Annotated in this window: 29 protein-coding genes and 3 pseudogenes (1 of these 32 only partly in view); 10 read left to right on the plus strand and 22 right to left on the minus strand. The window is 72.7% G+C overall.

Annotation, left to right across the window (positions count from 1 at the left end; translation table 11 throughout):
• Nucleotides 1–371 precede the first annotated feature (371 nt).
• Nucleotides 372–485 (minus strand): annotated as a pseudogene (locus LPA54_RS02000) (IS5/IS1182 family transposase); the annotation flags it as partial.
• Between the two features lie 341 nt (nt 486–826).
• On the opposite strand from LPA54_RS02000, the gene LPA54_RS02005 reads away from it, so the two are divergent.
• Complete coding sequence (locus LPA54_RS02005) at nt 827–3,022, plus strand: hypothetical protein (protein ID WP_228973309.1); 2,196 nt, start codon at nt 827–829, stop codon at nt 3,020–3,022.
• A gap of 98 nt (nt 3,023–3,120) precedes the next feature.
• Nucleotides 3,121–9,183 (plus strand): hypothetical protein, encoded by a 6,063-nt coding sequence (locus LPA54_RS02010; protein ID WP_228973310.1) that lies wholly within the window; start codon nt 3,121–3,123, stop codon nt 9,181–9,183.
• A 758-nt stretch (nt 9,184–9,941) separates the two neighbouring features.
• On the opposite strand, the pseudogene LPA54_RS02015 reads toward LPA54_RS02010, so the two are convergent.
• The 3 genes and pseudogenes from LPA54_RS02015 to LPA54_RS02025 form a co-directional block, all read right to left on the minus strand.
• Nucleotides 9,942–10,631 (minus strand): annotated as a pseudogene (locus LPA54_RS02015) (MBL fold metallo-hydrolase); the annotation flags it as partial.
• Nucleotides 10,513–11,625: a serine/threonine-protein kinase gene (locus LPA54_RS02020; RefSeq protein WP_228973311.1), complete on the minus strand. Its 1,113-nt coding sequence runs from the start codon at nt 11,623–11,625 to the stop codon at nt 10,513–10,515. The pseudogene LPA54_RS02015 and the gene LPA54_RS02020, both read right to left, overlap by 119 nt.
• 214 nt (nt 11,626–11,839) lie before the next feature.
• Nucleotides 11,840–12,601, minus strand: a complete 762-nt coding sequence (locus tag LPA54_RS02025) for a DUF6338 family protein (RefSeq protein ID WP_228973312.1) — start codon at nt 12,599–12,601, stop codon at nt 11,840–11,842.
• Nucleotides 12,602–12,882: 281 nt separating this feature from the next.
• On the opposite strand from LPA54_RS02025, the gene LPA54_RS02030 reads away from it, so the two are divergent.
• The 3 genes from LPA54_RS02030 (at nt 12,883) to LPA54_RS02040 (ending at nt 17,799) form a co-directional block, all read left to right on the plus strand.
• Nucleotides 12,883–15,603: a CHAT domain-containing protein gene (locus LPA54_RS02030; protein WP_228973313.1), complete on the plus strand. Its 2,721-nt coding sequence runs from the start codon at nt 12,883–12,885 to the stop codon at nt 15,601–15,603.
• Nucleotides 15,604–15,714: 111 nt separating this feature from the next.
• Nucleotides 15,715–16,485 carry a non-ribosomal peptide synthetase gene (locus LPA54_RS02035; protein ID WP_228973525.1) on the plus strand — a complete coding sequence of 257 codons (771 nt, stop codon included), beginning with the start codon at nt 15,715–15,717 and terminating at the stop codon, nt 16,483–16,485.
• Nucleotides 16,486–16,542: 57 nt separating this feature from the next.
• Complete coding sequence (locus LPA54_RS02040; RefSeq protein ID WP_228973314.1) at nt 16,543–17,799, plus strand: valine--pyruvate transaminase; 1,257 nt, start codon at nt 16,543–16,545, stop codon at nt 17,797–17,799.
• Nucleotides 17,800–19,067: 1,268 nt separating this feature from the next.
• Here LPA54_RS02040 and LPA54_RS02045 read toward each other — a convergent pair.
• The 8 genes and pseudogenes from LPA54_RS02045 to LPA54_RS02080 form a co-directional block, all read right to left on the minus strand.
• On the minus strand, nt 19,068–19,838 hold the full coding sequence (locus LPA54_RS02045) for a hypothetical protein (protein ID WP_228973315.1): 771 nt from the start codon (nt 19,836–19,838) through the stop codon (nt 19,068–19,070).
• 13 nt (nt 19,839–19,851) lie between these two features.
• A pseudogene (locus LPA54_RS02050) lies at nt 19,852–24,605 on the minus strand (putative T7SS-secreted protein).
• A 2-nt stretch (nt 24,606–24,607) separates the two neighbouring features.
• Nucleotides 24,608–25,261, minus strand: coding sequence for a hypothetical protein (locus LPA54_RS02055; protein WP_228973316.1), 654 nt, complete (start codon nt 25,259–25,261; stop codon nt 24,608–24,610).
• On the minus strand, nt 25,251–25,673 hold the full coding sequence (locus tag LPA54_RS02060; protein ID WP_228973317.1) for a hypothetical protein: 423 nt from the start codon (nt 25,671–25,673) through the stop codon (nt 25,251–25,253). Before LPA54_RS02060 ends, LPA54_RS02055 begins: the two co-directional genes overlap by 11 nt.
• Before the next feature lie 1,024 nt (nt 25,674–26,697).
• Entirely contained in the window at nt 26,698–29,040 is a 2,343-nt protein-coding gene (gene secD / locus LPA54_RS02065; RefSeq protein ID WP_228973318.1) for a protein translocase subunit SecD, read from the minus strand.
• A gap of 62 nt (nt 29,041–29,102) precedes the next feature.
• Nucleotides 29,103–29,507 (minus strand): hypothetical protein, encoded by a 405-nt coding sequence (locus LPA54_RS02070; protein ID WP_228973319.1) that lies wholly within the window; start codon nt 29,505–29,507, stop codon nt 29,103–29,105.
• A gap of 661 nt (nt 29,508–30,168) precedes the next feature.
• The gene (locus tag LPA54_RS02075; RefSeq protein WP_228973320.1) at nt 30,169–31,833 is read right to left on the minus strand and encodes a cation:proton antiporter; all 1,665 of its coding nucleotides are present in this window, start codon (nt 31,831–31,833) and stop codon (nt 30,169–30,171) included.
• A 752-nt stretch (nt 31,834–32,585) separates the two neighbouring features.
• The gene (locus tag LPA54_RS02080; RefSeq protein ID WP_228973321.1) at nt 32,586–33,146 is read right to left on the minus strand and encodes a quercetin 2,3-dioxygenase; all 561 of its coding nucleotides are present in this window, start codon (nt 33,144–33,146) and stop codon (nt 32,586–32,588) included.
• Between the two features lie 105 nt (nt 33,147–33,251).
• Here LPA54_RS02080 and LPA54_RS02085 point away from each other — a divergent pair, with 105 nt between their 5' ends.
• From LPA54_RS02085 to LPA54_RS02105, 5 genes are all read left to right on the plus strand, one after another.
• Nucleotides 33,252–33,695 (plus strand): MarR family winged helix-turn-helix transcriptional regulator, encoded by a 444-nt coding sequence (locus LPA54_RS02085; RefSeq protein ID WP_228973322.1) that lies wholly within the window; start codon nt 33,252–33,254, stop codon nt 33,693–33,695.
• 241 nt (nt 33,696–33,936) lie between these two features.
• On the plus strand, nt 33,937–34,863 hold the full coding sequence (locus LPA54_RS02090) for an FAD-dependent oxidoreductase (protein ID WP_228973323.1): 927 nt from the start codon (nt 33,937–33,939) through the stop codon (nt 34,861–34,863).
• Between the two features lie 381 nt (nt 34,864–35,244).
• Nucleotides 35,245–36,543: an MFS transporter gene (locus tag LPA54_RS02095; protein WP_228973324.1), complete on the plus strand. Its 1,299-nt coding sequence runs from the start codon at nt 35,245–35,247 to the stop codon at nt 36,541–36,543.
• A 406-nt stretch (nt 36,544–36,949) separates the two neighbouring features.
• Complete coding sequence (locus LPA54_RS02100; RefSeq protein WP_228973325.1) at nt 36,950–37,147, plus strand: hypothetical protein; 198 nt, start codon at nt 36,950–36,952, stop codon at nt 37,145–37,147.
• Between the two features lie 159 nt (nt 37,148–37,306).
• A complete protein-coding gene (locus tag LPA54_RS02105; protein ID WP_228973326.1) occupies nt 37,307–37,957 on the plus strand; it encodes a 4'-phosphopantetheinyl transferase superfamily protein in 651 nt (216 codons plus the stop codon).
• A 42-nt stretch (nt 37,958–37,999) separates the two neighbouring features.
• Here LPA54_RS02105 and LPA54_RS02110 read toward each other — a convergent pair whose 3' ends face one another.
• The 10 genes from LPA54_RS02110 to LPA54_RS02160 form a co-directional block, all read right to left on the minus strand.
• Nucleotides 38,000–38,926: a phosphorothioated DNA-binding restriction endonuclease gene (locus LPA54_RS02110; protein WP_228973327.1), complete on the minus strand. Its 927-nt coding sequence runs from the start codon at nt 38,924–38,926 to the stop codon at nt 38,000–38,002.
• Nucleotides 38,927–39,068: 142 nt separating this feature from the next.
• On the minus strand, nt 39,069–40,694 hold the full coding sequence (locus LPA54_RS02115) for an AMP-binding protein (RefSeq protein WP_228973328.1): 1,626 nt from the start codon (nt 40,692–40,694) through the stop codon (nt 39,069–39,071).
• A 110-nt stretch (nt 40,695–40,804) separates the two neighbouring features.
• Entirely contained in the window at nt 40,805–41,749 is a 945-nt protein-coding gene (locus tag LPA54_RS02120) for an SDR family oxidoreductase (RefSeq protein WP_228973329.1), read from the minus strand.
• Nucleotides 41,750–41,757: 8 nt separating this feature from the next.
• Nucleotides 41,758–43,119 (minus strand): NAD(P)/FAD-dependent oxidoreductase, encoded by a 1,362-nt coding sequence (locus tag LPA54_RS02125; RefSeq protein ID WP_228973330.1) that lies wholly within the window; start codon nt 43,117–43,119, stop codon nt 41,758–41,760.
• Nucleotides 43,120–43,122: 3 nt separating this feature from the next.
• The gene (locus LPA54_RS02130; RefSeq protein WP_228973331.1) at nt 43,123–44,253 is read right to left on the minus strand and encodes an AfsA-related hotdog domain-containing protein; all 1,131 of its coding nucleotides are present in this window, start codon (nt 44,251–44,253) and stop codon (nt 43,123–43,125) included.
• Nucleotides 44,250–45,656 carry an NAD(P)/FAD-dependent oxidoreductase gene (locus LPA54_RS02135; RefSeq protein ID WP_228973332.1) on the minus strand — a complete coding sequence of 469 codons (1,407 nt, stop codon included), beginning with the start codon at nt 45,654–45,656 and terminating at the stop codon, nt 44,250–44,252. The genes LPA54_RS02130 and LPA54_RS02135 overlap by 4 nt, the downstream gene beginning before the upstream one ends.
• Entirely contained in the window at nt 45,653–46,669 is a 1,017-nt protein-coding gene (locus LPA54_RS02140; protein ID WP_228973333.1) for a 3-oxoacyl-ACP synthase III family protein, read from the minus strand. Before LPA54_RS02140 ends, LPA54_RS02135 begins: the two co-directional genes overlap by 4 nt.
• Nucleotides 46,651–50,874, minus strand: a complete 4,224-nt coding sequence (locus tag LPA54_RS02150) for an alpha/beta fold hydrolase (protein WP_267486659.1) — start codon at nt 50,872–50,874, stop codon at nt 46,651–46,653. Before LPA54_RS02150 ends, LPA54_RS02140 begins: the two co-directional genes overlap by 19 nt.
• Before the next feature lie 3 nt (nt 50,875–50,877).
• Complete coding sequence (locus LPA54_RS02155; protein ID WP_228973334.1) at nt 50,878–57,018, minus strand: type I polyketide synthase; 6,141 nt, start codon at nt 57,016–57,018, stop codon at nt 50,878–50,880.
• Nucleotides 57,019–57,145: 127 nt separating this feature from the next.
• Nucleotides 57,146–57,671, minus strand: the 3' portion of a protein-coding gene (locus LPA54_RS02160) for an alpha/beta fold hydrolase (protein WP_228973335.1). Its footprint extends 326 nt past the window's final position; the window shows 526 of its 852 coding nt (coding positions 327–852); its start codon lies beyond the right edge, outside the window; its stop codon occupies nt 57,146–57,148.

Here is a 57,671-nt window from a genome sequence, read left to right on the forward strand (position 1 = left end):
CGCCTCATGTGGAGTGCGTGGCGATTCTGGAGCTTACTGCAAAGGGGATCTGACCTGCGATTTTCGTGGGCTGCTCGGGCGTAGCCGGGCGTGCTCGACACCTGCGGTTCCAATCCCGGACGGGAAGGTGGGCGAGTGTTGCCACCGGTCTTCACAGGGTCCGAGCAAGGCGGCCCTGACGCTCATGGGACGTTCGCTTTGATAGGGCGTCAGCTTATACATGAGGTCGGTATGCGGTCCGTGCGTCGAGTTGCACGGATCGCGGCAGTGGGCGGGCACATCAGAAAGGTGACCGGCGGTCCGGTGTCGACGGGGTGGTGGAGTGCGGCGGTATGAGCAGCCCATGCACCGGGCTGTGCCTGTTGCGTATCGTGGACCTGGCCATGGGGGACTACGACCGCCAGCGGGCGGCCGTTGCCGTCCACGGGGTGGTGGATCTTTCTCGTCAGGCCGCTACGGGAGCCTATTGCGTGGCTGGCTGGCTCGCACCTGGTAGTACGAGCTTCACTGCTGCGTCAGGTGGCGGCGCTGGTGTACCTCTCCGGCCGGGCCGTGTTCGTGGCGTTAACGCTCCGGTTCTACGAAATTCGTGAACGCGGTAGGCGGATTCGATCGTCGTGGGCCATCGCAAAGTGATGAAAGCGCCACAGTAAACCCAAGGATGGGCATACTCTGCGGGAATCACCGCAGGTGGGCCAGGGGCGACCTGTAATGCGGCGGAGGTGTCATGGGTGGGGACCCGTATGTGTCAGCAAAAGGGGTCGGGGAACGCGAGCGGACGGGGGTGCCGGATCCGTACGGTGACCAGGCTCTCCTGACGTCTGCCATGACGGAGGGCTACGACGCCGTCCCTGGCCAGGAACACAGTCGACTGCGGAGCTATCTCGAAGCCGTTGTCGCGGCCCGTCCGGCGCCGGTGCACACCACGGTCGCCTTCAACGCCGTGTACTTCGGGTACGAGCTCGGCGGCGATGGCTACGGCGGAAGCCCGCTGTGCCTCGATGATTTTCCCGTCATCACCTTCGGTGAGTGCGCTCCCGTGCTCCCGGTCGGGGCCATGGTGTGTGTCGCCACCGGGTCGGACCCGCTTTACGCCGAAATCGTCTACAGGGAGGGCGCGCACCCGGAGGTGGACGCGCTCGGTGACGTACCGGCTTGGGTGTCGGGGGCGCCCGCGGGTGCCGAGGGCTCGGGTAGGCCGGGTACAGACGCCGAACCACGGCGCAGGGAGCTGCTGGTGCCGGACCTCCACGCTTTCGGTCCGGCACTGAGTCTGTCACCGGCCCAGCTTCATCGCTTACGCACGCGCGGGCGATGGATCAATGAGGACGGGCATGTCGTCGTCGACGTGTGCTATCCGTCCTTGCAAGCAGCCCGGCGCGACGATCTGACGGCCTACGCGGACCATCTCCTGACGACGGCTCGGGAACAGCTTTTCAGCCCCTTCGTTCCTGTTTCCCTTGCCTCCCTGGTGGGCGGCACGCATGACGACGATTTGCGGGCGGGACTGCTCGGTCTCCTTGACACGGTGCGGGGTGTCCTCAACTCCAGTGCAGTGTTGCGCACCTGGGGCCACTACGCCATGACCCGTACCTCCCTCGCGGACTGCTGGCGGGACACCGGACCGCTGGGCGGCGACGACCTCAGGTCTTTCGTGGCCGCGGTCGAGCACGCGGCCACCCCGGCGAGGCGGCGACACGGCCTCGTCGCTCCGGTCACTGTGTACACAGCGGTCGGACCACGGCTCCGCGGTTTTCCCGGGGCGGAGGAACGGCTAAAGGAAGTGGGGTACGCCGCTGCGGTGTGCCAGGCGAACGTGGCGCTGGCCGACGTGCTCCAAGGGGACAGTGACCAGGGCCTGTTCGGCAACGGCTCCCGGGTCACCCTCGACGACGCCTTCGAGGGGGGAGGGGTGTGGCGGTCCCACCATCCCGGTGACGCAGAGGCACCCGGAGACCCTCTGGTCCCGGCCGGGCGCGGCTGGAACTCCACACTGCCCGCACCGCCGGAGCCGGAAACGGAAGTGGAGCTGGAACCGGTAGATGCGCCCCTCGCCGACGGCGACGCCCTCGGCACCGGCGAACTCCTGCGAAGCGACGCGCAGGAGATCGTCTGGAGGGCGCCCCTGCGGCTGGCCCATCTCATCGGCGGCTGGTTCCCCCTGCTCCCGTTCGTCGCGCAGGACCTTTGCCGGCCCCGCGGCGCGCACCCCACGCTTCGCCTCGAACTCGACCATGCTGGTGAGACGTTGGACGAGAAGGGAGCGGTGCAGTACGTCGCGGCCGAACTCGGTGACGACTCGGGTCGGTTGACGGGAATCGTCTGGCCCGGTGACTTTTTCCCCGGCCTGATGCTGGAGCTGCGCCGGCTCCGTGGCGACACGGTAATTCGGCTGGCCACGACGCGGTTGAAGGACCGGGCGCAGGCCGGTGACCGTGAGACGGGGCACTCTTACGACCCTCGCGTGCTCACCAGGGAGGACGTGCCGGGCAGCAGCCGCTACGGTGACAGCGCGGTCGGGCTGGGTCCCCGGCAACTGGTGATGCGCACCGTGCGCCGTTGCGGTCTGCTCACCCTAGACGGTCACGCCCTGATGGACCGGTCGGTCCTGCCGAGCGCGGTCTATGGGCGCCGACCGGCCCGGTCGCAGGCCGCCGCCTTGGACTCGGCCGTCGCGGAACTGCTCGCGGAACGTCTTCTGGAGCCGGCCCTGGGCAGCCGGGACGCCTGGGGGCAGCCGCACTTCCCGCCGCGTGACGGACAGCGGACCATTCTCCTCATTGGCTACCGCCCCGCCAGGCCGCGGGTGATACGTCCGTGGGGCGGTGGCGAACCGGTCGATGAGGGACTGCGCGGCGCTCAGTTCGTCGCAGGTCATCTGCGCCGCCTGCGGCCGGGGTGCCTGCCCAGCGACGTTCAGCGCGCGGCCTTCCGGGAGCACTGCCGCAGGCTCGGCAAGGCGGACGGCTGGGAACTGCCGTACGGCTACACGTTCGTGACCGAGCACACACGCGGCCGCTGACCTTTCACGGTTTCGCGCGTCCACGGCTCCGGCCCCCTCTCTTCCTCCTGTTACCCACAGACATCTTCCTGTCACAAACAGAAACGGAGTGTGTGTACATGCAGGACCGCTACCACGTCGTCACAGGGCCGCCGTGGTCCCCGCCGAGCGTCTCGGCCGAGGACCTGGAAGGCCTGGCCGCCGCGCTCAACGCCTTGCAATTCCCGGCCGTCGCCGCCCTGAACGACCTCACGCCGGACATGGTGGAACTCGCTTTCAACTCCCTGCGGCCCAAGCACCGCCAGGAGTTGCTCACCAGTCTGGGCATCCGCATGTCGGCCCCTCGACGGGTGAGCAGTGCCCTGTGCCGGGACGTCCTCACCAGGCTGCGGCGCGAGTCGCGGCAGCACACCCGTACATGGGGGATCAAGGGACTCACGGTCACCGTGATGAACCAGGTGGGCGACTTCGTCCTGGCGCACGACGGGGAGCCGGTCCCCGACCCTGTTGCCCGGTGGGGCGCCACCCTGGTCCGGGCCACCGTGTTCGCGTGGTGCAACGCCTCCGTCACCGACGCCCACATCCTTGCCTGGGCGGCGGACCAGGACTGGTTCGGGGCGACGGCCGACGACGAGGAGGCGGCCCGGCTCGCCGCCGTCGCTGCCGCGGCGCGGCCCCTCGTGGAGGCGTACCCCGATTTCGTTCTTGGAGCGGCGGAAGACGACGGGCTGGCGCTCGCGGAGGACAGTGAACCAGGGGCCGTTGCCCTCGCCGACCGGCCGGGCACCAGCGCCCCCGCACCGCAAACCGCGGCAGCGGACAGCGGTACTTCGCACGAGGAGACCGCCCCCGCGTTCGACAACACCGGGACCAAGGCTGGGACAGCTCCCGAGGAGGCATGTCAGCAACTGGAGTCCGCCCTAGTGGGGGCCCGTCAGGCCGCGGAGAAGGTCACCGACGCAGTCATGGACGGCCGCCCTCCGCAGGACGAGGACCTGGCTCGGCTCGCTGCGCTGAGCACTGTTTTCAACGACGTGGACGCGGTGTTCCGGGCCGCCGGGATCGAGGGGGTGCCTCGTCGCCTAGAGGACATCACGCGCGCTGCACACGTACACCGGACAGCGCGGGAGCGTGACCTCCAGGCCCGCGAGCCGCTGCGGGAACTGCTGGCTGTCGCCTGCCGCCCGGACAGCTCCGCCGCTGCCGCCGCTGCCGCCGAGGCCGTGCGCGGCGCGGCTCGCCGCCTGCTGGACGTGCCGGTGTGGGAGGAGCTGCAACACGAGGAGAGCGCCGCGCTCGCCGCCCTGGCCCGGCTCATCAGGCTGGGACGACAGGCGGATGCCGCCACGGAGATCCTGGCACTGCAGGGACAGGTCGTACGGGTCCTGCCCACGTGCGCCATGGCCGTGCTCATCGCTCCCGAGCTGACGCTGGACCAGCCGGTGGACGGTGCCCCGTACCCGGCCGGGACCGACGAGGCACACGGCACCGCCGAGCCCGCCGACGCCGAGACGACCGCAGAACACGAAACCGCGCAGTCGGCCGCATCGACCGAGGCGATCGCGCCCCAGCGCGCCGCCGAGCCGGAAGCCACGACGACCGCCGTGCCGGTCCACGCCCCCAAGGCAGACGCCGGGCCGGCCGCCGACAGCGACTCGGCACCCCCCACGTCCGCTGACGCGCCCGTCCAGGCACCCGCCGCACCCACGCTTTCTCCCTTCGAGGACACGCCCGTCCGGGAAGCGGCCCCGGTGGCGGACGACGCCACCGATGAGGTCGCAGTCGAGGGGGTCTTGGCGCAGCTGGTCGTGGAGCGGCGCTTCGGACTCGCCCACCATGTGGCAAGGGCCGCCGGCCACCCCGAGCCCCCGGTGGCGGCGCTCCGCCTGGCCGGTGCCGCCGCGCTGCTCACCTCTGGGGACAGCCAGAGTGCCCGGCTGACGGCGGGCCTGCTCCAGGAGTACGGCGGATATGCGGGCCAGGACACCGAGGGCAGCGAACTCCTCCTGCTGCCCGCCCTGCTGCGTACCGCGCTGATCACCGGTGACCACGCTGTGGGCGCTCAGCTCAAGGCGTTGGTGCCGAGGCTCCCGGACCGGCTGGGGGAGGCGGCGGCCGCCGTCGCCGACCGTGCCCTCAGCGGCGCCCTGCTGATCGCCTCGCCGCTGGTCGCCGACGTCTCCGAGACCGAGGCCCGGCTGCGGGAACTGCGCGATCAAAGCCGTACCCTGCTCTCGCCGCAGCGGCTGCGGTTCGCACGGGCGACGGAGATCGCCAAACGCTGGCTCGCCCCCGACGACGGGATGCTCGGATCGCTGCTCAGGACCGTCGTCCGCGACGACCGCGACGCGCTGCAGCAGGTGCGGGAGCAGGCCGATCGGCTGTCGAAACTGGCCGAGGTCAACAGCGAGATCGACCGCATGGACCGCAAGTACCGCTCGTCCAGCGGCAAGCCGATCCAGGGCTCCGGGCGGCAGGACCTGGTGCATCTCGTGGAACGGGCTGTCAGCCTGGTCAAGGAGTGGTGCCTGGCGGTCGACGGCACCCGTCGCGGCGACCGTTCCGACGGCAGCCGGGCGGTCAAGGAGATCTCCTCCCTGCGCCAGTCCCTGCTGGACGGCAGGGAAGCGGCGCTGGGTGAACTGGAGCGGTTGGCGCGGCGCCCGGATGCCCTCTCGGGCGCGATGGCCTGGGCGGCCCACGCCTCGATGGAGGAGCTGTTCGCTCTGCTGGCCGGCGACACCGTGACCACGCGTTCCGGCGGTCCCGTCGACCCAGCGCTCGTTCTGGACGCGGAGCTGCTGAAGGTGTGTGACACCCGTGACGAGCGGCCATCGCCCGACGAACTGCTCACCGCGGTCCACCGGAGCTGGCAGGAGGCTCTGGACGAGCGGCTCTCCCACGACGCGTTCACCGCGGCCCGTGACATCGTCGAGCTGGCCGGACGCGGACTGCTGCCTGCCGCTGGGGCGGGGGAGTTCGTCCCGCCTGCGGAAGCCGAGATCGACGACAGGGAGACCGCCCGGCGTGCGCAGCTGCGGAAGGCACACGACGCACTCGTTGCCGAGCTGCACCGTGCGCAGGCCGACGGTGCCGTGACCGAGGACCAGGACCTGGGCCTTCAGGAGTTGCTCGCCGACGCCCACAACAGCCTCGAAAGCGGTGACCGACACGACCTGCTGCACGTGCGGCGGGCGCTCGACACGGTACGGAGTGACCTGCCGGCCTTCCGGGAGCAGGCGGCGGATCGAATCCGGGCTCGGCTCGACGCCCTGGACCCCTCCGTGGAGGAGCGGGCCCAGGTCCTGCGGCGCCTGGAAACGAACGACCTGGCCACCGCTGCCGACCTCGTCTACTTCCTGGAGATCGGCGAGCCGGTCCCGGAGATCGAGGGTGGCGAGTCCCATCTGACCGAGTTCTTCCCGGCCGTGCCCGACGGCCTGCCCGGAGGGATCGACCATGAGCTCGTCGAGCTGGTCCGGTCCGGCGGCAAGCATCCGATGGTTCCCGTCCTGGACTACGGCGGCCTCTCCACCGACGAGGCGGCGCTGGCGGCCGACGCCCTCGACGAGTGGCGCGCGCTTGCCGCCACCGAACGCAAGGACCGGCTCCAGGTGGCTCCGACGCGACAGGTGCCGCCTCTCCTCAAGCTCCTCGGCTACGACGCCAAGAGCGCCAGGCCGCTCGACGACCGATCCCAGCACCGGCGGGAATACCGTCTCTTCGAAGCGACCGGGGTGGAGATCAATGGTAGAGCGAAGGCGCCCGCGTTCGGCTCGCAGATCAAGGAGCAGGGCGGCAACCTGCGGGTGATGATGGTCTGGGGCAGGCCGCCCGCCAAGGTCGTCATGAGCTGGGCGGAGCGCGATACCAGCGGAGCGAGCCTTCTCGTCGTCTACTTCGGCACGCTGAGCCGTGAGGCCCGAGTCGAACTCGCCGCCGGCTCCGACCGGTTGCAGCCGCTGCTCGTGGTGGACGATGCCGCCTTCGCCTATCTCGCGGCCTGCGGCAACCGCCAGGTAAGCGCCGCCACACAGACCCTGCTGCCCTTCTCTGGCGTCAACCCGTACATCAGGGGGAAGCGCGGCCGGATCGGCGGCGAGATGTTCTACGGCCGCGACGCCGAACGTAAGAGCATCCTCGACCCGCGCGGCACCCAGGTCATCTACGGCGGCCGGGGCCTGGGCAAGTCGGCGCTGCTCGCCGACGCCGGGGAACTGTTCACGGAGCAGCGCCCCGGCTATCACCAGACGGTGTACGTCAACCTCGACCAGGAGAACATCGGCAAGGGCAGCTCGCGCGGGCCGGAGGCGCTGTGGAGCGTCCTCCTGAGAGAGCTGACCGTGGCACAGGTACTCGATGACCGGCCGCAGGGGCGCGGAAAGCGACAGGAGACCTCCGAGCGGGTGCGCGCCGGCATCCGGGCCTGGCTGGACGGGGACTCCCGTCGCCGACTGCTGATCCTGCTCGACGAGTGCGACCAGTTCTTCGAGGCCGACGCCCCGCGGTTCGACCAGACCAAGAAGCTCAAGGGCCTCGGGTCCGACACTAAGGACGCGGCAAAGGTTGTCTTCGCAGGACTTCACTCCGTGCAGCGCTTCTCTAAGCTCGCGAGCAACGGGCCGTTCGGCCACCTCGCTCAGACCCCGAAGGTGATCGGCCCGCTGGCTCCCCAGTCGGCTGCGGAACTGCTGGTTGAGCCGATGCGGGCGCTTGGGTTCGAGTTCAAGGACCTGGATCTCGTCAACCGTGTGCTCGGCTACTGCTCGTACCAGCCGTTCCTGCTGCAGATGTTCGGGCACCGGCTGGTCGAGCTGATGCACCGCAAGCGGACGCGGCGCGGCGCCGGGGAACCTCCTTACGAGGTGGAGGTGACCGACATCGAGATCGTGGAGTCGGACGCCGCGCTCCGGGAGGGCATCTCGGCGGCCTTCAAGGACACGCTGAGCCTCGACCACCGCTACGACGTGATCGCCAATGTGCTGGCGTACCACGCCCGCCATCACGGCCTGGAGGTCCGGCTGAGCGACACCGAATTGCGCGAGGAGTGTGAGACGTACTGGCGCATGGGGTTCGAACAGCTCGACACCGAGGGTTTCCGCGCCTACCTCTCCGAGATGGTGGGTCTCGGTATCCTCGCGCCCAACCACGACGGACTGGGCTGGCATCTGCGCGGTCCCAACGCCCTGCGCATGATCGGGACCTCCCACGAGGTGGAGGCACGTCTACTCAGGGCCGAACAGGACTGTGAATTGCAGGAGAGCATCGTGCAGGAGGGCCGCCCCGAGCTCCCCGACGGGCGGCCGGCTCCGCTGACCAACACCCAGCTCGACGACCTCCTGGGCGAGCGGTCCAACCGGACCCGAATCGTCCTCGGCAGCACCGCCACCGGAGTCACCGACGTTGCCCGGACGTTGCGTACGGTCGCCGGACCGATCGACGGCTGGACGCTGCCACCCGTGGGCAAGCCCAGCGTCTACAAACAGGAACTCACCGGCGGACGCCCCCGAGAACGACGGGTCGTCATCAGCGACTTCGTCAACTACCGGGAGCCGGTCCGGCCCGAGACCTGCCGCGAAGCCGTTGACCTGGCCGAGACGCTGCTGCCCGCCACTCCGGGGGTCACCCGCGCGGTCGTCATCGTCACCGACCCCGCTCAGCTCACCCTGTGGCGCTCCCTGCTGACGGGAACCGAACCTACCTCGGCCGCACCGGTGGTGCTGCGTAGGCACGACCACCGCAGCCTGCGCGGCTGGGCCCAGCGCATCAACATGTTCCACACGGAGGACCGCCTGGACCGTCTCCACGAACTGACCGGCGGCTGGCCGCTCCTGGTAGACCGGGCCCACCGCCTGCACGAGGAATTGGGCAACCCCGACGAGGTGTTGCGTCGTCTGGCCGACCTCCGCGCGGACCGGGCCCAGGCCCGCGCATTCGCCGAGGCGACCGGCGTGTACGCGGGTTCGCTGCTGGCCGCCGGATACCGGGCCCTCACCGACGAATTCAAGGACGGCCTCTTCGACCTGGAAGGCGCGGTGACCGCCGTCGCGCTCGAGATCGATGACGAGGACGAGGCACGGTGGATCGTCGACTTCCTCGACGCCCTCCAGGTCTTCGATCGCGAGGACACCCAGCTGCGCCTGGAACCGGTGCTCCGGGAGTGCGTGGCGCTCAACGGGTGACAGAGCCGCACGTGAATCGTGACCGGACATGGCCGTGGCGATCGCGGGCGTGCCGGTCGCGGTTCCGCAGTGGGCGGAGGACCTGTTGCGCCGACGAGAGTGGGGCGTGTCCAGGCGAGACCAGAAATCCTGGTAGACCGCGTGACCTCCTCCGTGCTGCTCAGGGCTGAACAGACTGCGGCAACCGGATCATCCCGAGGGATCCGCCTCGCTCGCCCGCGAGACCGAGTGGCCCGACACCGACCCGGCACTGTCCGCCGTGACGCTCGTTTGACGCTCTGGGCCCCTTCAAGCTGCGCATCAAGGTGGGTCGCTCGACCTGGTTTCCTCCGTACAGCGGGTAGGGCGCACTCACTGCTTGTTCGAACTCGCCTGACCTGCGGTCACAGGGTGTGGCGGGGTTCGTACGAATGATGTCGGCGACGTGCATTCATCATCGTTGGCGCTCGAATGACGTTCGATTCGTGAGACTGAAGCAGGGCCGCGTTGCTCGGCCGGCGATGGGCGAGTGGGGCCGGCAGGTTGCCCTCGTTCGCGACGCGTCGGCGTGACTGTCGCCCACGAGGGACAGCCGACAGCCGGCTTACGCAAAGGGCGCAAGCCGGTGATCGGTCATGACGTCGTCCGGCCCCATCGGCGACGACGGAGCGCATGCCGGAGGAGTCGCATAACCGCTCCTGGGCCGTCCGGTCGCGGACGCCCAGGACGTCACCCGCACGGGCTCGGTGCGCGGCACGTCCCGGGTGCTCCGATCCGCTTCAGCCGCCGATGGGCGTTACCCCCGAGGGAGCCGGGACCAGTCGGAACCCGCCGTCCTCGCGTAGCACGTGTCCGGCGGTCGGCGGCGGGAAATGGCTCCCGAGCAGGAGAGTTGACGTACCGGCCAGTGAGCCGAGCACCTGGTTCCGGGTCCTGGCCGCGAGTTCGGGAGCGACGTCCACACAGCTGCAGAGCTCCGGATGTGCCATCTGGACCGGGTGGTGGATGCTGTCACCGGTGACCAATGCGGTCTCGCCACGGCTGCTCAGTTCCACCGCTACCTGTCCCGGCGTGTGGCCGGGGGCAGGCAGCAGACGGACGCCCGGCGCGACGTCCGTGCCCTCGTCCGCGACATCGATGAGGTCGAACAGACCTGCTTCCCGGACGGGATGGACCGAGTCCCGGAACATCTGCCGACGTGCCTCCTCCATGTCGACACCCGCCCAGTAGTCCCACTCGGTGCGTGAGGTGAGATAGCGCGCGTTCGGGAAGGTGGGCACCCAGGCGTCGCCCTCGGCACGCGTGTTCCACCCCACGTGATCGGCGTGGAGGTGGGTCAGGACCACGAGGTCAACGCTCTCCGGCGCGAAGCCCGCCGCCCGTAGCCGTGCTTCGTAGTCGCTGTTCAGGTTGTGCCAGGCGGGGTTGGCGCGCCGCTTCCCGTTTCCGATGCCGGTGTCCACCAGCACCCCGCTCCCGTTCGGGGGGAGGAGACACGAGGGGAGGCCCGGCCGTTCCGGACCCGGTGCGCACCTCCGCCCCGGACGCACGGCCGACGGCGAGGAGGTCGTCCAGGACATGGGCGGGAGCGGCGGTGTACGTGGTGAGCCTGCGACGTGCCTGGGCGACTTTCAGCCCCTGTGCCTCGATCAGCGCGCGGCACCGCCGCACGACCTCGGCGAGGCCCGGCCGGTCCTGCGGACGGTGGGCCAGCATGGCGGCGAGCAGCGGTACGAGCTCGTCCGGGGTCCCGGACAGGTCCGGCGCGCACCCCGGGTCGACGACCTGGTGGAACAGCAGATGGATGTTGTCCGCACGGTAGGGGACGTGGCCCGAGGCGGCGAACAGCAGGACGGCGCCCAGCGCGTACACGTCGACCGCCGGTGTCAGGGGCTTCTCGCCGTTCGCCTGCTCGGGCGGCATGCAGGAGGGAGTGCCGACGACGGTGTGCGGCGCGGTCAGCGACACACTCGACTCCGCGAACACCGCGAGCCCGAAATCGATGACCTTCGGTCCGTTCGGGCCGAGCAGCACGTTGGCCGGCTTCAGGACACGGTGCAGCAGACCCTGCCGGTGCACGCCTGCCAGGGCCTCGGCCAGCGTCGCGCCCAGCGCCGCCGTCAGCAGCGCGGGGAGCGGGCCGTGGGCGGCCACGTGCCGACTCAGGTCGAGTCCCTCGACGTACTCGGTGGCCAGCCAGGGGCGCTCGGCGTCCGGGTCGGCGTCCAGGAGAGCGGCGATCCGGGCACCCCAGATCGTCTTGAGGATCTCCACTTCCTGCGCGAACCGCGTCCGCGTCTCGGAGTCGACCACGGACGGCTTGATCACCTTCACGGCGGCCGGTTCCCCGCCGGGCGACTCGCCCAGGTACACCTGGCCCATCCCGCCCTGCCCGATCCGGCCGAGCAGTTCGTATCCGCCCAGCTCGGAGGGGTCATCGGGGCTGAGGGGGGCGATGTGCACCTGAGGCCTCACTTTCAGCACGGCGGTCGAATCGGGACGGGCGGCCCCCTGCCAAGCTAGACCACGCCCTGAGGTAAGGGCATGCCACTCAGCCCGGGTGACGCGGGCGAACCCCGATCCGGGCCGTGGGGAAGGCGTGGCGGTTCCGCGGGCGGACGGCTCGCGTCACTCTTCGTCGGTCGTGCCGGCGCCGGCGCCGGCGCCGGCGTCCGGCTCAGCGACCGGAGGCGGCGTCGGCGGAGCCTGCGTCGGCTCGGGCCGGCTGCCGACGGGCCGGTACCCCCTCTTCCCGTTGGGATCCAACTGCGGTCGTGTCTCGGTCACCTGCCGTGTCTCCCTCTTCGCCCCCGGGAGGTACCTCGACGAAGTCGAGGAACTCCACATCGTCCATCCGAATATAGATCCCGCCGGAATGTGGCAGCGGATGTTCGAACGAGCCGGCGCCGGACATGGCCCATGTCGTCTGCAGGTACAGGTCTGCGGCTTCCGGGTAGCCAGAGGTGTAGGACCTCTCCCCGTAGTACCCGCCCACCCAGAGGCCGCTCTTCATGCGGGCGCGTACCAGACAGTGACTCCGGCGTTGGAAGACCTTGTCCCACGCCGTGGGGATCGGGTCGTAGGCGGACCGGCTTCCTCGCGAGCTCAGCCATGAGGTGAGCCAGGCGGCGGCCGCCGGCACCACGATCAACAGGGTCGTCGCCGTCAGCGCGGTGACGCGGGGGCTGTCGGCCGCGCCGGTCAGCCAGCCCCGGCGAGGGTCGTAGACGAGGCGCACCAGCCACGGACCGGCGAGCAGGACGTAGAGGGTGTCGAGAGTGATACCCGCGGTGATGGCTCGGAGTATGCGCTCTCCGAGGTCCTTGTGACCCGGGACCGGACCGCGGGCGCGTTCGCGGACGAACTGGTAGGTCACACCGGGGAGCACCAGAAGGAGAACGATCACGACCTGGGTGACCGTGGTGGGCGCGTGCGGCATCGTCGTAAGCCCTTCCGAACAGCGGGTGCAGGATCCTCGTGACCTTGTGACCTGAAGTCCCCTGATCTCACCATGATTTGCGGGTATCGCAAACATACTGGCGTGGCGAATGCTCACTGTCGGGGAGGTCAGGACAACTGATGAGGGACCCTCTGCTTCGTATGCGCACTACATGGGCTGACGGTCTCGCAGCGCGGGTCTGCCACGAACTCAGACCCGAGACATGCCGTTCCGACATGCTCCCCTCGTGGGTCGCGAATGATCAGTTGACGCTTGCTGCCGTGCTGACCCGCATCGCCATGGAGGACACGATGTGTCGCTCTCCGCAGACGATCGGTGATCAGCTCCGATCGACCGGTCTTGCCCTCCCTGAGGTGCCCGGATCGGTGGTGGCCCGGGACCTCGTCATGCCTGTCCTGCGCACGGTTCGCAGGGGTGGGGCGCCGTGGGAGCGGTGGTGGGACGTGGACCGGCTCCACGCCCTGCTGATCGAGTTGTGGGCGGGACGCCGACTGTCGACACACTCACGGGAGAAGGTCCGCGACGAGCTCACGGCGGTCTGGTGCTTCGAGGACGACCGGCTTGTCGACACACTCCTGGACAACTTGGAGGATCCCTTCGCCTTCCTGCCCCCGGATCTCCTGCAGCAGTCCGCCACCGGAACGGCAAGGGCGTGCGCGGAGCTCCTCGTCACCAGAGGCTTGATGAAGATCACCCTTCCTGGTGACTTTCTGAGTACTAGGCCGGGGTTGGCCGACAGACCGGACCTCATGGAGGTCGCGAAGCGCTGTCACCACCGCTTCCATCTGGAAGAGACCATGCAGCGCGTCAGGGGCCTTTCGCCAGACCTCTTGACGCGTTTAGGCAGGGACCTGGACGCGTGGGATGCCCGGATGAGTCAGGTGACCTCCCACCTGACGGCACATGAACTCGGGCTGATCACGCCCATGACGGAGGATGAACGGTACGGCGAGGAATGCCTTCGGGCGGGCCTGGGCCTGCCTCGAGTCGAACTGGATTCGGACGACGCTTTGTTGTGGCATTCGGACTCCGTCACCGGCGACTCCTCGGTGCCCGGCTGGATGGCCGAGGAAATCATCACGTGCGGTACCCGCTTCTTCCACAGACAGGCAGGCCCTCACCCCGTCTGGCTGGCCACAGTGGAGACGGACGCGCATATGGCGGCCGTGCGCATGTTGATGGAGCCGCCAACACGATACGGCTTCGAGGTCGAGGACTTCGGTGACGGTATGAGGCTGTGGTTCCACTTCCCCGCACTTCCGGCCGATCCCGACCCTCCGATCCGGGCCCCATACACCTACTCCCTCTCCTGGGTGGAACATGCTCTTGAACTCCTGCATCTTTCGACCGTCGGTTATGCCCGCCTCAGCGTCGTTCGGATTGTCGGCGACGGTGAGCTCAGGGCCGTGGGCAGCATCCGGCTCGGTCTGCCGAAAGAGGTGTGCGCCCAGGCCAAGGAAGCCGCGATCGCAGCGCTCCGTCGGCTAGTCGGGGACGAGACGCAGACGATAAGGCAGAGGAGCGCCCTTGAGGGGCACGATCAGGCCGCAGAGGTCGCGTTCCAGACCTGTGAAACAGCGAAGGGCGAGGACATCCACGACGAGCTCGCCCTGGAGTCCGACGCCGCTGAGTACGAATCCTTCATGGCAGCCGCACGTCACCTGGCCTGGGTACGTTCTCGGCAGGCCGCCGGCCAACTTGACGGGAAAAGCCCCCCGGAGGGAGACGCGGAGCTGAACGCCGCTGCCGAGACCAGGCAGCGCACTCTTGAACTCCTTCGGGCGGCCACAGGGCGAGGGAACGGCAAGGCGCGATGGAGTGACCGCTCCTACAGGCCCTCTGTGGACGAACAGACAGCGTTCGTCCACCTCATTAACCGGTACGGAACTCTCCAGCTTGCGGTGTGCTGGACCCGTGCGGGCCACTCGCACTTCGATCTGGTTACGTGCGAGGAGTTTCCCCTCGTACCTCTCGCCGGTGCGGTCGATGAATGGACGCGGCAAGCACCGGATCATCCCCAACGTGTGTGGCACGACTACCTGGAGCAGTTGGTTGCCGAGTTCGGTGGGCCGGCACAAGCCATCATCGAGACGGTCACGCCCCATGAAGTCCGTCGGTTGGTGCTCAGCCCCACGGCTCCGTTGGAGCTGCTGCCCCTTCACGCAGCTCCGCTCGACAGTGCGCGCGCCTCCACCTTGATCGATGCCTTCGATCAGGTGGTATATGCCCCCACAGCTCGACTAGTGTCCGCCATCGAGGGATCCCAGCGGCAAGCAGCCGTGGTTGAGGTGTTGGTGGTGGCACACGGAGGTGGGCACCTCCCCGGCCTCGAGCCGATCGGCGGCCCACTGTGCGAAGCCCACGTGATCGCAGGTCTTCACCACAGCGTGGAAGTTGTCACGCAGGAGGAGGCGACTCCCGCCCGCGCTCTGTTCATGATGCCCATGGCCCGGATCGTGCACGTCGCGGCACACGGCCTCACACACCCCAATCGCTGGGCTGCCGGGCTCGCTCTGCACGGCGGTTCGCTCGGAGAGGCCATGCTCACTTCCAGCGGGATCCTCGCCGACGGGGTCTTCTCCAGTGTCGACCTGGTCATCCTGAACGCTTGCAGAACGGGCACGCACGAAGGCACCGGCCGTACCGTGCAGACCTTGCGTAGCATCGAGTCCGCGTTTCTCGCCCGCGGCGCGAAAGCGGTCATTTCCACCCTGTGGGACATCACTGACCTGCAAGGTGTCATGTTCTCCGCCGTGCTCCACGCACACCTCGGTGCCGGCGCGGACTCCCACAGCGCTTACGCGAACACCATCCGCTACCTACGTGAGCACTGGTGGCGCGTGCCCTCTGAGGCAGGTCCGGTGTGCGCTGCCGAATCAGCCATCGACGCGATGCTTCCGAACTGGAGACACCACCTCGATCAACAGGCGCAGGAAAACCCGCTGTTTTGGGCTGCCTTCAAGATCACCGGCGTTGTCTGAGGCCCACAGTCCGTACGCGGCAGTGCCCACCTGAACGTCCACAGGACTACTGCCTGAGCCGCTGACGCGGCGGAGCCTCCCTGTCCGGACGTCGGCGAGTGCTTGCCGGACGTGTCGCTCGGCTACCACGATCGTCCCGAGCTCACCGCCGAACGCTTCGTCCCCGACCCGGTCGACCCGTCCGCGGGCACCCTGTACCGCTCCGGGGACCTGGTGCGGGAGGTGGCGCCGGGACGGCTGGAGTACCTGGGCCGGGTCGACCGCCAGGTCAAGATCCGCGGCTTCCGCATCGAGCCGGGCGAGATCGAGGGCGCCGCGCTGGGCGTGCCCGGGGTGCGGCAGGCGGCCGTGGTCGCCGACGGCACGGGCCACGAGACGCGTCTGGTCTGCTTCCTGGTCCTGGACGGAGCTCCGGACGGCCCGGCGCCGGACGGTGACGCGCGGCGTGGGGCGGAGCGCGTGCGGTCCGCCCTCGCCGACCGGCTCCCCGCGCACATGGTGCCTGCCGTCGTCGTCGTCCTGGAGCGGTTCCCACTGACCCCCAACGGCAAGCTCGACCACGCCGAGCTGACCGCCCGCGCCGCCGAGGCCCTGCCCACCGCGGCCCGCCCCGCCCCGGCGACAGCCGCCCCCGTCACGGGCACCCCGGCCGAGAAAGCGAACCTGACGGCCGTCGTCGCGGAGGTCTGGGCGGCGGTCCTCGGCGTCCCGGCGGTCGGCCCGGACGACGACTTCTTCGCCCTCGGCGGCGACTCGTTCCGCGCCGTCCGCGCCGTCCGCGAACTGGAGGAGCGCACCGGCCTCCAGGTGCCGATGCACCTGGTGTTCGAGGCGTCGGAGGTCACCGAGTACGCCGACGCGGTGGCGGCCCTCACCCGCTGAGGCCGCCCCGCCCGCCCCCGCCACCCATTCCCCCCCCCCCCCGAACGAGGAGACATCATGCAGTTGTCCACCATCGGTACGAAGATGGCCGGGCTGTCCGGTCTGCGCAGCCTCATGGAGGACGTCGCCGCGTGCACCGCCGGGGCGTCGGCGGGGGAGTGGCTCAATCTCAGCGTCGGCAACCCCGCCCTCATCCCCGAGGCGCGCGACATGTGGCGGGCCGCCCTCGCGGAGGTCCTGGAGGAGGACTTCGGCGGGACGAGCGGCAGCTACGGCGCCAGCCGGGGCAGCCACATCCTGATCGAGGCCATGGCGTCGTACTTCCACCGGACGTACGGCTGGCGGCTCGGCCCGGAGAACATCGCGGTCGGCCCGGGCAGCCAGATGGTCTGCTTCGCCGCCGCCGCGCTGTTCGCCGGGCCGTCAGCCGGGGGCACCCGCCGGGTCGTGCTGCCCATGGTCCCCGACTACACCGGCTACCAGGGGCTGTGCCTCCACGAGGGCGGCATCGTCGGTGTGCCGCCCCGCGTCGAGCGGGAGGGCGACCGCTTCCGGTACGCCCTCGACACGGAGGCGCTGAGCCGCCGGACGGACATCGGCATGATGCTCGTCTCCAGCCCGGGCAACCCCACCGGCCGCGCGCTGGACCCGGCGGAGCTGCGCGCCCTCACCGACCTGGCCACGGAACGCAACGTGCCGCTCTTCCTCGACCAGGCGTACGGCGCCCCGTTCCCCCGCATCGGCGAGACCCACGGGGAGCCGGTACTCGACGACCACGTGGTGCACTGCTTCTCCGCGTCCAAGGCCGGACTGCCCGGAGAGCGGATCGGCTTCGCGATGGGAGCGCCCCGCCACATCGCCCCGCTCGCCTCGTTCATGTCCAACTCGGTCCTGCACGCCCCGAAGCTCGCGCAGGCGGCCCTCGCCCGCGTCCTGGCCGACGGCCGCCTCGACGGCGTGGTCCGCGACGCGATCACCCCGCACTACCAGGAGAAGCGGCGGTTCGCCGAGAAGCTCCTCGCGGAGCGGATGCCGTCGGACGTGGACTGGCGGCTCCACTCCGGCGAGGGCGGCATGTTCTGCTGGCTGTGGGTGGACCACGACTGGTTCGACGACGTCACCCTCTACACGAGGCTGAAGGAGCATCGCGTCTTCGTCGTGCCGGGCCGCCACTTCTTCGTGGACCCGCTGGAGAACCCCGGTCTCGCCCCCCACGCGACGCGCTGCTTCCGCCTCAGCCTGAGCGCCGACGAGGCCACCCTCACCGAGGGCATAGCGCGCCTCGCCCACACCCTCACCACCCTCCGCTCCTGACGCACACCCCCACCCCAGCCCCGGACGGCGCTTCCGCCCGGGGTTCGACACTCGGGGGCCTGGCTGCCCCCTTCCCGCCCGAAGCGCCGAGTGATGTGTTCCGACCTCGCCTCTTGTGGGTCCCGTGGCATGGCGATGTGTTTTCCGATGCCCCACCACATGGAGTGCGTGGCGATATTTGAGCCAGCAGTAAAGGGCCTCTGACCTGCTTCTTCTCTCATCTCCCGGACTCCGGGCGGGTGCGGGCCGACAGGTTCCGTGGCTGCGCGACGTAGAAGTGCCCGCATGATCCGGTGAGCGCGCGTTGCCCTGCAACTTCATGTGCAGACGCGTAGTCACGAGACGGGGGAGCACGTGCGGCAGTGCTGTGGCGCCCCTTCGTCGCTGTCCTGACGGCGCCTCAGTAGGTTGGGCGGGCGGTCGACAGGACGACGGTCGAGCGCCCGACTGAGGCGTTGCGTCTTGCTGGATGAGAGCTGTGGCATCGACGAGTGCCTGGCGGCCCTCGGGCATCGGGCCTGCGGGACGGACGTGGATCATCACCGGTAGTGCCGGGGTCGCGGGAGATGAGGCGGAGTGCGTCGGAGCCCAGGACAACGCGTTGCCGCTGCAGACGGTCATCGGTGGCAAGCCGGTGTGGTCGACGGACAGAGGGCTGACCTTAGGGTCACCGATCGGGACGTCCCGGGCCAAAGGCGCTGGCGCGGGGCAAGAAGTCGATCACGAGGGCCGGGTGCGTCTTTCCTGATCCGGCTGGTGATCACTGGTGTCGCCGTCGAGGCGGCCCGCGCGGATGGCTCCCTCACTACGATCCGCCGTCTGCCCTTTTGGCGGGGGCACTCGGCGTGTTTGTCGACTGCATCGAGCAAGGGCCTCCCCGCAGCCCCGCGTCACTCAGTGCCTTGGTCTGGATCGCGGTGGGGCGAGCCGCCCGTGGTCGGGGCCGCCTGACGGAGCTTGCTGACCAGGTGATTCAGCGCGGTGTGGTTCTCGGAATTAGCAGGGAACCAAGGCCCCTTGCTGTCTTCGCTGGTGATCCACAGGTCACCTGGTTGCCGTGGGGCCAGAAAAGTGAAGTCCAGCCGTTCCCTTCAGAGCCGCCGGGTTGTGGCTCCGTGCAGGGCCAATTCGGCAGGCCGGCGATGACGGTGTAGTGCCATACCGGCCGTACCAGCCACATACTCCGCGGCCGGCTTGGCCTGCAACACGCGCGGTACGGCCCCGGTCCCGCGCCGGCAAAAATTCGGTGTTCCACGGTCCCTCGGGAACTACTCGCCATTATTGTTTGACTGGTTTGCGTAATCTTCGACCAGCGTGGCGATGAGCGTGCGCAGGGCGTCGGCCCGGTGCCGGTCCTCGTGTTGGGCGCGCAGGGCTTCGTCGGTGGCGCGGAGCCGGGCGAGGGCGACAGGTTCACCGTCCGTCAGGTCGTCGATCACCGGCGTCGTGATCAGGTCGAGGCACTCGGTGAGCAGGCGGCGGGTGGCGGGGGAGGGCGGCGCGGGGTCGGGGGCGGTGAACCAGGGCGTCAGGTGGCGTGCGGGGTCGGTGAGGCTCCAGCCCACCGCGGTGCCGTGCTGGACCAGGAGCGCCAGGTCGGGGGCGATGCCGATGAGGGCCTCCAGCGGCTCGTCGAGGACGTCGAGGTCGCGCAGTGCGGTCAGGACGGCGTCCCCGGGGGCGCGGCAGAGCACCGAGCACATCTCCAGCCGGAATCCCCGCGCCTGGTCCGCGCGCAGCCCGCCCGGGCGCACCGTGAGGGCGTCGGGGACGCGGGCGGAGTCCTCGGCGGAGGCGGATTCGTGAGGCAGCTGGAACTCGACGCCTACGAGGTCGCGTCGGACCGGGTCGAAACGGACTTCGTCGGGGGTGTCCCACAGCCATGCCCCGCTCCCGAACGTGTCCCGGAGGAACCGCTCCCGCTCAGCCTTGCCCAGGTAGGGGCCGACCCGCACGGAGGTCCCTTCGAAACGGGGGGCGAAGGCCAGCGGATCGTCCGTCACCGTCGCTGTCCAGCCGTCGTCGAGTGTCACCTTCATGATCGAGACCGCCTCACTTGATCTGCACTGCCGGGGGCATGAATCCGTCCTTGCCCGGAATCCTGCCTCCTACGATGTCCTCGTGGGTGATCGGCCTGCCGGCATCCGTGGCCTTGCCGCCGACCGCGGTCGCTCCGGACTCACCCAGCACTCCGGAGGGTCCGTACGCCGTGATGGCCTGCCCGGCTTCGGATCCGACGCCCTTGGTCACGACCACATCCTCACCCTGCCGGAAGATCAGGTTCCCGGCGCCGCCCGTCGACTGGTAGACAGCGTCCGGGTTCTTGAGGATCTCCAAAACCCTGTCGTCACTGAAGCCGTGCATCGTTTCCCCGTGGTAGCCGGGGTGCTTGCGGAACCGGTCCTCCTGCGCCTTCTGGATGACTCCGTCCGCGGCCTTCACGGCTCGCTGCTGGGCTTTCTCCTCCTTCGTGTACTTGGGCATGAGGCCCAGCGGGTCGCATCCGGTGTACGGGTTGTCCACGTAGGTCACCGGATGCGGCGCGGGACCGAGGCCCAGGGGGTCCGGCGAGGTGTAACGCCCGGTCTCGGGGTCGTAGTGGCGGAAGCAGTTGTAATGGAGGCCGGTCTCGGGGTCGTAGTACTGACCGGGGAAGCGGAGCGGGGTGTACGTGCTGCTGTCACGGGCCCAGGTGGTGGTGCCCCAGAGCGTGCTTCGACTGCGCCAGGCGAGGTCGCCTGACTCGTCGATCAGTTCGGTGGGGGTGCCGATCAAGTCGGTGGCGATGGCGAAGAAGCGGCGGTCGATCTCCTCCTGGCGGTCGCCGGCCGTCAGGAGGCGCTCAGTCTGGCTCAGCGGGACGACGCCCCGGTGGTCCCAGGTGAGGGCGACCGAGTGGGGGGCGTCCGGCTCGTGGCTGGTCTGCTCGCACAGGGTGAGCCCGTCCCAGGTGAAGCGGACCTCCTCCACCACGCTCTCGCCGTCGAGCGACAGGCGCTGTTTCGCGGTGCGGCGGCCGAGCGGGTCGTATCGGTACCGCCATCGGGTTCCGTCCGGGGTGGTGACGGAGGCGAGGCGGTTCTCCGTGTCCCACACGTAGCGCCAGGTGTCCGGCTTGCGGGACAGTCGCGTCTTCTGGCGCAGGGTGACGCGGCCGAGGGCGTCGTACTCGAAGCGGACGCCTCCGGCATGGGTGACTCGGGTGCCGTCGTAGGTGCGCGACCCGACGGCCTCCTGGCCCGGGTGCCGATCCGGCCAGGACGCCGAGGTCTGGTTGCCCGTTCGGTCATAGGCGTACCGCTCCGTCCAGCCGGGGGCGTGGACGGCCGTGACCCTGCCCAGCGGGTCCAGCTCGAAGGTACGGGTGCCCGACAGCCGGTCCGCAACGGACAGCAGGTGCCCGTCGGCCCGGTAGGCGTAGGCACGGCCGTTGACGGCCCGGTCGCCGGCGGTGACGTGCTGTTCGGCAAGCCGTCCGGCCTCGTTCCATACCGATGTCATGGTGATCGCGTCCCCGAAGACGCGGACCAGCTCGCGGCCGGCAGCGTCGTGGGTGAAGTCGATCCACCGGTCACCGGTGGTAAGCCGGGAGGGAGTGCCGTCAGAGCCGTACGCGTAGGTCGTGACGTGGCCGGTGGGAGTCGTACGGCGGACGCGGCGCCCCAGTTCGTCGTAGGAGTGGACGAGCGGGCGGCCGTCGACGAGTTCCGTTTTGACTTGGCCGCGGCGGTCGTACTGGTAGCGGAGCTGGCTCTCCGGTCCGACCGCTTCCAGGAGACGGCCCGCCGGGTCGTACGCGTAGGTCGTCACTCGGCCGTCGACGTTCTTCCGGAGCACCTGGCCGAGCTCATCGCGTTCGAACGAGATGGTGCCGCCGAGCGCGTCGATTCGCTCGACGAGCCGGCCCATGGCGTCCACACGGTAGGTGAGGGTGCGCCCGTCGAAGTCGGTTTCGGACACGATGTTGCCCACCGCGTCGTACGCGTAGGTCCAGGTCGAGCCGTGTGGATCGGTGACCCGGGTTAGGCGCAGGTCGTTGTCGTGCTGGAACTCGTAGCGGCCGCCGTCGGGTCGGACGGTGGCCAGTGGGAGGTCGAAGTGGGTGTACTCGTAGCGTGAGGTGCCACCGGAGGCATCGACGTAGGTCAGACAGTTGCCCTCGCCGTCATAGCTCCATGACTTGGTGCTGCCGTCCGGGCCGGTGCGGTAAGCGAGTTGCCCGTCCGCATTCCATCCCAACCGGGTGACACCGCCCGTCGGGTCTGTGATACGAACCGGACGGCCGAGCCCGTCCCGCTCGGTGCGGGTGATGGCGCCGGACGGGTCACTCACCTCCACGACCAGCCCCGCCGCGTCGCACACAATCGAGGCCATGTTCCCGAGGGCATCGGTGACCCGGGTGAGGCGGCCGGCGTCGTCGTAAACGGAATGGGTCGTCTTACCGATCGGGTCGGTTACCGCGATGCGGTTGCCGCGCTCGTCGTACGCGTAGGTCGTGCGGGCGCCGTCCGGCCCCACGACTTCCGTCGGCAACCGAGTGGGCTGCGCCCAATGCGCAGTTCGGCGCCGTCCGGGCGGACCACGGAGACCAACCGGCCGTCCCCATCGTAGGAGTGGGCGGTGGTGTGACCGAGAGGGTCGGTGCAGGTGAGGAGATTGCCCTGGGTGTCGTAGGTGTAGCGGCTGGTGTGGCCGAGTGGGTCGGTGGTGGCGATCACCCGGCAGCCGCTGTCGATGAGGTGGCAGGTGGTGTGGCCGTCGGCGGTGGTGAGGGTGGTGGTGCGGTGGCCGGTTTCGGGGTTGGGTTCGGTATAGGTCAGGGTGAGCTGGACGTAGCCGGCCTCGCCGCCTTCCGCAATGACGCGGTCGCGGTCGTCGTAGGCGTAGTCGTACCGGCTGTTGTTGGAGTCGATCCAGGCGGTGACGCGGCGGCGGTCGTCGTATACGAAGGTGGTGGTGGCGCCGGAGGGTTTGGTGACGGTGGTGAGGTTGTCCTCCTGGTAGCCGTACCGCATCAAGGGCAGGTCCGTGCCGCCCTCGCCGGCACCGGCCAAACAGAGCGCGGTGATCCGGCCGTCCGCGGTGGCCAGGTTCACCTGGTGGCCGGCCGAGTGGACGAGGGCCAGCGGCAGACCGTCGTCGGTGCGGTCGATGGTGATGGTGTGGCCGTTGCGTTCGGTGACGGCTGTCAGCCAGGCGGTTCCGTCGCTTCCGGGTGGGGCGGTGAAGTGGCGGGTGAGGCCGGTGTCGGGGTCGGTGACCCGGTAGTCGCCGTCAGCGTCCCGGGCCAGCATGGTGAGGGCCCGGCCCGTCTCCGGCCGGGTGGGTGCGCCCGGAACGGGGTGCGGGTAGGCGATCAGGAGACCGTCGGCGGTGACATGGAGGACGCCGACCGGATCGACCACGAGGCGCTCGTCGACGGTAGAGATCCAGGACGGGCCGAGGAAGCGGCCGGCTGCGCAGCCGGATTCGGTGCGGCGTGTGAAGACGAGGGGCAGGATGCCGTGGATCGCCAGGTCGGTCTGCGGCAGGAACATACGGCCGGAGGCGAGGTCGACCGGGTCGGTGCCATCAGTGACGCGTTCGCCGTCGGGGCGGGTGTGGGTGCCCTGGGGGGCGTCGTCGACCAACTCGCGTAGGCGGGCGGCGTCGGCGGCGTCCGCGGCGACGCGCACACCCTTGATCGCGGCACCGCCGCCACCGGTGGCCGCGGTCAGCGCCAGGTCGGGGATCAGACGACCGAAGCCTTCGTAGGGGTCCTTCATGAAGTCGCTGACCAACTGTTTCCCCGTGCCGACCGGGTCATTGGCGGCGACGACCAGTCCGGCGGCGAGGCTGTTGAGGTTGGTGGCGTACTCGGCGGGGTGGGTGACGTTGTACGGGTCCAGTGGGTTGAGGCCGCGGACGAAGTTCACCAGCCCGGCGGTGCCCTTGACGATGCCGCCGCCGACGTGGTCGCTCATGATCTGCCATTCCCGCAGACCGTCGCTCATCTGCTTGGTGTACGACGGCCTCTCGGGTGCCAGATCCCGCGCAGCGCGGACCGCGCTGCGGGCGGTCTCCGCGGCCGTGTTGCGCTGGGAGCGGGCTGTTGCCAGGAGGTCCTGCGCCTCCTGCATCAGCTTCTTGCCCGGGTCATCGAACGTTGCGGCGGGACACGGCGGAAGCGTGGAGGGGTCCCGCTGGTCAGCGAGCTGGGCGTTGTACCGGTCGAGGGCCGTGTTGTAGTCGTCGACCTTCTTGCGATGCGCGTCCGCGGCGTCCTCGGACGCCTGCACGCCCTCCTTCCACTTGTCGATCGCCGTCTGCGCCTGCCGTTGCGCCCAAGTCACGGTGCCGGCGAACGCCTCCAGCGCGGCGGCTGCCTTCTCCACCGCATCCGCACCGGTAAACCACTTCGGTGGCTGTGTACCGACCGCCTTGCGTAGCGCCTCGGCCGCCTCACCCTGCAAGCGCGAGGAGTCCAAGCCTTTCAGGCCGCTGCCAGCGTCATCGAACGCCTTCTGGAAGCCACGCAGCTTGTCGGCGGTGGAGCGCAGTTTGGCCGGGCTGCCGTGGACCAGTTTGGTCTTGTCCTCGGTCTCCCCGAGGTCCATCTCATCGACTTCGGCGCCCGTCCGGTTGGCGACCGCACGCGATTGCTCGCGCACCCAGTCCGCACCGGACTCCCAGCCAACGTCGTCGAGCCGGTCCGCGGTCCACTTCCCGGCGTCCTCAACTCGGTTGCCGACCCACTCGACACCGCCCTCGACCGCGTTCTCCATCGAGTCCGGCGTGATGTCACTGATGAAGTCGCCGATTCCCACGTTCAGTCGCCCTCGTCTTCACCCTGCTGCACCTGCCGCGCGCGTGCCTGCGGCGACGGGCCGAATGTGTTGTCCAGTACCTGGTCCCACTGCTCGTCGGATATGCCGGCCGTGTCGTTGATCATCTGCACCCGCTGCCCGCCCTGCCCTTCGGTCAGAAGTGTGCGACCGGTGTCCTTCCAGGTCTGCTCCATCTCCTGACCGGCCCGGTCGAACGACTCCGCGCTCCAGTCCGGGTCGAGGTAGTCGCGGGTGAACACGTCACCCCAACCCTGCTGGGTGACCTCCTCTTCCGTGGCATGCGGATTGCCGCCGGCCACGGAGTTGAGGCCCACCTTCAGGGTGCCCTCGACATACCGGTCGTGCTCCCACTGCGTGCCCGCCGCCAGCCCGAGGCGGTCCGCGATCGCGCTGGCGTCGTTGACCAGGGCGCGCACGCCCCACTCCCAGCGCTCGCAGAAGTCCTCGAAGTCGACGGACAGACCGTGGTGCCCGGCCTCCATGCCCGTCATCGACAGCTCCGAGAAGCCCTTGCCCATCACCGAACCGGTCGCGCCGCCAAGATCACCGAGGCCGTCAATGACGGCGCCCACGCCCTGCGTGAACTTCGCCACCGACGCCTGGTCGAAACGCAGGTCCCCACCGTCACTGCCCACGGCCGTCCCGTTCCTCATGCGTGCCGCCGTCGATGGCCACACCGGCCGCGACGATCCCGGTGACCGGCGGGAAGAACATCGATGCGCTCTCATCGGAGATGTCCACCGCCAGACCGGCCGGTTCACCCAGCGACGGCACCACCTCGTCAACGATCCGCGCGCCCAGGAGCGCGGCATAGTCCATCGGCCGGTCACCCGGGCCCTGCTGCAGGGCGAATCGGGCAAGCGCCTTCTCGTCGGTGAACCCGCAGATCCACCGCACCCCACCGGCACGCACCGACCACAGACGCCAGTCGACGAAGGGGACCAGCAGGACCGAACGCCGCATCTCACCCACCAACGCCCGAGGATCACCGACCCCGGCCCGCCGCTCGGCAATCCGCCCGGCCAACACCGTTCTGGGCAGCTCCACGGTCGGTCCCTCCCCTTGTCCTCGGTCACCGCTGACACCCTGGAACAGACGCTTGTCAAAGTATCAGTGGCTCTCTCAGGAGTTCCGCCAAGGCTGCGCACACCGCCCTTGGGGCAAGTCCGCGTGGAACAGGGCCGTCCTCGCGGTGCAGTTTCGAGCGGTCGATGCCGTGGGAGAAGGCGTTCGCGAACTCGTCATCAGGCCTGGTAGCGGATCTCACTCCGGAGTGCTGCCCAGCGAGTTCATCTCAAGGATGATCGCCGTACCGATGTGCGGAGGAGCGCTTGGCGCGTGTCCCGACTGTCCGCGACGCGGCCGATCCGAGTGCGCTCCAGTACGTGTGCGAGTTCGCATCCGAAGTGAGTCGCAGCGGGACCCAGGAGAGGGGGAGCTGGCGGGCCAGCCTGTCCCCGTCCTGAACGGGCGATGGGCTCTCTGTCGTGACGCTCATGTGGCGCTTTTCCCGATGCAGTGGCAGGTGGCCTGGGGCGCGGCTAAGGCCGCTTGCGGCGGCCGAGATCGCACGGACTTCTCTTCGGGAACAACAGGCTGCGAGTTGCCTTGGGGCCAGGGCGGGGATACTTCCTCCTGAAGTTGTCTATCTGATGGCCCTGACCAGCGTCGCTGCGGCCGCATGCCCTTGAGCTGCAATGATGAGCCCTCCAGTGTTTCTCAGAGTTGTGCCGCATCGCGCGGTCGATTCTCGCCACGCGCTCCCCAGCGCCGTTGAAACTTCCCAGATCCTCCGCAGGTAGAGCTGTTGCCGAGGGCTGTGGTGGCACAGAGGTCAACCCCTTTGAGGTGCTGTCCCGAGCGCGCTGAGTAACTGCCCTGCCTGGGCACAGCAGAAGCCTGGCGCCGAGCTGATGAGTACGGCGAGGGGCCGCGGGCGGCGCCACGGCGCCTCCGCCACGAGGCCGGCCCCGCGGGTCGTGCATCACGGGCATGGCGGAGGCGTTGACCTTGATCCGGATCCGGCTCGGGTGCGGCGTCGGCGCGGGGCGCGCCGCGTCGGCGGAGGGGCTCACACCACGGCGCCTGAATCCCGCGCCCGTGCGCGTCGCTCCAGGGGGCCGGGGGCGTCGCTGTTTTTGCTGGGCCGGGGGCGCGCCGGTGGGGCCGGGCGGCTGCCCTCCAGTTGCACGGCGATCGGCACGGCGGTGAACACCGTCGACGCCATACCGATCACCACGCCGGCGATCAGGGCGATGGAGAAGTCCGCGAGTGAGTCGCCGCCGAGCACGGCCAGGGCCCCCAGGATGAAGAGCGCGCCCATACCGGTGTTCACCGTGCGCGGCAGCGTCTTGATGACGGCCCTGTTGGCGGTGGTCTCCAGGTCCGCCGCCGGATCGCGGCGGCGCGCCTCGCGCACCCGGTCGAAGACGACGACGGTGTCATTGACGGAGTACCCGATGACCGTGAGCAGGGCCGCCAGGAAGACGCTGTCGACGGGCTTGCCGAGCCAGGCGAACAGGCCCACCACGAGCAGCACGTCGTGCACCATGGCCGAGACCGCGGCGGCGGCGAACGTCCACCGGAACCGTGCGCTGAGGTAGACCAGCTGGGCCGCGACGGCGATGCCGAGCGCGATGAGCGCGTGTCGGCGCAGCTCGTCGCCGAGGCTCGGGCCGATCAGCTCGTCCCGCACGACGGTGACCTCGCCGCCCTCCTTCGCCAGTGCCGTCCTGATCGTGTGCTGCTGGTCATTGCTCAGCTCGCCGGTGCGTACCGAGATGCCCCCGTCCCCCGACTCCTGCACCGACGCGCGAGGGAACCCGGCGTCCGCGACCGCCTCCCGCGCCGCGTCCACGTCCACGGGCCTGCTGGTGCCGTACTCCACCAGGCGCCCGCCGGTGAACTCCACCCCCAGGTCCAGGCCGCGCAGGCCGATCCCGGCGACGGCCACCACGATCAGCATCGCGCTGACGCCGAGCCAGCGGCGCCGGTGGTGCACCAAGCGGGGTTCGCGGTGCGCGAGCCAGGCACGCACCCGACCGGTGGAGGTGATCCCGGTCAGGCCGGGCCGGTCGCGCACGAAGCGGCGCCGGATCGCGAAGTCGGCGAGGACCCGGGTGATCACCAGGGCCGAGATCATGGAGACGAGGACACCGATGGAGAGCGTGACGCCGAAGCCCTTGACGGGTCCGGTGGCGAAGAAGAAGAGCAGCCCTGCCGCGAGCAGCGTGGTCACATTCGAGTCGACGACCGCGCTCCAGGTCTTGTCGAAGCCGGTGCGCAGCGGCTTGTCCAGGCGCACCGCACCCGACTTCAGGGCGCGGGCTCCCACGTACTCCTCGCGGGCACGCTCGAAGACCAGCACGTTCGCGTCGACCGCCATGCCGATCGCCAGGACGAACCCGGCCAGTCCGGGCAGCGTCAGGGTCGCGCCCAGGGCGACCAGGGCGGCGTAGGAGATCAGCCCGTACAGCGCGAGCGCGATGGTGGCCAGGGCGCCGAGCAACCGGTAGACGACGAGGATGAACAGACCCGTCAGGGCGAGCCCGATGATCGCGGCCTGGGCGCTGGCGGCGATGGCGTCGGCACCGAGCGTGGGGCCGACGGTGCGCTGCTCCACGACCTCCACGGGTACCGGCAGCGCGCCGCCCTTGACGAGCGCGGCCAGTTCCCGGGCCTCTTCCCGGCCGAAGCCGCCGGTGATCTGTGTGGAGCCGCCCACGATGCCGACCTTGCACCCCACCTCCGCGTCGACGCCGGGCGCCGAGAGGACCTTGCCGTCCAGGACGATGGCGACGCGCCGCTCGGGGGCGCCCTGCGGGGCGCAGGCCGCCGCCCCGGTGATCCGCGCCCACTCCTCGCCCGCCTGCCCGCGGAAGGTGAGCTGGACCATCCAGCCCGACATCCTCTGCTGGTCGAGCACCGCCTCGGCGTCCTTGACGCCCTCGCCGGTGAGGGCGGTGGGTCCGAGTTCGAGGAAGGCCCCCGGCTGGTCGGGGTCGGCCAGGACGCGCGAGCCGTCCCCGGCCGGCCGGCCCTTGTCCGGGTCCTGCTGGTGCGTCGCGCCCCGCACCGGGTGGACGGTCAACTGCGCGGTGCGGCCGATGACGTCGGCTGCCTCGCGCGGGTCCTGCACGCCGGGCAGCTCGACGAAGACCCGCTGTTCTCCCGATCGGAACAGGCTCGGCTCGGACACGCCGAGCGCGTCGATCCGCTGACGGAGCACCTCCAGGGCCCGCTCGGTCGACTCGGCATCGGCCTTGGTGACGGGTGAGTCCTTGGTCTCCAGGACGATCTGGGTGCCGCCGCGCAGGTCGAGGCCGAGGCGGGCGGACTGGGTGAGAGCGAAGAAGAGCGAGGCGGCGATCACGCATAGGGCGACGATCGCCCGCCACACGGGCGCGCGAGACATGGGTTCTCCACGATGGGCAGGCAGACGGAGTCGACGTCTGCGCCGGGCGCGGAGGCGAACGGTCAGGCGTCGATGCGGACTTCGGTGCTCCATCGGGACGGTGGGCCGCGCGGGAAGCGCGGGTGGCCGCACCGGCTCGCCGCCGGGCCCGCGGCCGCCAAGGCCACGGCGGGGCCGCCGACAGCGCGGTGCGGGGCCGTGTCCCCGGCGCGGGGGCCCAGGCAGCCGTGGAACGGGTACGACAGGGCCTCGGCGTGGCTGAGCACGGGGCGCGCCGCGGTGGCGGGGCGCCGCGCGTCGGCGGTCGCGGACGCCTGCGCCATCGCCGTCGCGGCCGTGCCCGGCGCGGACGGGCGGGGCGTCGGCACCGACTTGGCCGACACCGGCAGGAGGAAGGTCAGGACCGCGAGCAGCGCGGAGAGCGCGACGGCGGCCGGGCGCCCGGGGTGTGCGCGGATGTGCTGCACGCCGCTCGCCCTTCGGTCAGGTCGCCATACGGGGACGGCAGTCGGGCACTGCGAGCCGACGGCTCGGCTCGTCCGGCCGTCAGTGACACGAACGCCGTCGGGCGTCCGGAGGTTCCCACCCCACCGCGGCGATGTCCTTGAGGGGTGCGCCTGCGCGTCGCCGGACCGGTGTGGACCGGTTACGGTCGGCTGTCGCTGTCGCTGTCGCTGTCGCTGTCGCTGTCGCTGTCGCTGTCGCTGTCGCTGTCGCAGTCGTCGTCACGTCGGCCTGGCGGCGAACGGCTCGTCGGTGCCGGTGCCGGCCCCGTGGGCGCGCACGCCACCGCGAAGGACAGGGCCGTCCCCGCGCCCGTGGGGGAACCAGTCGCGGTGACACGGCGGTCGGCCGGTAGGGCAGTAGTGGTCGGGAGTCAGGGCGTGCCGGTTGGCGACACGCCGTCCGCTTCCGGTTCAGGCGCTCCGGTCCGAGGACGAAGACCGCCCCTTGCGGCGGTACCAGGCGGCGTCGCGAACCGGCCGGTGCTCCGGGGCGGGCTCCGGGCGGCGGTGTGCCCCGCCGACGACGACCGCCGACTGGGACCACCCGCAGAAGGCGGGCCGGCCTCGCCGTACGCCACCGCAGCCGAGCAGGGGAACCGGAGGGAGGGGGCCGAGGCCGGGTTCAGGGGCGTGGGCCGTCACTGTCGAAGCGTTCGCCGCCGTCCCCGAGGAGCTGGTCGAGAACCTCGGCCGCGGCCATGGCGGCAAGGGGGTACGGCCGCAGGACGAGGTCGGCGCCGGCGGCGGCCAGCTGCTCGGCGTCGCGCTCCGAATGGGCGGTGAGGGCGACCCTGCCCGGGTAGCCGTGGTGGCGCAGTCCGTGGAGCAGGGCCTTGCCCGTCTCCGGCCGGGGGATGGTGCTGATCACGCAGCGGGCGTGGGTGAGGGGAAGGTTCTCCAGCAGGTGCATGTCCTCGGCGCTGCCGAACATGGCGGCCACGCCGTCCCGTTCGCTGCGGGCCACGCGGTGCGGATCGAAGTCGACGGCCAGGACGCGGTGGCCTGCCCTGCCGAGCTGGTCGGCGATGGCCCCGCCGAAGCGGCCCAGGCCGTAGAGGATCACGTCGGCTTCCTCCTCGTCTCCGCGGAGGTCACGTTTTCTGCCGTCGGTGCGTTCGAGGACCGACAGCCGCCGTTCGAGGCGGGCGTAGATCTGGTGGGAGTACAGGATGAGGTAGGTGGAGCCGCCGATGGTGATCAGCCCGACGACGGTGATCAGGCTGACGGTGGCGCCGGTGATGTGGCCGAGGCTGAGGCCGAGGGCGGCCAGGATGAGGGAGAACTCGGAGATCTGCGCCACCGTGAGCCCGGCCAGGAACCCCACCCGTACGGGGTAGCGCATGACCGCCATGATCAGCACGACGATCAGCGGGTTGCCGACGAGCACGAAGACGGAGAAGATCGCCGCCTCGGTGAGCTGTCGGGAGGCGTCGCCGAACTCGAGCCGGGCGCCCAGTTCGAGGAAGAAGAACAGCAGCAGGAAGTCCCGCAGGCTGACGAGGCGGGCGCCGAGCGCGTCCCGGTACGGCGTGGTGGCGAGCGAGACGCCGGCCAGGAAGGCCCCGACCTCGGAGCTGAAGCCCATCCAGTCGCTCAGGGCCGCCACCGACACCGCGAACGCGACGCCGAAGAGGAGCAGCAGCTCCTGTGAGCGCGCCACCTGGTGCAGCACCTTCGGCAGGACGTAGCGCATGAGCAGAGCCACCCCGGCCAGCAGCCCGAGGCCCTTGGCGAAGACCAGGGCGACGTCCACGGCCAGGTTGTCACCGGCCTGCCGCCCGAACGCGGTCAGGGCGATCATCACCAGGACCACCACGATGTCCTGGACGATGAGGAAGCCGACCGCGATCCGCCCGTGGAGCTGCTCCAGCTCCCGCTTGTCCGACAGCAGCTTCACGATGATGATCGTGGACGAGAAGGTCAGCGCCACCGCCACGTACAGCGCCGTGACCGTGTCCATGCCCAAGCCGATGGCGATCAGGTAGCCGACGACCGAGGTGAAGAGAACCTGGCCGAGTCCGGTCGCCAGGGCGATCGGGCCGGTGGTACGGATCAGGTGCAGGTCGAGCCGGAGGCCGACGAGGAACAGCAGGATCGCGATGCCCATCCGCGCCAGCAGCTCGATCGTGCCGTCCGCCTCCACCCAGCCGAAGCCGGTCGGGCCGACCAGGATGCCCACGCCGATGAACGCGACGATCAGCGGCTGCCGCAGGCGTACGGCCAACAGCCCGACGAACGCGGAGATCGCCAGGATGACGGCGGTGAGGGCGAACCCGTGCAACGCCATCACCCCCGTCCCGCCGCAGTCGGCGGCCCGCCGCGGTCCCCGGCGGCGAAGCGGGACGGCGGTCCGGTCATCTCCTCGCCTCCCGAACGGTCAGGCATCGCACCGGGCACGCCGCCTCACGTGCTGGGCAACGCTGCCCGGCAAGGCGTGGACCGCCTCCGACCGCGCCCCGTGCCGACCACGATCGGATCGGTCCCATGGAGCCCGGCCCTTCCGGGACGGCGCGGGCGCCTCGGCCGCGCGCCGCGACTCCCCGAGGTGACCAGCGGACGAGGCGGGACCGGGGATGGCAGCGAACCCACCAAGCGCTCGACCCGGGGCCTGCCTCCTCCGGACACGCGTGCCGCAGGTGCGACGGCTCCTTCTCGCCTCACGCCGTGCGTCCGCGTCAGGGGTTCCACCGGCTCGGCGCAGACATGCACCACGCCTCCTTGTACTCCACGGTTCCGCAGCCCCGCCCACTCCGCCAGCCGAGGGCGGCCCCCGGCACCGCCATGCATCTCCGCGACAGCGCTTCGGGGGTGCAAGGGCCCTCGGGAAGACACCTCAGTCCGGCGCTTCTCCCCGTCTCCGAGTACGTGTCGCTCTCGCGAGCGACGTTGTGCCAGGCTCCGGGGGACGCGTCGACCCTTCTCCCAGGGGCCTTGCCGGGGGCCTGCCGCCGGGTTCCGGCGAGCCCACCGCTCGCAGCGCCGCGTGGGGGGCGGCGACCAGCACCCGGGGGCAGGGTGCCCGGCGTACGGCAGGGGGGGTCAGCCTCCGGTGCGCCACCGGTGGTCGGGCAGGAAGCGCACGTCGTACCGCTGCGGCACGGTGGCGAACTTGTGTGGTCCGGGTACGTACGGCTCCGGTGGCAGGCCGAGGGAATCGGTCGGCACACCGAGGTTCTCGAAGAAGCGCTCGAAGGTGCCGCCGGGTCCCGCGGCCACACCGACGACCCGGCTGTGGTGGCGCTCGATGCGGTAGGCGTGCGGGCAGTTCTTCGGCACGAAGCCGAAGTCGCCGGAGGTGAGCAGCCTTTCCTGCTGCTCGCCCTCCAGGTCCTCGACGAACAGCCGCACCGCGCCGTCGGTGATGTAGAAGACCTCGTACGTGTCGGGGTGGAGGTGCGCCGGGATCACGTCACCCCTGGGCCCCTCGACGGTGAAGAAGTTGAAGGCGTTCTCGGTCTGCTCGCCGCCCGCGTAGACGGTGACCAGGTCGGTGAACAGATGGGCGCGGTCGCCCATGCCCTTCTCCAGGAAATACGGCTTCCCGGGCTCGGTCGGGATGTGCGACCGCGCGCGGCTGGGGCGGGCGAACTCCATGGTCATGGGGCCTCCGGCAGGACGAGACGACGTATGTCAGGTTACCTGACATACGTCACGGGGAGCGCCCCGTACCGTCGTTATGCTCGGAGCCCCGTCCCGTGAGGAGCCATGGCCACCCCCGCACGCAACCTGCCCCAGCTGCTCACCGAGGCCCGACGCTGGTTCGACGACGCTCTGGTGGCCAGCATGCGGGCCGCCGGCGAACAGCCCGTCACCGTCGGGCAGGCGGCTGTCTTCGCCGCCCTCGACGAGGAGGGCACGACGGTCTCGGAGCTGGCCCGCCGGATGGGCGTCACCCGGCAGTCCGCCCACCAGGCCGTGCACGCCCTCATCGGCATGGGACTCCTGGAGCAGGCGCCCGATCCCGCCTCCGCCCGCAGCCGGCTGATCCGCCCCACCGCCGGAGGTGCCCGTGCGCACCGGCGCGCCCAGGACACCCTCGCCGTCATCGAAGCCGTCCTGGCGCAACGCATCGGCGCCGATGCCGTCGGCGCCCTGCGCGAGGCGCTGACCGCCCCCATGGGGGAGCCCCCGCTGGTGGAAGCGCCCTGACGGAAACGAGCGGCCCCGCGTCCCGGGACGGTGACGCCACGCTCAGGAACGCCGTCGAGATCCGCGACGGAGTCGTCCGCAACCCAGGATCCTCTCCTTCCGGAACCGGACCGCCGAGTACCCGCACCTTTCGGCCGCGGCGTCCGGCCCGGGGGCACCGACGGTCGTCGCCTGACCGCGTGAGGGGACGTCGCCCCGCGTACGCGGGGGCCGGCGGTGCTGGAATGGGGGGATGGTTGCCATGACGTCGCGTGTCGGTCCGCCCGCTCCCCACGAGACCGACCTCGTCGTCGTCGGCGGGGGGCCCGCCGGTTGTGCCGCCGCGCGCATGGCCGCCAGTGTCGGCATGCGGTCGGTTCTCGTCGAGGCCGGTGGCCTGTGCCGCGGCCTCCGCCGCATTCCCGTACTGGACAACGCCCTAGGTGGGCACGGCAGCGGGCCGGAGTTGGCGGACGCGGTCGCCGCGGAGCTCGCGCGCACCGAGCTGTGCCGCCTTCTCCTCGGCCGTCGCGCGGTCGAGCTGCGGGCCGGTGACGATCGGGTCACCGTCACCCTGGACACCGGTGCGCGCGTCGGCGCCCCGTACGCCGTCGTCGCCACGGGTGTCGCCCCGCTCCAGCCGCGGGACGTCGACTGGGTCACCGCTCCCGCCGGGCTCACCCTGCCCCCGCTGTGGGAGGCGGACGCGTCGGACGCCGTCGGCCGTACGCTCCTCGTCCTGGGCGGGGACCGGCCGATCGGCACGTTCCTGCGGGCCCATCCGGCCGCCGACACCCGTCTGCTGGTCGCCTTTCCGCGGAGCGACGACCACAAGGTCGAGGAGGTCCACGACGACCCCCGCGTCACCCTCCTGCCCGTCGGGCGGCTGACGCTGCGTTCCGTGGAGGGGCGGGTGGCGGCCGAGATCTCGGGCCGGTCCGGTGGGCGGCGGCCGGTCGAGGCGGACGCCGTCTTCCTCAGCATCGGCGGAGCCCCCACCGCCCCGGACGGCGACCTCGTCCGGGACGGCGCCGGCTACTGCCGCCCCTCCGACCAGCACCCCCGCGTGATCGTCGCCGGCGACCTGCGCTCCGCCCGCTTCCAGCGGGTCATGACGGCCATGGGGTCGGGCAGTGAGGCGGCCCTGCGCGCCTACTACGCGGGGCGGGGGCTGGCTGTCGGGGAGTGAGGCGCGGCCGCCCCGCCCCCGGGCGGTCGCGGGTGGGCGGGTGACGAGAAAAGTGGGTTGTGGCGGGCTGAGGCGCCGTGATTATCGTGGGGCACGATCACCTCGTCCGAGGGACGTCGCAGGAAAGGGTCACGTTGCCGTCGGTGTCACGAGCCGCGGGTGGCGGGCGGGCGGGCCGTAGGCCGCGCAGCGCCCAGGCCGCCTGGTGGCCGCTGGTGCGAAGACTCACCACGCACCGCTGAGCCGTACCGCGAGCGCAGCCGCTCCCCGGCACGGCGCGGTCCCCCGTGTCCTCCTCCCTCATCCGGCCGGCGCAGCGGCGTGCCCGCGGCCCGTCGTGCCCTCGCGCGCCCGCGGCCCGGCCCCTTCCCTCACGAGGCCATGAACAGAGAGAGATTCCTGCCCGCGCTGCTCGTCGTGGCGCTGATCGGCACCATCATCGAGCTGGACATGTCCGTGCCCAGCTTTCCCGGCATCACCCGGGAGCTGGGCGCGTCCGAGTCGGCGGTCCAACTCACCGTCACCGTCAACTTCCTCGGCTACTGCCTGGGCGCCCTCGCCCACGGTCCGCTGTCCGACCGGTTCGGCCGGCGCGGCGTGATGCTCGCCGGGAACACCGTCATGCTGGTGGGCGCGCTGGGGTGCGCGGTGGCGCCCGGCATCGGGTTCCTGCTCGGCTCACGGTTCGTGCAGGGCGTCGGCGCCAGCACCTCCGTCGTCCTCGTCTTCGTGATCATCGCGGACGTCTACGAGGGCGCCCGGCTGCTGAGGATGTACGGGCTGACCAACGCCGCCATGTCCGCCTTCATGACGGCCGCCCCGGCCCTCGGCGGCATGGTCGACCGCACCCTCGGCTGGCGCGGCAACTACGCGGTGGTCTTCGCCGTCACCCTGGTGTCCCTGCTGCTCATGGTGGTGTACCTGCCCGAGACCAGGGCCGAGCGGGTCGAGGTGAGCGCCCGGCAGGTGGCGGGCGACTACCGCCGGCTGCTGCGGAGCGGGCGGTTCGTCGCCGCGTCGCTCGCCCCCAGCCTGCTGTTCGCCGGGTACATGGTCTTCATCGCCACCGGCTCGTTCCTGTACACGGACACCTTCGGCCTGTCCGCGACGGCGTTCGCCGGCCACCTGCTGGTCGTCGTCGCGTGCTTCGCGGTGACCAGCCTCCTCGCCGCGAGGATCACGGCCCTGCTCGGAGGCCCCGGCCGCACCGTGGTGTGCGGCACCGCCGCCACGGTGGCCGGCGCCGCCCTGTTCCTCGCCCTCGGCGACGGGCCGCTGTCCACCACCGCACCGCTCGCCCTCTTCTGCGTCGGGTTCGCCACCGTCCACCCCGTCGTCTTCGCGCGGTCCCTCCAGGTCCTCCCCGAGCTGCGCGGCGCGGCGTCCTCGCTGAACATGAGCGCCCGGGCGCTGCTGGTCGCCGTGTCCACGGGTGCGGCGAGCGGTCTGTTCACCGGCGACCCCGTCGTCACCGCCGGGGCGATGGCGGTGGCCACCGCCGTCGCCGCGCCGCCGGCCCTCCTGGCCCTGCGGGGACACCCGGCGGCCGGTGAACGGGCCGCGCCCCGGCCCGACGCGGTCACCGGGGCCGACCGAGCCGGCCCGTCGACGGGCGGGTCGCTCAAGGCGCGGCGGTCAGGCGCCGCAGGCCGGTGTTCTCGAGTGCCGCGTAAGCGGTGACCACGCCCGCCCCGGTCAGCATGAAGGCGGTGCCGAAGCCGGTCAGCGGCACCAGGCCGCCGTAGGCCACCGTCACAGGCGACGGCCGAGGCGGCGTTGACCGCGACGACCGCCCGTACCAGCCCGGGCGGGAAGGACGGGAGGGCCGCGACCAGGCCGAACGCCGCCGCGCCGCCGAGCTGGTACACACCGAACGCGACCGAGAACGCCACCGGCATCCCGGTCACGGAGCCGAGGGGGACGCACGCCGCGATCAGCGCGAACCCCATCACGGCGGTGCTCACACCGTCGACGCGCAGCACCAGGCGCAGGAACCGCGCCGCGTCGGCCGGCGACGCGGAGGTCCCGCGCGGGGCGGGGCGGTGCCGGCGGGGGCCGGGTACGCGTCATCACTGGTCTCCTCCTGGTGGCTCGGCGCCCTCACCGTGACACGGCACACGTCGAGCTGCGCATCCGCACGCACTACGGCGACCTGGCCTTCTTCAGCATGATCGCCACCTTCGGCGCTCCCGAGGACGTGACACTGTCCGAAGTGGGGGTGGAGGAGGCGTTCTTCCCGGTGGACGGGCCCACGGAGGCTCTGCTGCGCCGCTTGTCCGGCTGAGCGGCGGGGAGTCGGGGGCGCCGGCCGAGGGGTGGGGGGTCGCGGACGCGGCTGTGTCCGGTGCGGGATCCGAGCGGATAATGATCGGGACGTGCGTCCGTGCGCGGTACTGAGCCGTCGCCGTCGGGGCGCCGTCGTGTCGAGGGGGAGCGAACGAGCGTGATCGAGCAGTTGTTGCCGTCCGAGGTGTGTGTCGCCGAGGCGTTCCACGACCCGCCGGGGCTGGCGCTGCTTGGTGCGGAGGCGGAGCAGGTGGGGCGTGCGGTCGACAAGCGGCGGCGCGAGTACACCACCGTCCGCTGGTGTGCGCGGCGGGCCCTCGGCGGGCTGGGCATCGGGCCCGTGCCGATACCGCGCGGTGAGCGCGGGGCGCCCGTGTGGCCGGAGCGGGTCGTCGGCAGCATGACGCACTGCCAGGGGTACCGGGGGGCGGCCGTGGCGCGCGACGCGGACCTGCGCGCCATCGGGATCGACGCCGAGGAGCACCTGCCGCTCCCCGAGGGCGTGTTGGGGCTGGTCGCGTCGGCCGGCGAGCGGGCGCACCTGGCCGAGTTGGGGCGGGTACGCGCGGACGTGCACTGGGACCGGCTGCTGTTCAGCGCGAAGGAGTCCGTGTACAAGGCGTGGTTCCCGCTGACCCGCCGTTGGCTCGGGCACGAGGAGGCCGAGTTGGCGTTCGCGGGCGACGGGACGTTCACGGCGCGGATCCTCCGGCGCCACCCGGCCGTCCCGGCGGAGGGCTTCGCCGGGCGGTGGGTGGTGGACGGGGCTCTGGTGGCGACCGTCGTGACCGTACCGCCGGGCGTGTAGGGAGCGTCGGGGCGCCGCCTTGGCGGGTGGGTCGGCCGGAGGTCACGCCGCCTGGGTGCCGGGGCGTTTGAAGACCTGGCTGCCGTGCCAGAGGACGAACCGCGGGTCCACGCTGGGGCGTCCGGGGCGGGGGGTCGCGACCGGGCGGCCGTGCAGTTCGTCGACGGCGCGGCCGGCCGGTCCCCGGGCCACGTACAGCTCGGAGACCTGGATGCGCAGGTCGGGGAGGAGGCCGAGGGCGCCGAGGTCGAAGAGGGTGTGGTGCAGGGAGCACAGGGACAGGCCGTTGTCCACCTCGTCCGGCCCGTCCTGGCTGTGCCAGCGCACGTGCGCCGCCTCGAGTCCGACGGGGTTGCGGCCGAGGGCGCCGTCGAACCCGCAGAAGGCGCAGGCGTACGCGTACGCGTGGAGCACCTCCTCGGCGAAGCCGGCCCGGCGGGTGCGCCGCTTGCGCCCGGCGACGGTGTGCGGGGCGCCGTCCGGGTCGGCTGCGAGGTCGAGGCCGACGGCGTCGCAGAGGGGCGCCTCCAGGGCGGGGGTGAAGTGCTGCTCCAGCAGGAGGCGTACGGCCGCGGCGAGCGTGCCCGGTTCGGCCAGCAGCGCCTCCACGTGCGGGCGGAGGCGGCCGTGCGCCCCTCGGTTCCGCAGGGCGGTGCCCCGCTCCGGGGCGTCCGGGCCGATCAGGCCGCCGTCCCGGTCCCGCAGGTCCCACAGTTCCCGTTCGAGGTGCACGAACGGCATCGCCGCCCGCTCCCGCGCGCGGGAGCGGCTGGTCACGGCGGGGCCGAAGTCGTTGATCAGCCGGCTGACCGGTTCCTCCGCCTCGTCGTACGAGACGGCGGTGGTGCCCGACTCGGCGAACCTCCCCAGCAGCCACAGCACCAGCAGCGGCTTGTGCGGTGCCCGCCGCTCGCCTACCTGGGCCCGCCGCAGCGCCGACAGCGCGTCCAGCAGTCGCTCCCGCGTCATGTGCTTCGCCAGCCCCCTGTCCGCGCCCCACCCGAGTCCGTACGGGCCGTGTCCCCCTCCGATTGTGGCCCAGCCGCCGCTGCCGGGTGAGGGGGCCCCGGCCCCACGGCCCCACGGCCCCCGGTGGGCCCCGGCGCCGGGGTCAGGCGAACGTCACGCGTGCCACGGGGGCGAGGCGCCCGTCGGTCAGGAGCGCGCGGCAGCGGAAGCGCTGGATCTTCCCGCTGGGCGTCTTCGGCAGCACCCCGCGCGCCAGGAACAGGCACTCGGCCAGTGCGACCCCGGCCTTCTCCATGGCCAGGGATGCCGCCTCCTCGGCGATCGGCCGGAAGTCCTTGGGGTTGCCCTGGGGTTCGACCATCAGCACGAGCCGGGACGTGCCCGAGCCGCCCGTCTCGACGAGGGCGGCGCAACCCTTGCGGACGTTCCGCAGGGAGTCGACCGCCGACTCGATCTCGGAGGCGTAGACCTTCCGGCCGCCCACCGAGAGCATGTCGTCGGCCCGGCCGAGGACGTACAGCTCGTCGTCGCGTACGAAGCCGAGGTCGCCCGTGTGCAGCCAGCCGTCCCGGAACCGTGCGGCGGTGCGCTCGGGGTCGGCGTGGTAGCCGAGGGCCAGGCTCGGCGAGGACACCCGGATCTCCGCGACGCCGCCGCCGTCCCCCGCCCGGACCGACACCCCGGGCAGCGCCACGCCGTTGGAGACCAGCCGGGCCGCCTTCGGGTGGTCGGGCGCCACCTCGACCACCGAGCCCTCGACCAGCGCGGGACCGTCGAAGGCGAGCGCCTTCGGCGCCCGGGCCCACGGCTTGCCGGTCACCGCGAGCGTCGCCTCGGCCATGCCGTACGCGGGCTGGAACGCGGTGTCGGACAGGCCGAACGGCCGGAACTTCTCCGTCGCCGCCACCAGCGTGTCCCAGTCGACGCGCTCCGCCCCGATCACCGCCGCCCGCAGCTTCAGCTCCTTGGGCAGCGCCCCGCGGCCCTGGGCCCGCGCCGCGAGGTACACGGCGGTGCTCGTGCCGGCCGTCATCGTCGCCCCGTACTCCGACATGTCGCGGAACCACGTGCGCGGCGCCATCCCGAACCGGTCGGGCGACGACAGCACGAAGTCGAAGTCGTACGCCCACGAGTACAGCAGGCAGCCGAACATGCCCATGTCGTGGGAGAGGGGCAGCCAGGAGGCGACGGTGTCGGCGCCCGGGCGGCCCCCCGTCAGATGCAGGATGATCTCCAGTTGCCGCTCGATGGCCCGTGTGGTCAGCGCGCAACCCTTGGGGGTGCTGGTGGACCCGGACGAGTACTGGACGAAGGCCACGTCGTCCCGGCCCGGCGGGCTCGGCTCGACGCGCCCCCCGCCGCGCAGCGCCGACCAGCCGCGGACCGGAACCTCCCTGCCGAGCCGCGGGGGGACCATGGCGGTCAGCCAGTCGTCGACCAGCAGCAGCGTCGGGTCCAGCCGCGCGGAGAGCGCCACCAGCTGCTCGCCGTACGCCTCCTGGCCCTGGCCGCGGGTCGGCAGCGGCAGGGAGGCCACCGCGCCGCCGGCCAGCCAGACCGCCAGCAGGCCGCGGACCGTGTCGGGCGTGTTGGTGAGGATGGCGCCCACCCGCGTGCCGGGGCCGACGCCCAGGGCGCGGAGCCGGCCGGCCATGCCGTGGGCGTCCCTGACGACGTCCCGCCAAGGGGTGTGGGCGAACCCGTCCCCCGTCCACTCGTGCAGCACACCGTGTCTGGCCCCGTCGGTCAGGGCGCGGAAGAACTCCATGTACGTGACCCCCGTCTGTTCGTGCTCGTGCTCTTACCTGTGCTCGTGTGCGTGTGCGTGTGCGTGTGCGTGTGCCTGTGCGCGTGCCTGTGCGTGTCGTCGTCCGGTGGTCACGGTCGTTCGGTCGTGTGGTGCCGCGGTGTGCCGGTGCCCCCGCGCCGATCCCAGGTGCGGGCGTCCGACGGCGGGCGGGTGCGCGAGCCGTCGCGGGCGTTGCGGAAGACGGGCAGCACCGCCGCGCGCAGCACCGGGAACAGCAGGGCCCGCGGGGTGTGCCGGCCCGCCAGGTACTGGGCCTTGGCGACCGGCCCCGGGACCACCACGCGGCGCCCCCGCTCCAGGCCGCGCAGGCCCGCCTCGGCGACCCGCTCGGGCGTCAGCCACGCCAGGAACCTCCGCTCCTGGAGCCGGGCCATGCCGCCCACGGCGTAGAAGCCGGTGCGTACGGGGCCCGGGGCGAGCAGCGTGCAGCCGACACCGGTGCCGCGCAGTTCGACGTGGAGCGCCTCGGCGAAGGTGTTGGCGAACGCCTTGCCGGCCGAGTAGGTGGCCGCCGTCGGCACGGGCTGGCAGCCGGCGGTCGAGCCGGTGACCAGGATCCCGCCGCGCCGCCGCGCGAGCATGCCCGGCAGCAGCGCCCGGGTCAGCGCGTGCAGGGAGACGACGTTCACCTGCACCTGGGCGCTCTCCTCGGCGGGGTCGTTGGCGCGCAGCGGGCCGCAGGTGGGGAAGCCCGCGTTGGCGCAGAGCACGGACACCGGCTGCCCGGCCAGCTCCTCTTCGAGCGCCCGCCGCGCGGCCGGGTCCGCGAGGTCGCAGGTCCGCACGCGTACGGGTACGCCGTGCCGCTGGCGCAGCTCCCCGGCGAGCCGTTCGAGGGCGTCGGTGGAGCGGGCGACGAGCCACAGCCCGTACCCGCGTGCGGCCAGACGCCGGGCGAGGTGCTCGCCGATGCCGGAGGAGGCGCCGGTGACCACCGCCCAGTCGACCGGGCCGCCCGCGCCGCGGGAACCGGGGCCGCCCGAGCCCGTACCGCCGCTCGTCCGCCCGCTCATCCCGCCGTTCACGCCGCCGCCCGCGCGGACGCCGAGGGGGAGACCAGGTGCGCGGCGAGCCGGCCGGCCGCGGCGCGGCCCGTCCGGGCGCACGCCTCGATGGAGACGCCCTGGATGTAGTCGCCCGCCAGCTCCAGGCCCGCCACGTCCGCGACGCCCTCCCGCACCTCGGCGAGGAAGTCGGCGTGGTACGGGAGGTAGCCGCTGTAGGCCGCCTCCCAGTGTTTGACCAGGAGGTTGACGCGCTCGGCGCGCGGCGCCCCCAGGTGCGCCACGAGGCGTTCCTCGGCCTCACCGGTCAGCCGGTCGATGTTCTCCGGGCCGAGGTCGGTCAGGCGGCCCTCGCGGCCGCTGTAGGTGTACCGGACGATGTGCCGCTCCTCCATGCCGTACGAACCGGCGTTGCTGCACGGCCCGTCGTCCATGGCGAGCGCGCGCACGTCGTGGCCGAAGACGGGCCGGTCGTACTCGACGAGGACCACGGTGGACGGGAAGTAGTTCACGTCCGACAGCCGCCGGGCCAGGGCGGGCCGCGCGGAGCGGACGATCCCGGCCGTCGCGTACGCCGGGGTGGCCAGCACCACGCCGTCGTAGTCGCTCGTCCGGGCCGGCGCCCCGCCCTCGGAGATCCGCAGCCCGGTGACGTGGCCGTCCCGTACCACCAGCTCCTCGACGGTCGCGCCGAGCCGCACCGGGACCCGCTTCGCGAACGCCTCCAGCACCGGCTGGATGCCGCCGGTCAGCTGGTCGTAGTGGTCCATCAGCATCGCCAGGTTGGTGCCGAACGTGCCCGGGTACACCTCGTCGGGCTCGGCGCCGTTGTTGCGGATGACCATGGGCCGCACCAGCATGTCCGTCATCTCGCGTCCGAAGAACGAGCCGAGCGGGGCGTGGTCGTGGCGCCGCGAGACGCCGCTGAAGTAGCGCGAGCCGAGGAAGCGGTTGCGGTCGTCGGCGCGGATCCGCGCCGCCATCGCCGCCATCCGCGCGACGTCGCGGGCGGAGCCCATCCGGCGGATGTTGCGCAGGGTCCGCCCCCGCCGCTCGCTGTCGAGGGTGAGGACCTCGCCGTCCTTGATGCGGGAGGCGTTGTAGCCGAAGGACTCGTAGGCGTCCGCGCCGAGCTCCGCGGTGAACCAGCGGAAGGTGTGGTAGCGGCGGCCGATGTTCTTGCCGCCCGTCATGACCGGCCGGTCGCCGAGCCTGTCGAGCCCGAACCGGCCGCCGAGCGTGCCGGCCGCCTCGACGAGTTCGACGTCGTACCCGAGGAGGTCGAGGCGGAGCGCCGCGGTGAGCCCGGAGACGCCCGCCCCCACGACCGCCACGCGCCGCCGGTCGCCCGCCTTGTCACCTGTGTGTGTCACTGCCATGGGTCAGACTCCGTGCGCTCGCGCGGTCGATGGGGGAAGGGGGCCGGGCCGGCCCGGATCGGGGCGGGCCGGTTCGGGGAGCAGGTCGACGCGGCCCTCGACGACCGGCTTGCCGAACTGCCTCAGGACCACGGCGACCGGGACGCGGCCGTCCGCGCCGGGGGCGCCGACCTCCGCCTCGTGGACGAGGTCGGCCTCGAACTCGGCGAAGTCGAGGAAGGCCGCCTCGCAGCCGACGGCGAGGGCGTGCGGGGCGGCCAGCGCCCCGGCCCGGCAGGCCGCGGCCACGGCGGCCTGCCGCATGCCCTCGACCATCAGGGGGCCCGGCACGTGGTCGTACTCGTGGTCGAAGAAGGCGGGGTGGTGCGGGTCGGCCGCCAGCAGGCAGCGGAACGTGCCGCCCGCGCCGGACGCGTCGTCCGGCCACGGCTCCCGTTCCGGCAGGCCGACGACGACGTTCCGCGGGTTCTCCCGCCCGACCAGGGCGGCGCCGAGCCGCCGCGCCGGGGTCGGCCGGGCCTCCGCCACGGGCTTCCGCGCCCGCTGGTAGGCCCGGAAGACGTCGTAGTCCTCCTGCGACATGAACGCCAGCACCGCGCTCAGGGCCATCGCCCGGCGGCCGCCGATCTCCATGGTGCCGTCGAGGACCATGCTCACCACGTCGGAGCCCTTGCCCTGGCGTTCGGCGACCCGGTAGTGCACGTACCCCTGGAGCGCCGAGGTCCCGTCGTGGGCGTACGCCGAGGGGTCCGTCACCCGCAGGGTGATCCGCTGGAGGCTGAAGGGCAGTCCGACCGGCACCCCCACATGGCGGTGCAGCAGGACGAAGATGGACTGCCGCGCGGCCTCCGCGGACGCCAGCGGGTCGTGGAAGCCGGCCCGCCGGTCCGACCAGAGGCTGTGGGCACGGGGGATCTGGAAGGCGAGGTGGAAGTCGTCGTCGGACCCCTGCGCGGAGTCGGTGACGAACACCTCGCCGACCTGCCTGCGGTGGGCCAGGGCGCGCGGCACCGTCTGCTCGAAGCCCAACTCGGCGCCTGGGGGCGGCAGTCGGCCGGGCGCGGCGCTGTGCGGGTCGGAAAGGACGGGAGGGACGGAAGGCATATGAGGGGCCTGCGGGATCGTGCCGGTCATCGGCTCAGCTCCGGTTCGGACGTGTCCTGCTGTACGGGGCGCGGCGTCGGGCCGCTGTGGAAGACGGGCTTGCGCATCGCGTTCCTGCGCCGGACCTCGGTGGCCGCGAGCCGCCGCAGTTCGCCGAGCGCGGCGCGGCGCCGCCCGGGCCCGCGCAGCAGCTCCCCGGCCGTCGCGCCGAGCACCCGCGCCGGGGTCAGGACGTCCAGGACGGAGGCCCGGTGGCTCAGCAGGTCCAGGACGCCGTCGACCTGTCCGCGCGCGTGCAGCCCGCGCACCACCCGGGGGACGACGCCCGCGATGGGCCCGGCCACGCCGAGGTCGGCGGCCAGGCCGTGGTACTCGGCGTACGTGCGGTCCCGCCAGCGGCCGAACCCCGCGACGGCGCGGTCGAGCCGGACGGCCGACCCGAGGACGTCGCCGACCGCGTCGGCGAGCCGCTCCGCCTGGTGGAAGGCGTCACCGATGCCCCGCCCGCCCGCCGGGTCCTTGAAGTGCCCGGCGTCGCCGAGCAGGACCCAGCCGGGGCCCCCCGCCTCGCGGAAGTACCCGAAGAAGCGCCGGATGCCGTGGATCCGGCTCGCCCTGGTGGCGCCCGACAGGGCCTCGGCGATCGGCGCGCACCGCAGCGCGTGGGCGCGCAGGGAGCCGTCGAGGTCGGCGCGGAAGCTCTCCCGCTCGTGCCGCTGCGGGGAGACGCCCACGATGTAGAGGCCGTTGTCGGCGGGGCCGCCCAGCATGTGCCGGTCGCCCCAGCGGTGGAAGACGAACGTCGGCCGGGGGCCGGTGTCCGCGCCCTCGAAGTACGCCCAGTAGTAGCTGCGTTCGCCGGGGCTCACGTGGTACATGCGGGCCCCGCACGCCTCGGCGACCCGGGAGTTCCGCCCGTCCGCGCCGACCACCAGGCGGGCCCGCAGCGGCGTCTCGACGCCGCCCGACACCGCCCGGACCCCCGTGACGCGGCCCGCGTCGCGGACCACCCCGACGACCCGGGTGCCCAGCCGCACCTCGGCGCCGGCCGCGCGGGCCGCGTCCACCAGGACCGGGTCGAGGACCTCGCGGCGGACGCACGCCGCGCCGCCGACGTCACCGGGCAGCTGCGGGAACGGGACCCGGCAGCGGAACTCCTCCAGACGCATGTCGACGTGGCTCATGGTGGTGACCCCGGCCGCGCGCAGCCGCTCCATCACCCCGAGCCGGTTCAGGAAGGCCAGGGAGTCGGCCTGGAGGATGTTCGAGGAGAGGGTCGAGCGGATCTCCGCCGCCTGGTCGAGCACGGCGACCCGCAGCCCGCGCCGGGCCAGCAGCGTGCCGAGTGTCGCCCCGGCGCAGCGCGCGCCGACGACCACCACGTCGTACTCCGGGGCCGCGGCCCACCCGGACCCCTCGGCCGGCCCGCTCACGAGGCGCCGTTCCAGCGCACGGCCGCGGCGGCGGCGAAGTCGCCGGCGTGCGCGAAGCCCGACATCACCACGAGGTCGCCGTCCCGCAGCCCGCCGGCGCGGGCCGCCCGGTCGAGCGTGACGGGCACGGCGGCCCCGTACAGGTTCCCGTACCGGTCGAAGGTGTCCAGGTGCCGGGCGTCGTCCAGACGCAGGGCCCGGCGCCAGTTCTTCAGGAAGATCCGGTTCGGCTGGTTGGTGACGAGCACGTCGATGTCCGAAGGCCGCTCCCCGAGGTCGGAGCACAGCTCCCCGACCAGCTCGGGCACGAGGGTGTTGCCGCGCTGGAGGATCTCCGCCGCCTTGGCCGGGTCGAAGGCGATGTCCATCTGGCCCTCGCCCGGCTCCCAGTAACTGCGCCCGTCCGGGGTCTTGATGCCGAGGTCCACGGAGTGCGCGGGGATGCTGCGGGTCCGCACCCCGAGCAGCGGCGAACCCGCCCCCGCCTCCAGGTAGGCCACGCCGCAGCCGTCGCCGGGGATCGGCGCGTGCGACCGCTTGCGCACCTCGGACTGGGCGAACATCCGGCCCGCGGTGTTCTGCACGTTGGCGACGAGCGCGGTGCGCGCCGCCCCGTCGGCCATGATCTTCTGTGCGAGCGCCAGCATGTACGGGAAGGAGGCGCAGCCGCCGTTGTGCAGGTCCACGATCCACTCGGGGTCGATGCCGAGGGCGTGCGCAGCCTGCGCGCCGACGCCCATGAACGGCTCGTCCGGCAGCAGCACGTTCGTCAGCAGCACGTCGACGCGGCCCGCGGGGCCCGTGCCGAGGCGCTCGAAGACCGGCCGGGCCGCCTTCGCGATCATGTCGGCGGCCCGTTCGCCGGGGGCGACGTGGTGCCGGGTCGGCGGCACGCGGAACAGCGGGGTGTCGGCGAGCGGGTCCACCGGGGCGTTCTCGTCCCGGAAGAACTCGGGCCCCACCACCTTCTCGGGCAGGTAGCTCCCGAAGTCGACTATGCCGACCGGCTGCATGACGGTTCCTTTCGAAGCCATTCCTCGACGGCGCGTGCCGTGTGGGCCGCGTGGTCCTCGAGGAGGGAGAAGTGGTCGCCGGTGACGGGCGTGACGGTGTCCGCGGCCCGCCACAGCCGCCAGTCCGCGCCGTCCGGCGTGTCGGGGCCCCGCTCGGCGGTGAGGAGCAGCGCGGGCGCCGTCAGCGGGTCGGCCGCCCAGTCGTCGAACAGCCGCAGGTAGCCGCCCATGGCCGGGACGCCCGCGTCGAGGTCGGCGGGCGCGCCGTCCCGGGCGAGGACGCGGCCCATCGCCCAGGCGAACACCGCCTGCTGCTGCGCGGGTCCGGGTTCGTACGTGTCGATCAGGACGACCCCGTCGACGCGGTGCCCGGCGCGCTCCAGTGACGCGGCGGCGGCGTGCGCGAGGGCGCCGCCGACGGAGTGCCCGGCGAGGACCAGCGGGGCCGCGCCCGCGGTGCGCAGCGCGGCGGCGGCCAGGCTGTCGACCGCCGCCCGCCACGAGCCGGGCAGCAGCGGGGACGTGCCGAAGCCGGGCAGGGTGAGCGCGGACATCCGCACCCGCCGGGTGAACCCGGCGGCGAACCGCGCGAACTGGTGCGGGCCCGATCCGGCCAGGAAGGACGGCACGCACACCACGGCGGGCGCGGCGGGCCCGTCGGAGACCAGCACGGACTCCGGCGGCCCCGCGGGCAGGTCGGCGGCGGAGAAGACGGGCAGGTCGGCTGCGGCGGCCCGCAGCAGCGGTACGGCGTCAGCGAGCCGCCCCCGCCGGTGCAGGTCCCTGAGCAGGGCGGCGGGGCCCTCGCTCCCGGTGGCGCGCGGGGCGCTCGGCGGGGCCGGGGCGCGGGGCGGAGGAGGGGGGCCGGGGCGGTCGGTCCGGGCGGTCGCATCGGCCGGGCCGGCCGGGCCCACCGGGTCGCTCGGATCGCTCGGGTCAGCTGGGTCGGCCGGGTCAGCTGGGTCGGCCGGGCCGGTCGAATCAGTCGGATCGCTCGGGTCGGCCGGGTCGTTCCGGTCGGTCGGGGTGCTCGGCGTCAACAGCGGGCGCAGGTGCTCCGCGAGGGCCGCCGGGGTGGGGTGGTCGACCAGGAGGGTGGCCGGAAGGGCGAGGCCGGTGACCGAGGCCAGGCGCCGCTGGAAGCGGACGGCGCCGACCGAGTCGATGCCCAGCTCCGGCAGCGTCAGCCCCGGGTCGATCCGCCCGCCGTCCTCGTAGCCGAGCACGAGCGCCAGTTGGGTACGGACCAGCCCGAGGACGTCCCGCTCCCCGTCCGCCACCCGCGGCTCCTCCCCGTCCGCCCGTTCCCGCGCGGCCGGCGCCGACGCCGGTGCGGTCCGGTCCGCGGGCGGGGCCGGTTCCGCGCCCCGTACGGTCTGCGGCACGTCGACCCAGTGGCGGCGCGGCTGGAAGGCGTACGTCGGGAGCCGCACCCCGCGGGCCGCCTCCCGGGGGAGCAGGTCCGCGAGGTCGCCGCACGCGCCGTGCGCGTACAGCTCGGCGAGCGCGGTCATGAGCGCGGTCGGCTCCGGCGCGCGCCCGTCGAGGGCGGCGGCGACCACCGCGTGGTCCGGCTCCCGCAGGCACGGGCGGGTCATCGCCGCCAGCACCCCGCTCGGCCCCAGTTCCAGGAACGCCGTCACCCCCGCGCCCTCCAGGTGGCGCACCCCGTCGTGGAAGCGGACGGGGCGCTCGGCGTGGCGGACCCAGTACTCGGGCGTGGCGAGGTCGGCCGCGTCGGCGACCGTCCCCGTCACGTTGGAGACGATCGGCACGGTCGGCGCGTGGAACGTCAACCCGCATGCCACAGCGGCGAGTTCGGCGAGCATGGGGCGCATCAGAGGCGAGTGGAAGGCGTGGCTGACGCGCAGCCGGCGGGTACGGCGGCCCTCTCCCCGCCACGCCGACTGCCAGGCCGCGAGGGGGTCGGCGGCGCCGGACACGACGACGGAGCGGGGCCCGTTCACGGCGGCGACGGCCAGCCGGTCGTGGCCGCGCAGACTCGCCAGGACCTCGTCCTCCGTCGCCTCCACGGCGACCATGGCGCCGCCCTCAGGCAGCGCCTCCATGAGCCTGCCGCGCGCGGCGACCAGGGCGCTCGCGTCGTCCAGCGACAGCACCCCGGCGACGTGCGCGGCGGACAGCTCGCCGACGGAGTGGCCCATCAGGAAGTCCGGGGCGAAGCCCCAGGACTCGACGAGGCGGTACAGGGCCACCTCCAGGGCGAACAGCGCCGGCTGCGTCCAGCCCGTGCGGTGCAGCAGCTCCGCGTCGGGGCTGCCCTCGGGGGCGTCCATCACCCGGCTCAGGGGCCGTTCCAGGTGCCGGTCGAGTGCGGCGCGGGCCGCGTCCAGGGCGTCGGCGAACACCGGGTGGGCGGCGGCCAGGGCGCGGCCCGCGCCGGCCTGCTGGGAACCCTGCCCGGAGAACAGGAACGCGCTCTTCCGTCCGGTCCGCGCCGCCACTCCGAGGACGGCGTTGCCCGGGAGGTCCCCCGCGCCGAACGCCGCGAGCCCGGTGAGGAGTTCGGCGCGCGTGGTGCCGGTGAGGACGGCCCGGTGGTCGAAGCGGGCGCGGGTGTGGGCGAGGGCGGCGCCGATCCGCGTCGGGGTGGCGGCCCGGGGGGAGGCGGCGTCCGACCGCGCGGGGGCGCGGCCCGGCCCCGCGGGGGATGCGGCCGGTCGGGCCGTGAGGTGGGCGTGCAGGCGGCGGGCCTGGGCGCGCAGCGCGGCCGGAGTCCTCGCCGACAGCACCCACGGCACCACCGGCGCGGCCGCCGTCGGCTCCGGCCCCTCGCCGGCGTCGGTGGACGCGTCGAGCGGCGCCTCCTCCACGACCACGTGCGCGTTGCTGCCGCTGATGCCGAACGAGGACACCCCGGCCCGCCGGACCCGCTCCCCGCGCGGCCAGGGAACCGCCTCGGTCAGCAGCTCGATGCCGCCCGCGGACCAGTCGGCCTTGGACGTGGGCCGGTCGACGTGCAGCGTCCGGGGCAGTACCCCGTGGCGGAGCGCCTGCACCATCTTGATCAGCCCGCCGACGCCGGCGGCGGCCTGGCTGTGCCCGACGTTGGACTTCAGCGAGCCCAGGCGCAGCGGGTGCGCGGCGGTCCGCCCGCGGCCGTAGACCGCCGCGAGGGCGTCGACCTCGATGGGGTCGCCGAGCACGGTGCCCGTGCCGTGCCCCTCGACCGCGTCGACGTCGTCGGGACGCAGCCGCGCCGCGGCGAGCGCCTGGGTGATGACGCGCTGCTGGGAGCGGCCGTTCGGGGCGGTGAGGCCGTTGCTGGCGCCGTCCTGGTTCACGGCCGTCCCCGTGAGGACCGCCAGGACGCGGTGGTGGTTGCGGCGGGCGTCGCTCAGGCGCTCCAGCAGGACGGTCCCGACCCCCTCGCCCCAGCCGGTGCCGTCGGCGGCCTCCGCGTACGAGCGGCACCTGCCGTCCGGGGAGAGCGCGCGCTGCCTGCTGAACTCGGTGAAGACGCCCGGCGTGGACATCACCGTCACTCCGCCCGCGACGGCCAGGGCGCACTCGTCCCGCCGCAGCGCCTGCACCGCCAGGTGCACGCTCACCAGTGACGACGAGCACGCCGTGTCGACGGTGAGGGCCGGACCCTCGAACCCCAGCACGTACGAGACGCGGCCGGAGAGGACGCTGCCCGCCGATCCGATGCCCCAGTAGCCCTCCAGCTCCGGCGGCCCCGACCGCGCCAGCTGCCCGTAGTCCTGGCCCGTCGTGCCGACGAACACACCCGTACGCGAACCGCGCAGGTCGCCCGGGTCGATGCCCGCGTCCTCCAGCGACTCCCAGACCGTCTGCAGGAGCAGCCGCTGCTGCGGGTCCATCGCCACGGCCTCGGTCCGGCCGATGCCGAAGAACTCCGCGTCGAACTCGGTCGCGCCCGCCAGGAACCCGCCGCCCCTGGCGTACGTCGTGCCGGGGTGGTCGGGGTCGTCGTGGAAGAGCCGCTCCAGGTCCCAGCCGCGGTCGGCGGGGAACTCCGCGACCGCGTCACGCCCGGCGGCCACCAGCTCCCACAGCTCGTCCGGGGAGGTCACGCCGCCCGGGTAGCGGCAGGCCATGCCCACCACCGCGACCGGTTCGTACGCGCGCTGCTCGGCCTGGCGCAACCGCTCGCGCGTGGCCTGCAACTCGGCGGTGACGCGCTTGAGGTACCGCAGGGTCCTGTCGTCGTCGTCCGGCATGGTTCAGCCCACCCCCAAGTCGTTGTCGATCAGGTCGAACAGGTCGTCGGCGGACGCCTCGTGGATGCGCTCCCGGTCCGGGCCGCCGCCGCCCCCGGCCCCTGTCCCCGCCGCGTCGTCGAGCGCCGCGAGCAGGGAGCGCAGCCGGGTGCGGACCGCCGCCGTGTCGCAGTCGGCGACCGCCGGGAGCAGCCCGGCGAGCCGGTCCAGCTCCGCGTGGACGTCGGGCGCCGCCGCGTCCCGCGCCCCGGCGGCGTGCTCGTCGAGCAGCGTGCTCAGGTGCGCGGCGAGCGCGGACGCCGTCGGGTGGCCGAACACCAGGGTGGACGGCAGGGTGAGGCCGGTCGCCCGTCCCAGGCGGTTGCGCAGCCGCACCGCGCCCAGCGAGTCCAGGCCGAGGTCCTTGAAGGGGCGCTCCGGGTCGACCGTGCCCGCGTCCTCGTACCCGAGGACCACGGCGACCTCCGCGGCGACCGCCGCGAGCACGAGCGCGTACCGCTCGTCGGCCGGGGCGGCGGCGTGGCGCGCGGGCAGCGTCGCGGCAGGCCGGTCCGCGGGTCCGTGCCCGGCCGGCACCAGGGCGCGCAGTACGGCGGGCAGCGACCCCTCGCGGGCCTGGGCGCGCAGGGCGGCCGGGTCGAGCCGGGCGGGCAGCAGCACCGCGTCCGGCGTGCCGTGCACCGCGTCGAACAGGCGCAGCCCCTCGTCGGTGGTGAGCGGCGCCAGCCCCGATCTGCCCAGCCTGGCGACCCCGCTGTCCCCGAGGTGCCGGGTCATGTCGCTGGCCTCCTCCCACAGCCCCCAGGCCAGGGACAGCGCGGGCAGCCCCCGGGCGCGCCGCCACTGCGCGAAGGCGTCGAGGAACGTGTTGGCCGCCGCGTAGTTGCCCTGTCCGGGGCCGCCGACGGTGCCCGCGACCGAGGAGAACAGCACGAACGAGGCGAGCGGCAGCGACGCGGTCAGCTCGTGCAGGTGCAAGGCCGCGTCCACCTTGGGCGCCAGCACGCGGTCCAGCCGCTCGGGTGTCAGCGCCTCCAGGAGGCCGTCGTCGAGGGTGCCGGCGGAGTGGACGACGGCGGTCAGCGGATGCGCCGGGTCCACCGACGCGAGGAGCGCCGCCGTCGCCGACCGGTCCGTGACGTCGCAGCCCGCGACGGTGACCCGGGCGCCCAGGCCGGCCAGTTCGGCCGTCAGCTCCGGCACGCCCTCGGCGTCCGCGCCGCGGCGGCTGACCAGGAGCAGGTGCCGGGCGCCCCGCTCCGCGGCGAGGTGCCGGGCCAGCGCGGCGCCGAGTCCGCCGGTGCCGCCGGTGATCAGGACGGTGCCGTCCGGGTCGAAGGCGAGCGGCCCGCCGGCTGTCCCGCGGACCTTGACGGCGCGGGGGACGTACGGCGCGCCGTGCCGTACGGCGACCTGGGGTTCCCCCGTGGCGAGCGCGACCGGCAGCAGGTGCGCGGGGTCGTCGCGGCCGTCGGCGGGCAGGTCCACCAGGGTGAAGCGGCCGGGGTGCTCGGATTGCGCGGTACGCGCCAGCCCCCACAGCGGCGCCAGGTCGGGGGCGGCGGCCTCGCCGGGGGCGGCGGCCACGGCGCCCCGGGTGACCAGCACCAGCCGCGTGTCGGCGAACCTCCCGTCGGCCAGCCAGCCGCGCAGCAGCGCCAGGGTGTGGTGGGCGCGGGCGCGGGCCGCCCGCGCGGTGGGCGCGGCGTGCGCCGCGGGGACGAGCGCGACCACGGTGTCCGGTACGGGGCCGCCCGCGTCGAGCCCGGCGACGAGGCCGGGGAGGCCGGGGTGGGTGGGGAGGCCGCCCGTCGTCGTCCCGTCCTCGGCCAGGACCACCCAGCGCCCGGACCCGGGGCCGGGGGCCGGGCTCGGGGCCGCCACCGGCTGCCAGTCCACACGGAAGAGGCGGTCGGCCGGTCCTCGCGCGCCGGCCAGGCGCTCCGGGGCCACCGGGCGGGCCACGACCGAGTCGACGGCGACCACCGGGGCACCCGCCGCGTCGACCGCGGACATCCGTACGGTGCCCTCGCCGAGCGGGGTGAGGGACACCCGCAGACGCGTGGCGCCCGGCCGGTGGACGCGGACGCCGGACCAGGAGAACGGCAGCCACGCCTGCCCGGCGGACGCCCCGTCGGCGTCGGCGAGGTCGGTCAGCCGGGCGTGGAACGCGGCGTCGAGCAGGGCCGGGTGCACCCCGTACCCGTCGGTGCCCCCGTCGCCGACCACCGAGGCGTCCACTTCGGCGAGGAGCGTGCCGCCGTGCCGCCAGGCGGCGCCGAGCCCGCGGAAGGCGGGCCCGTAGCCGAAGCCGCGGTCGGCGAGCCGGTCGTACAGGCCGTCGACGTCCAGCGGTTCGGCGCCGGGCGGCGGCCAGGGCGCGGGAGCGGGCCGGTCGTCGGGTGCGGGGGAGGGGTCGGCGTGCGCCGGTCCGGGGGCGAGGAAGCCGCCGGCGTGGCGCGTCCAATCGCCGCCGCCGCCGCCGTTGCCGTTGCCGTCGCCGGTCGTGTCGGCCGGTCGGGAGTGGATCGCCACCGGCCGCCGTCCCCGGGCGTCCGGGGCGCCGACCGACGCCTGGAGGTCGACGGCTCCCCCGGCGGGGAGCACCAGCGGCTCCTCGAGGGTCAACTCCTCGACCAGGTCGCAGCCCGCGTGCGAGGCGGCGAGGACGGCCATGTCCACGAAGGCGGTGCCCGGCAGCAGGACCGTCCCGTGGACGGCGTGGTCGTCGAGCCAGCCGTGCGTGCCCGGCGAGACCCGCCCGGTGAACAACCACCCGTGGCCGTCCGCGAGTTCGGTCGCGGCGGTCAGCAGGCGGTGCCCGGTGGGGCGCAGCCCCGCGCCTCCCGCGGCGGCGCCCGCGGCGAGGCGCGGCGCCGCCCAGTACCGGGTCGGCTCGAAGGCGTACGTGGGGAGGGCGACGGCACGCGCGGTGGCCGGGTCGAACACCGCGTCCCAGTCGATGGGCACCCCGTGGGCGTGGGCCGCGGCCAGGGAGGCGGTGAACTGCTCCTGCTCCCGCTCGCGGCGGCCCGAGCCGAGGACGGTCACGGCGGCCCGGCCGGCCCCTCGTCCCCGTCCCGCCGCCCCGTCACCCGTCGCCTGCTCCACCGCCCGCTCCGCCGTCTGCTCCACGGCGAAGGTGAGGACGGGGTGCGGACTGATCTCGACGAACGTGGTGTGCCCCGTGTCGAGCAGCGCGCGGACGGTCTCCTCGAACCGCACGGTCCGGCGCAGGTTCCGGTACCAGTAGCCGGCGTCGAGGCGGCTCGTGTCGAACTCGCCCCCGGTGACCGTGGAGTGGAAGGGCACCTCCCCCGAGCGCGGCGCGATCGGTGCCAGGATGTCGGCCAGGCGCCCTTCGAGCGGTTCGACCCGGGGGGAGTGCGAGGCGTAGTCGACGGGGATCCGCCGGGCCCAGACGTCCTCGGCGGCGCAGCGGGCGAGCAGCCCGTCCAGGGCGTCGGAGTCCCCCGAGACCGTGAGGGACGACGGTCCGTTGACGGCGGCGACGGATATGAGCCCGTCCCACTCCTCCAGGAGCGGCCGGAGCCGCTCGGGCGACGCCGTCACCGACGCCATGCCGCCGCGCCCCGCCGCACCGCCCCGCTCGGCGAGTTCCGCGATGGCCTTGCTGCGCAGCGCCACGACGCGGGCGGCGTCCCGGAGCGAGAGGCCCCCGGCGACGTACGCGGCGGCCATCTCGCCCTGCGAGTGCCCGACCACGGCGTCCGGGTGCACGCCGTGGTGGCGCCAGAGCGCGGCGAGCGAGGCCATCACCGCGAACAGCGCGGGCTGGACGACGTCCACCCGGTCCAGCGGGGGAGCGCCCGGCGCCCCGCTGAGGACCTCGTCGAGGGCGAAGCCGGTGTGGGGCGCGAGCGCGGCGGCGCAGGCGCCCAGCTCGTCGGCGAACACCGGGTGGCGGGCGGCGAGTTCGCGGCCCATGCCGATCCACTGCGAGCCCTGGCCGGGGAAGACGAAGACGGTCCTGCCGGGACGGGCGCGGGCCAGGGTCACCTGGTCCGCCTCCTCGCCCCGGGCCACCGCGTCGACCGCGGCGAGGAGTTCGGCACGGGTGGCGCCGGTGAGCGCGGCCCGGTGGTCGAAGTGGGCGCGGGTGTGGGCGAGGGCGGCGCCGACCTGCGCGGGGGTCGCGTCCGTCCGTACGGTGGTGAGGTGGGTGTGCAGGCGGCGGGCCTGGGCGCGCAGGGCGGCCGGCGTCCTGGCGGACAGCACCCACGGCACCGCGGGGGGCGCCGGCGTCGGGGCCGGTTCCGAGGCCGAGGCCGGGGTCGGGGCCGGGGCGGGGGCCTCGGAAGCGGGTGCCTCGGTCCGCGGGGCGGGCGCCTCCTCCACGAGGACGTGGGCGTTGGTCCCGCCCACGCCGAAGGCCGACACGCCGGCCCGGCGGACCCGCTCGCCGCGCGGCCACGGGACGGGCTCGGTGAGGAGGGCGACGCCGCCGCCGGACCAGTCGGCCTTGGGCGTGGGACGGTCGACGTGGAGGGTCCGGGGGAGCGCTTCGTGGCGGAGCGCCTGGATCATCTTGATCAGTCCGCCGACGCCGGCGGCGGCCTGGCTGTGCCCGATGTTGGACTTCAGGGAGCCCAGGCGCAGCGGCCGTCCGGTGGGGCGGCCCGGGCCGAAGACGGCCGCGAGGGCGTCGATCTCGACGGGGTCGCCGAGCGTGGTGCCCGTGCCGTGCCCCTCGATCGCGTCGACGTCGTCGGGGCGCAGGCCGGCGTCGGCGAGCGCCTGGGTGATGACGCGCTGCTGGGAGGGGCCGTTCGGGGCGGTGAGGCCGTTGCTGGCGCCGTCCTGGTTGACGGCCGTGCCCGGGATGAGGGCGAGGACGCGGTGGTGGTTGCGGCGGGCGTCGCTGAGGCGTTCCAGGAGGAGGACGCCGACGCCCTCGGCCCAGCCGGTGCCGTCGGCGGCCTCCGCGTACGAGCGGCACCTGCCGTCCGGGGAGAGCGCGCGCTGCCTGCTGAACTCGGTGAAGACCTTCGGTGTGGCCATCACCGTGGCGCCGCCCGCCACGGCGAGCGCGCACTCGCCCCGCCGCAGGGCCTGCACCGCCAGGTGGACGCCCACCAGCGACGACGAGCAGGCCGTGTCGACGGTGAGGGCGGGGCCCTCGAAGCCGAAGGCGTAGGCGACCCTGCCCGACAGGACGCTGCCCGCGGAGCCGATGCCCCAGTAGCCCTCCAGCTCGGCGGGGCCGGACCGCGCCACGCCCTCGTAGTCCTGGCCGCTGCTGCCGACGTACACGCCGGTCCGCGACTTCCTCAGGCGGCCCGGGTCGATGCCGGCGTCCTCCAGGGCCTCCCAGGCCGTCTGCAGGAGCAGCCGCTGCTGCGGGTCCATCGCCAGGGCCTCGCGGCGTGCGATGCCGAAGAACTCCGCGTCGAAGTCGGCGACCGGGTCGAGGAACCCGCCGGCGCGGGCGTAACTGGTGCCGGGTTGCTCGGGGTCGGCGGAGTAGAGGCCGTCGAGGTCCCAGCCCCGGTCGCGGGGGAAGTCGGAGACGACGTCCCGCCCGGCGGCCACCAGCTCCCACAGGGCGTCGGGGGAGGTCACGCCGCCCGGGTAGCGGCAGGCCATGCCCACGACGGCGATGGGGTCGCCGACGGCGTCCGGGGCCGGGTCCGCGCCCTCCGCCTCCCGGTCGGGGGCGTCCTCCCGCGGGGCGAGGCCGAGCAGGTCGAGCAGGTGGTCCGCCACGGCGGCCGCCGTCGGGTGGTCGAAGAGGAGGGTGAGCGGCAGGTCGAGGCCGGTGGCCGCGCTCAGCCGGCCGGTCAGTTCGACGGCCGCGAGGGAGTGGTAGCCGTAGTCGCGGTACGCCATGTCGGGGTCGATGTCGAGCGGGTCCCTGCCCGCGAGCTCCGCGGTCTCCGCGCGGACCAGGTCGAGCAGGGCCGCCCGGCGGCGGTCGGCCGGGAGAGCGGCCAGCCGTCCGGCCGATCCGTCCGCCGGCGCCGGCTCCCCGGCCGCCTGCCCGTCCCGCGCCCGGGCCCGTACGTCCCCGGCGCCCCGGGCCCGTACGTCCCCCGCCCGTACGTCCCCCGCCCGTATGGACTCGGCCGGTGGGTCCTCGGCCGGTCCTGTCCGCCGGGTCCGCTCGTCCATCGGGTCAGCCATGCCGTCCTCCACGTCGTCTCCCTGCGCCCCCGCGCCTCGCCGCCGCCCCCGCGTGCGGGGTGCGGCCACAGAGTTCCGTCGTCCGCCCCGGTGAGGCCCCCGACGGGGGGCCTCACCGGGGGGCCTCCTATGCGGAGGCGGTCCCGCCCGTCAGGAGGAAGGACCGGATGTGTGCGCTGAGCTGTTCCGGCTGGTCCTCGGGAATGAGGGTGTAGCTGTCTTCGATCTCGACGAGCCGGCCCTTGGGCAGCAGTTCGGCGAGCTTGCGCCCGTGCTCGGGCGGCATCACCTTGTCCTCGGCGGCCCACACGACGAGCGCGGGCCGGTCGAAGTCGCGCAACTTGTCCGCCCAGGCGAGCAGTTCCGCCTTCGGCGGGACCCCGAGCACGTACTTGCGCAGGTCGCGGCGGATCTCCTCGGAACTCCACAGCGGTGCGAACCAGGCGTCCATCACCTCGTGCGGGACCGGCCGCTTGCTCATCCAGCCCCAGGTCATGGGCAGTCGGCGCATCGGCTTCCACTTCAGCAGCTTGAAGGCGACGTTGATGCCGCCCGGCAGCTTCGCCGAGGTGAAGAGGTTGCTCCCGGGCAGGCCCGGCGGGAAGTTGTCGAACGCCTCGCACGAGGTGATGACCAGTCGCCCGACCCGCTCG

This window comes from Streptomyces sp. DH12 (assembly GCF_020873895.1).
GTDB lineage: Bacteria > Actinomycetota > Actinomycetes > Streptomycetales > Streptomycetaceae > Streptomyces.

Coding starts and splice junctions, on each gene's coding strand:
- LPA54_RS02005 (WP_228973309.1), top strand. CDS start 827: ATGACGGAGGGCTACGACGCCGTCCCTGGCCAGGAACACAGTCGACTG.
- LPA54_RS02010 (WP_228973310.1), top strand. CDS start 3,121: ATGCAGGACCGCTACCACGTCGTCACAGGGCCGCCGTGGTCCCCGCCG.
- LPA54_RS02025 (WP_228973312.1), bottom strand. CDS start 12,601: ATGCCGCACGCGCCCACCACGGTCACCCAGGTCGTGATCGTTCTCCTT.
- LPA54_RS02040 (WP_228973314.1), top strand. CDS start 16,543: ATGCAGTTGTCCACCATCGGTACGAAGATGGCCGGGCTGTCCGGTCTG.
- LPA54_RS02045 (WP_228973315.1), bottom strand. CDS start 19,838: ATGAAGGTGACACTCGACGACGGCTGGACAGCGACGGTGACGGACGAT.
- secD (WP_228973318.1), bottom strand. CDS start 29,040: ATGTCTCGCGCGCCCGTGTGGCGGGCGATCGTCGCCCTATGCGTGATC.
- LPA54_RS02075 (WP_228973320.1), bottom strand. CDS start 31,833: ATGGCGTTGCACGGGTTCGCCCTCACCGCCGTCATCCTGGCGATCTCC.
- LPA54_RS02080 (WP_228973321.1), bottom strand. CDS start 33,146: ATGACCATGGAGTTCGCCCGCCCCAGCCGCGCGCGGTCGCACATCCCG.
- LPA54_RS02085 (WP_228973322.1), top strand. CDS start 33,252: ATGGCCACCCCCGCACGCAACCTGCCCCAGCTGCTCACCGAGGCCCGA.
- LPA54_RS02090 (WP_228973323.1), top strand. CDS start 33,937: ATGACGTCGCGTGTCGGTCCGCCCGCTCCCCACGAGACCGACCTCGTC.
- LPA54_RS02095 (WP_228973324.1), top strand. CDS start 35,245: ATGAACAGAGAGAGATTCCTGCCCGCGCTGCTCGTCGTGGCGCTGATC.
- LPA54_RS02110 (WP_228973327.1), bottom strand. CDS start 38,926: ATGACGCGGGAGCGACTGCTGGACGCGCTGTCGGCGCTGCGGCGGGCC.
- LPA54_RS02115 (WP_228973328.1), bottom strand. CDS start 40,694: ATGGAGTTCTTCCGCGCCCTGACCGACGGGGCCAGACACGGTGTGCTG.
- LPA54_RS02120 (WP_228973329.1), bottom strand. CDS start 41,749: ATGAGCGGGCGGACGAGCGGCGGTACGGGCTCGGGCGGCCCCGGTTCC.
- LPA54_RS02125 (WP_228973330.1), bottom strand. CDS start 43,119: ATGGCAGTGACACACACAGGTGACAAGGCGGGCGACCGGCGGCGCGTG.
- LPA54_RS02130 (WP_228973331.1), bottom strand. CDS start 44,253: ATGACCGGCACGATCCCGCAGGCCCCTCATATGCCTTCCGTCCCTCCC.
- LPA54_RS02140 (WP_228973333.1), bottom strand. CDS start 46,669: ATGCAGCCGGTCGGCATAGTCGACTTCGGGAGCTACCTGCCCGAGAAG.
- LPA54_RS02150 (WP_267486659.1), bottom strand. CDS start 50,874: ATGCCGGACGACGACGACAGGACCCTGCGGTACCTCAAGCGCGTCACC.
- LPA54_RS02155 (WP_228973334.1), bottom strand. CDS start 57,018: ATGGCTGACCCGATGGACGAGCGGACCCGGCGGACAGGACCGGCCGAG.